This is a genomic window from Vibrio sp. YMD68 (genome assembly GCF_029958905.1).
Lineage (GTDB): Bacteria > Pseudomonadota > Gammaproteobacteria > Enterobacterales > Vibrionaceae > Vibrio.
On the sequence record NZ_CP124615.1, the window covers coordinates 112,776 to 168,227 of the forward strand.

Consider the following 55,452-nt stretch of genomic DNA (forward strand, 5'->3'; position numbering starts at 1 on the left):
ATTCTATTGGTGGTAATGCAAAAAGCTCTCTATGGAGTGATGCTAATAGTGGGAGCCCCACCATATCAGGAGCAGCCTACAAAGTTCTCTTGGATGCAACAAACCAATCAAAGCCTGATTTCAGCAATGACCCCTTGATGAACCTTAGTAAGAAAACCTATGAAGACATTGATGTGATATCAGAAGGTTTTGGTGATTGTTCTGCTGAAACAATCATTAACAACAATACAATTAAAACGCATATACCAGATTATAGAACTTGTGAAAGGGTTACGGATAAAAGTGCCGATTGTGAAGTGTTGCATGAGTATGACGCTGAAATCATAAAATACCATGATGGCCCATTTAACATTAAGCCGTGTGGGGATGATTGTATTGAACTTTGGATCGGTAAAGTTGGCGATAACTACTGGTCAGGCTGGTGTACAATCTATGAGCAGGCAACACAGGTTAGAGTTGATAATCCTGATGCAATCATTTCAGCGACACTAGAATATGCTAAGTGGGATGACTATATGCAAGTATTAGTAGGTCCTCCTGGCAGTGAAAACAAAGTATGGCAAGGTCCGAATAGTAACTTCCCCCCAGAAACTCCCGGTGCATGTGAGCTAAGTACAAGTTGGCAAACTAACCCCAACACTGATGTGACGTCTCACTTTAAAAACACAAAACCAGGCGATGTGGTTAGTTTTAAAATCAGAGTTTCTGTTGCTGGTAATGGTGAAGGTTTTGGTCGGATAAAAATTAAGTACGATCGTTCAAAAGCAGTATTCAAAGACACATGGACCCCGCAGAGTTGTCTCGATGCAGCTGTAGGTATCCGAGATGGTTTTGCTTCTGGTCAATTCTCTTGTATTGAGCAACCATCTGATGTAAATGCGTCTGGTTGTGTAGTAAAAAATGGATTTAAAGTTTGCGAGGACATGTTGAGTGAGCCTCCTTTGCCTGGGATACCTAAGTTATGCACAAAAGTCAGAGTAAAAGCTGACTATGACTTCTACAAGGGGCAAATGGAGTGTTGGACTGACCCACAAGGAGAAATACAGTGCCCAAATAATCAAGGTGGCAACCTTGATTCATGTAAGGTTCTGGAAGATAACCCGCAGTGCGGTTTTGTTAGTTCTAAGTGTGTGGAAGGTGCTCAGGGAAGTTCAGGAACATGTTATGTGCAAGAAGATACCTTTGATTGCGGGACGGATGTTGATGTACCGACTTTAGACAAAGAAACAAACTTTACATGTGGTGGGCCAATAAAATGCATGGGTGACGAGTGCTTAGACGTTAATAAGACACAAAGTACCGACTTTGCCAGAGCTGCCGCACTGCTGAATGCTGCTCAGTTTATGACACAAGATATGGCGTGTACTGGTACTGATGGTAACGATAACCCAACAGGTACAGAAAACGTTATTTGTAAGGCTTTTGGTGGCGATCCAGGTGAATGTAAAAAAGCTGTTGGGGGGGCTCAGGATTGTTGTGAGAAACCAAGCGGCCTATCTATGGGAGACTATCTGACTCTTATGATGTCAGTTCCTAAACTGGATGGTGCCATTATGTCACTGGATAACGGCAGTGCAATTAAAGGTGCTTATCAAGCCATCCGTGATCCAGCGATTAGTGGTTGGACCGAAATCACCAAGCCGTTCACTTCATATATTGAGAACATTACAGGTGCGATTGACAACTTTACTAAACCAATCACTGACTTGGCAAAAGAGGCAATTCAGGCTCTCAAAGATGAAATCACCAAAATAACCAGTAAAGCTCTAGGAAATGCATCTGCATCAGGAAGCGCTGGTGTACCAGCTGGCGCATCGGAAGGTATGATGGAGCAAATGGTAGGGCAACAGGCAGCGAGTGTACTAAGTGGTATTATGGCCGCGTATACCGCTTATGTTGTGGCTATGATGATCATTCAAATAGTTTGGAAGTGTGAAGAAGAAGAGTTTGAATTGAATGCAAAAAGAGCATTGAATAGCTGCACTAAGGTTGGTTCATATTGCAAATCCAAAGTGCTGGGAGCATGTATCGAAAAACGCGAAGCATACTGCTGTTTTAGCTCTCCACTATCACGAATTATTCAGGAGCAAGTAAGACCTCAGTTAGGAATGAACTTCGGCCCTGCAAAAGCTCCTCAGTGCGATGGTATTCCACTGGATCGTTTATCTGAGATTGACTGGACACAGGTAAATCTGGATGAATGGTTAGCTTTGCTGAGAGTTAATGGTCACTTTGACGATCCTGCTGGTATGACTTTAGACCGCCTTACTGGATCTGGTAGTGCGTTTAATGTTGATGGAACTCGACTTAATGCTCAAGAGCGAGCTGAGGAGAGATTGAAGGGATCTGATCTCGATAAAACAAGAAAAGATGCGGGAGACTCCATCCTTCCAGATACAGGTGCTCCAGGTTATTAAAAAGACCAGTTGTATACACATTAAAGGCGCTCCCATTTTGAGCGCCTTTTTTCTTGTTTGAAATATTCGCTGAACCTGTTAGATTAAATCCATGAGGTTTGAGCGTTTCCCTCGGCATCCACCAGTGCCAAAACGTGATACCGCAAACCAGTTAACCTGAAACTAATGGCTGTGTTTGCGCGAGGTGGACGTAGCAAAAATTTTAAGCCAAGTGAAGGGATTAACTTATGGATACTCCATACCCAATTTATCCGTCTCAAACGGATGCATTCAAAAATATCGCCAAGTCATTTGCATCTCTTATAGCAAAAGAGTCCAAAACCAAAGTTCTGAGCGCATTCAAACGTAATGACTGGCTGGCTCAGTCTTTAGGCTATAAAGGACACGCAGATTTACTTCAATCGACTCAGTTTCGAAAGCAGGCCGACCAAGGCAAACCTTTAAGGTGCTTTCTTCACGAGAGCATTCGAACGGCGATCAGTCAAACATTTTCGTCAAAGATGCCAGATATACCTCCTCAAATTATTGAAAGGGCAAGTTTAGAAATGAAAGACGCCGAAGTGCTTTTGTCTAATACTCACCCAGAAGCAAAATTGCCTATGATGCTTGATGAAGGGAGTAAGTATCTTTCTGGGTCATTCGAGAAAATACGAGATGAAATAAACGCTGCGGCAACGCGAAAAAATTATGTGCCTGTTCTAAAGCTCGATTTTTCAGAATTACCATTCAATGTATACGCAGTACTTATGGAACATTCTGCCCTAAAAGCATTTAAGGTAGATCCTAATCGCGGCGATGTAGAATTGATTTATCTCAAGCCCAAAGGTGATACATCTAGTAGTAATTGGAAAATTAGAGCCTCACTAGATGTTTGGGGAGCGGAAACGATCCCTGCTGACGTGCTAAATGACTGGTGTGTTTTCCGTGACTGGTTATTGCAATTCAATCTCGTTGGCCGTACTCATATCTCTGAGAGATTGAAAGATCATAGATTTATTACTTTCCACACGCAGAGTCATCCTGAATACACACTTGAAAATTTGTACGGAGATCTGAACAGTGAAGAAGATAAAAATCTGTTGTACGCATTGTTAAACCCTAACAAACGATTGATGAATGATGAATCGTCACGAATTGATAGTCGTGGTAATGGCTTCAACAGTACATTGAAATACTCATCGGAAATTTTAAAGATGATTGCGGGAGAAAAGGGTAGCAACAACCAGCGAGGCTGGACAATTGATGGTGTGTTTGAAAATGAAGCGATAGAACACTATGAGCCCATTCAATCAGGTTATGCTTTCCGATTAAAAGGTATGTCCACGGTAGTTACAGTGACATTGACGCCGAACGTAGAGACTGGCTGGGTCGATTACAAGCTGAGTCACTACATTAAAACTCCAGAACAAATGAGCAAATATGTTCCAAGTAGACAATCGGGTGACTATCTTGAGTATGCCTTGCAACGTGGGGTAACAACGATTACCGATTTTTATAAAATCGCAGTACGCAATGGTCACATTCCAGATGACTCGTGGCTAATAGCGAATAGTTAAAGTTAATGATGACATTTTTGACTTTCACATGTGAAAGTGAGAAACACAAAAAAGCCCTTCTGTTGTAGAAGGGCTCTCAATAGATAACCGACATAAAGCGTTAAGCTGCCTTTTCATCTTCCCCAGATTCAGCATTGTCGGCTTCGGATGCAATTTCTTCATCAGTAGTTTCTTGAGTTGGAGCAGCTGCTTCAACTTCATCTTTCTTGCCTTTGGAGTGCGCTGAGATGCGAGCTCGCTTCTCAATACCAATAATTCGGCCAGCAAGTTTGATTAAGCGTTGTTGCCATTGATAAGTGGCGTCTTTGCGCTGTTTGCTTGTGAGGATACTATTTAGCCATAGAGTATCGACTAACAACATCAAGTTATCTAACTTGCGCACTAGGTGAGCAAATTGAGCTACTTGTGGTGAGTTGATCTCGATATCGTACTGGTTTGGGCTTGTATATTCTGGAGCGCCTTCAATTCCGTTGTCTTCCATCAGTTTTTGTAGCTGATTAGTGGCTGTATCAAGATCAACGGATACTTTCTCGATGTGCTCCTGGATGATGCTTTCTACTTGGTCAATTTCATCTTGTTCACCAATGATTCGCAAAATAACATCAATCGAAAACAGTGAATCGGAAACGCGCTGAAAGCTGCGTTCGACTACACGTTGAGCTTGCAGACTGTTCACTTTCAGCACTCGTTTGAATACAGGGCGAGAAAGGTCCGCATTGTTGCGCTCTTTTTTGGTTGGTTGTTGTTCCAAAGAGGTTTCTGCTAAGTCTGTCATTTCTTTCTCCTTCAATTGAATACAGATACAGATAAACGCAGATACAGGATAAAAGGTCTATTGACGAATCCTTAGCTACAAATGTGCCCAGAACGGGCAGATAGAACGATTTATTACATTTTACGAGAAGTGCTATAGTAAAGACTCTTTAGTCGCTCTGCGGCTTTATGTGAGATAGCTGGTCTCCACAAACAATCAGCATTAATCATATGCCGTATGGCATTTCAAAACCCAATCGGGGGAACAATACCCCGACCAAGGGTGTTGCTCCCCTTAGTTTTATAAGGAGTAACACCATGCACATCATCACTTTCGTTTTTGTTATCGTAGCTAGTCTTGGCGCATTGTACGTAGGAGCAATGGTATTTGCGAAAGCATTTACTTTTCTTGCGTTGCAGTTCCAGAACTTAGGTTTGTTCTTTTGGAACAAAGCGAGTAACAAAGCGCGGTCTGTACAGGCCGTTATCAAAGAAAAAGCTGAACAAAAAGCGAAAGCTGTTCAGACTGCGGTTGTTCCTGAGCCTGCTCAAGAACAACCGACTCCGGCTAAACCTGTCGATGAATATGCTTATCTAGAAATTCCAACGTATATCCGTAAAGGAAAAACGCTGGTTTGGTAAGTAGATCTTTAAGGGTATAGCTCAACCAAAAGACTTGACTGATGAGATGTACAACACGTACATCTCATCTTTCATCTCTAAAAATAAAAACCCTGACGGGGGCAACTACCCCGTAGGGGTGAGTTTGTCTCTGTCGTTTAAAAACGTTCAAAAAGGAGACAAATCATGAACAAAATTACATTTACTTTCTGGAAAGCCATCTTGAATGTAGTGCTGGGCTTAGGTACTGGTGCTGTTATTACTGGTGGTATTGGTCTTATGACTGGTGGTGTACATCCCGCAGCTGTGCTCGGAGCTAATGTCGCTGCTGTTGTTATGGGATTAGTTTTCATGGCAGCTTACGTTGTTGGTTCTATCATTCTGGTAGCATTTAGTGACAGTGGATAAATAGGCTCAATTTTGAGCTTAATTTTCGTTAGGATCTGAATGACACTTTGAGGACAGAACAATGACAACAGGAAGCCTGTTATATTTTTCGCTCATCTTGGGGGGCCTGATAGCTATCATTGTTATTGGGTTAATAACCAAGAAGATTGTAGAAAAAAAGTTAAACAAAAAGCACGATAATCGTGATCAGTAATTTAACCCTGGCGGGGGACCTACCCCAGAAGGGATAGGATATCTCTGCTTAACAAAGCAAGGTAACTTATATGAATACTGTACACTTTTGTGGATATGATTGTGATGTAAGAAAGATCCAATATCCAAATCAACAATTAGCTCTAGAGCTGGTGGCCTCGGACACAAAGAATAATAGTCAGCAAGGTATTATTCCTGGAGAGCCAGTTTGTGTTGCAACGGTTTGTTTGCCTGATTTCAAGTTCAAGCCAAACCAGTCAGCGATCAGAGATTACTCTGAGTTGGCTGGTATTCTGGATGTACTTGAAGAAGCAAAAATTGTTAAACGCACAGGTCAGCAATTACCAACGGGGTATGTATCTGTTCCTGTTGTGAATGTGTTGATTTAGCTTTATAGCCAAAATAAACAAGCTCCAATGGGGCTTGTTTTCAAAGCATGTAGTGGTACGTGTTTTGAAAACAAGCGTCATAGGAGTCATGTATGGTAAAAAACATGCCAGTATCAGGTATTGCTTTTAGCGGTACTCAGGTATTTGGCGTTTCAAATTCAAAGCCTCCATAACCTGGCTCTTTGTTACACAATGAAGGACACAGGCTAAGGAGGACAGTTCATGCCAAGTAAAATCCAATACAAATTACGTCCCTTTTTATACAGCAATAGTTCACTGTCTCTGAGTAGCGTGTGTTTCGTTTTCCATTATGGAAATGTTCATTCAAAGCAAATTGGGTCAGGAGAAATATTGCATTGGGGATAAGATAGTATGAGAGTTCACTTGTATGATGATTGCGCGGGTGTGTTGTATTTAGCCAGTGGCCGAACGATATCTATCAATCCACGACAATTTTGTAGTGTTATTGAAGCTCAAGAGGTTATTACTGACTGGGCTAAGCGTTTAGGTATTATTGGTCAAAATGACACTATATCCGCGTGTTCATAATCAAATTCGGCCCAGTTTAGGGCCGAACTTACCAAGTCTTTTTAGGCATACGACAATTATGCCTAAAAAGATTTTTGCTCTCATCTGAGAGTGAAGATGCGATAGCTGGTCGCTAAAAACAAACAGCAATTAACGTTAATTGAAATAGCCCAACCGGGCACACTTAGCCCGGTACGGGTCTAGGTGTGCCCACAACCAATTAGGAGCGCACCTATGTCTCAACAATATGCAAACTTCAAAGTACGTGATGTTTTTGGTATGCCGGATATTCCGGAAAAGATTCTCGCTAAAGGCTATGCCGATAGCAGCAATCCTTTTATTCCACAAACTCACGCCGATTACGTTTTCCGAAAGGAGTTCTTGAGAGAATGCTTAGCATTTTTGAATGATCCCTGCGGTGATGCGTACTATGTCACCGGACCAACAGGTTCTGGTAAAACTTCTGGCATTACAGAAATTACAGGGCGTCTCAACTGGCCTGTGCAACAAATTACGGCTAATGGTCGTTTAGAGTTCACAGATTTAGTTGGACATCATGCCTTGATTTCACCAAAGCCTGGAGAAACTCCCGTCATGCAATTCATGTATGGCCCTTTAGCAATCGCTATGCGTGAAGGCCATGTCCTCCTCATTAACGAGGTTGATTTGGTTGACCCAGCAGAGCTTTCCGGTTTAAACGACATTCTTGAAGGTCGTCCACTGGTTATCGCTCAGAATGGTGGAGAAATCATCAAACCACATCCAATGTTCCGCGTTATTGTCACTGGTAACAGTACAGGCTCAGGTGATCCATCAGGATTATACCAAGGCGTAATGATGCAGAACTTGGCCGCAATGGATCGTTATCGTTTCTCTGTTGTGCCATATATGGCAGAGCAAGATGAACGCGGCGTTCTGGAGCGAGTAGTTCCTCGTCTTCCTGACAACATTCGTAATGGTATGGTTCGAATTGCTAATGAAATTCGTAAACTATTTATGGGTGAAAACGGGGATGATGGACAAATCAGCATCACAATGTCTACGCGGACACTTGTGCGCTGGGCAAAACTAACGTTGCAATTTCGTGGTGCGCCAAATGCCATTGAGTATGCCTTACAACAATCATTGCTAATCCGAGCCTCAAGTGAGGAGAAAGAAGCTGTCATTCGCATAGCGAAAGACGTTTTCGGTGAGCAGTGGCGATAGGGGGATCTCATGGATACGCAAAACATGATTTGCAAACGTTACATCCGTGAACGTGGAACGACTATCGACAAGGTAATGCTTGGTTACAAGCCAGTTCAATGGTCCATCGATCCTGATGGGCCAACTGAATACCAATTGGTAGAGTTCTTTGAGTTAAACGGGTGGAAAGAGACTATCTTGCTCGATGGGCAGATAATCAGAGCCACCAGCTTAGATACGATTCCTGTCACCGTGAAAGAGAAAGAAAATCAGCATGTTGATGATCTGCTTAAAGAGGGGTACTCCTTCCTCGATGAAGTGCAGGTAAACGCCACAACAAAAGCTGTGTCTTCTCTTGAAGCCGAAACAGAATCAAAAGATGGTTACTCACTGAGCTGGTTGTTGTCATCACCTGTTGATGCTTCAAATCATGCTCTACTCCGAGGGTTTATTGTCGGGGTCTTTACTGATGGTGCATCAAAGCTTGGCTTCGATGTTGCCAGAGAGAAAGGATCTCAATCTCAATTACCTGATGTTTTAATGAAAACCAATAAAGGGTATGAGCTAACTGTAAAAAGCGGCGCTAGCGAAAACACCATCTGTCCAACGATGTTGGAAGGTGCTGGGACGCTAACTGCTTCGGATGGCTATGAGCCTTTGCTGATGTTCATTTATTTACAACGCAGATTTGAGCAGGAGTTTTTTAAAGATGATGAAAAACGCTTGGTTAAAATCTGTGGAGAAGATGGTGATCTGTTTATTTATGACGGATTTGATTCTTTGGAAGGAATATTTTTTGAGTTCGGATGGAATTACAACGAAGTTAGAGAAGCGGCAGAACGTCTTGGTTTAGTCGCCGAACTATTTCGATTGGATAACATTGATTGCGAAACCGAAGATTCCTATTTTTAACCCCTAGAGGGGCACTGTGCCCTAAGGGGTCATGGTGTCCCTTCCATCTCAACGGAGAGAACACCATGTCTACAAAACCAGAAACGAAATCATTAGTTGAAAGAATGGCTCAGCGGTTTGGGGTTGATGCTAAGAAGTTTTTTGAAACTTTAAAGCTAACAGCCTTTAAGCAGCGAGACGGAAGCGCACCAACTGATGAGCAGATGATGGCATTACTCATCGTAGCGGAGCAGTACAATCTGAATCCGTTTACGCGAGAAATATACGCTTTCCCTGATAAAAGCGGCGGCATAGTACCTGTTGTTGGTGTTGATGGCTGGAGCCGGATTGCCAACGAGCACAAGCAATTTGATGGGGTGGAGTTTGAATACTCTGAAAATCTTATTGAAATGCCCGGAGCAAAGGTGAAATGTCCAGAATGGGTGGAGTGTATCGTTTACAGAAAGGACCGTACACGGTCTATACGTATTCGAGAATATCTTGATGAAGTCTATCGTCCACCAGTCGAAGCAACGGGTCAGTACGGTCCTTACACTGTTATTGGCCCTTGGCAGACTCACACGAAACGACAGTTACGACACAAAGGCTTTATCCAAGGTCTGCGTATCGGTTTGGGGTTTTCTGGAATTTACGATCAAGATGAAGCTGAACGCATAATTGAAGGTGAAGCGCATGTTGTATCGTCAGAACAAACCACAAAACAACCAGCTGTCATTGAAGCCTCAAGTCCATTGGCCTTGGAGCATAAAAAGAAAATGGACCCACTTTTAAAACAACTTGCAGATAGAGCTATTGCGCAAAATGCGTGGTCAGCAACTCACGAGTATGTTGAAAGTCGGTTCTCTGGTGCCGAGTTGGAGTATGCGGTTCAATATTTGCGTGATGCAGAGATTGATAGCATGGAACCAGCAGTAACCCAAAAAGCTTCTATCCAGGAAAAGGGAAATGTTGACGATGTTCAATCTGAGTTACCAGATGAGCCGATTCAGCATGATCCTGATCCTCTAGAAGAAGGTTTGCACGAACCTGATCCTGAACTGGAAGAGGGTGGTGACGGCAACTACTTTTAACCCCTTGCGGGGGAGTTCCCCCGCGATGGGGACTCCTCCTGTTAAATACAGGAGAGAGCTATGAAAATCGTCAATCTATCTCAAAGGAGCGAACAATGGTTGGAATGGCGTAAAGGTGGTATTACTGCTACTGACGCCTGCATCCTACTAAATCGTTCTCCTTATAAAACGGAATGGCGACTCTGGGCTGAAAAAACAGGCTATGCTCGTGAAGTCGATCTAAGTCTAAACCCTCTGGTGCGCCAAGGGGTTGAAAACGAAGATAAAGCAAGACGTGCATTTGAGGAGAAGCACAATGATATTCTCTTACCTGTTTGTGTCGAGTCAGTTCAATATCCATTGTTTAGAGCATCGCTCGATGGTCTACGAGGCAATGGTGAACCTGCTGAACTGAAATGTCCTAGCGAAACGGTCTGGAACGATGTTTGTTCTGAACTAAAAAACAGCAAGGCTTATCAGTTATATTACCCTCAAGTTCAACATCAGTTGTTAGTTACTGGTGCAAAGCAAGGGTGGCTAGTTTTCTACCGAAATGGGCAACTCAAGGAGTTTGTTATCACCCGAGATGAGCCTATGATAAAAGAAATTGTGGCTAAGGGCACAATCTTCTGGAAACGAGTCACTGAGCGTAAAGAGCCTGAGAAAGACCCCAAGCGAGATCTTTTTATACCGCAAGGTAAGGAAGTGAACGAGTGGATTTACGAAGCGGAGCAGTACCGACTTTATGACGCAGAAATTAAGCAGTTGGAAGATAGGTTGCAAGCGTTGAAAGATAAGCGGCAACCTCACCTTGATAAAATGAAATCTTTGATGGGTGAATATTTCCATGCGGATTATTGCGGTGTAATGATCACTAAGTACAAAGCCGCTGGTCGGGTAAATTACCAAAAGCTACTTGAAGAAAAAGGTTCGAATATTAAGCCTGAGGATCTTAACTCGTATAGAGAGGAGACCTCAGAACGTTACCGAGTAACGGTTACAGGCTCTGTTAACCCGAGGTACATTCAAGATGAAGAGGTTTTAGCCCCTTTAAACGATGTGTCTCTAGAAGTAGAGTCAGCCTATTTTTAGGCATAAATAACAAGCCCTTTGGGGCTTGTTTCTAAAGCATATCGCGTCAGTGTGTTTTAGAAACAAGCAACAAAGGGCATCTACAATGAAAACACAGAACTTCAAGCTCATGTACCTACATGGTGGCCGCTGGCTAGAACGTATCTACAAAGATACGATTTATGCCAATGTACAAAGAGTGGCAAACTCTTTCCCAAAAAGTGTTACCTGGTACATTGAGCCTATGTGAAATGTAGACATGAAAGGGGGAATGTATTCCCCCCTTTTCCATTGAAGATTGCTTTTTCGGTCTTCAACGGAAAAGGACGAATTCTACTCTCATCGAGAGTGAAGACGCGATAGCTGGTCGCTAAAAACAAACAGCATCAAACACATTTCAATTTAACCCAACAGGGGAGCTTCTCCTGTTCGGAGTTAGCCTCCTGTCTATTGCACTAGGAGGCAACCATGAAAAACTACAAGCTATGTTATAAAAAGAAAGGTTCTCCGAACTGGATGACCCGAGTATTTAATGACACCTTGTACGACAATGTTCAACGTGTTGGAAATTCATTTCCATCCACCTTTACCTGGATGATTATTCCTGCGTAACTCACTTTAACTTTATAGCCCAACCGGGCACATCATGCCCGGTTCGGGACATGGTGTGCTTTCACTTTGCTGGAGAATAAACCATGTCAAAAGTTAAACATCTCGAAAATCTATGCGTTATTAATGCTGATTTTGATATCTGGAGTGGGCAAACTCGTTTGTCTGCATCTGACTTTAAATTGGGTGCTGGTGGTGAAATTCCACCAGAGAAAGTAGCTCAATTAGGGTCGAAAAAAATCTGTGATCCAGCGAAGCTGAAAGGCTTTCATCGCTTGAAAACAGAAACTCGACGTTTTTTGCTTAGCTATGGTATGCCATTCATGAATGGCTATGCTGTACCCGTAGCAAAAACTGATGAGATTTGCGCCAAGTTGGACAAGATTGACGTCGAAGTTCAACAGTTAAAACACGAGTTCGTTACTGGCTACAACAATGCCGTTGATGAATGGTGTCGAGAAAACCCTGAATACGAGACTGCTATTCGTGCTGGAGCTCTTCCTCGTGAAGAAGTAGAAAAACGAATTGGTTTTGAATATCAGGTGTTTATGGTTCAACCTACTCAAGATGAGCAAAGCGCACACAGACTTAATCGTAAGGTTGAGGAGTTGGGCGATGATCTCATTGCTGAGGTGGTAAATGATGCCAATGATTTTTACAACAAACGTTTAGCTGGGAAGATGCATGTAGCAACAGCTACAGGCGCAACGCTAAAAAACCTACGTGATAAAGTGGATGGACTGTCATTTTTGAACAGCGCATTCACTCCGCTCGTTAGCCTGCTCGATCAAACACTGGCAGGGTACGAAAAGCACGGAGCTGGAAAGCGTAATATTGAAGGTATGTTCTTCTTTCAAATTATGGCCGCCGTATTAATCATGTGTGATCGCCAACGTATTCAAGAATACGCTGGTGGTTCGCTTAGTGTTGATGATGTAGCCAAAACCTTGACCAGAGATGAACTCAGCTCATTAGAGTCTGGAGCTTCTGATCAAGAAGATGAAAGTGAAGGTGTTGAGAGTGATGAGGCACTGGAACAGCCATACGTTCAAACGCAAAGCCAAGAAATTAACCAAGAAGATGGTGAACAAGTTAATAACTTAGAACCTGAAACTATTTTGGATGACTTCGAAGCGTTTTTAGCCAACCGCACATCCAGTGCAAACCAAGATGACGAGGAAGATGATGCTTTGGAAGACAAAAGCGATGTCTCTTCTCAGACTCTGTGGGATGCAGACCTAAATTGTGATGACATTCCAGTGGAAGACTATAGCCAAGACCCAGCAGATTATGTTGGCAAGGACTTTGGTCAATCTCACTCTAATGATCATGTTGTAAGTCAACCTGAACAGCAACCAACTGAGCTTGATGATCAGGATTGTTATTTTTAACCCCCTCGGAAGGGACAACCACCTTTCCGAGGGTGGTTTGTTTCTTCTGTCCAAATTGGAGAAGAAATATGTCTAAAAAACGTACTGTTTATAATGCTTTACCCATCGTAGCTGCTGCTTATGGCGAGAAGTTTGGTGTGAAAGTTGCCTTGGGGTCAGATACCGCAAGCACTGATGGTCAAACTATCGTTATTCCAAATGTTCCAGATGACTATCCAAATATGGATGCTGTTTGGGGCTACTTGGCACATGAAGCTGCACACGTTCGGTTTACGGACTTCAATGTAGAAAGGCGACGCGGCTTGCACGCTCACCTAACAAACGTCATTGAAGATTGTCGTATTGAAAGAGCAATGCCTGGGGTCTATCCAGGAACAGCTTTGACACTGCACGAGATGGCTCGATACATGCTTCAAGCAGGCCATTATGAACCCGTGAGAGATGAAGACCACCCTGCATCCATCCTGTCTGCATACTGCTTGTATTGGTTGCAAACAGTTGGTGTAGGTCAAACTGCATTGCAAGAGCGTTTAGATGGCGCAAAAGCTGTGTTTGAAAGAGTTTTCCCTCAAGGTGTTGTTGTAAGGCTTAATGCCTTGCTACGTAAATGTGTGGACGCCAAATCAACTGCAAACGCTGCATCTCTTGCTGATGACATCATTAAGATGATCGAAGAAGAGAAAGATAGTGAAGAGCAGCAAAATCCGAAATCTCAACGTGAGCAATCACCTGAGCAGAAGGATAAAAGTAGTGACGACTCTCAAAGTCCAAATGGGCAGGAACAGTCGTCATCTAATGGCAATGATGAAAATAGCCAAGAACAACAGGGTAGCAGTAGTGGAGCGCAAAGTGAGCAAAATGAAAATAGCCCCGAAGTTCAAGGTAATAATAGTGAAGAGAACGCGAGCGGTAACAGTTCTCCTCCTAATGCTTCTCAATTGCTACAACAAGTACTAAGCGCTGGAAACAGTGATTTGCCTAAAAATGCGCAAGACGCTTTGAAGCAAGAGCTGAATCTGGTAGCCCAGCAAGAAGGTGATGATCGTTACCAAACAGTACGGTCAGCAATGGATATCCATGATCACAAAGAAGCTGGGCAGCGTCTCAATGGAGATGTGAAAAGTACAACTTCAAAAATCCGACAGCAGCTTTATGGATTGGTGCAAGCCAGCCAAAGAACTGCTCATAGGAACCAAAGAAGTGGAAAGCGTGTAGACACTCGTCAACTACATAAAGTTGTCATTGGAGATACTCGTATTTTCCAGAGACCAGAAGCTAAGAAGCGCCCTAATACAGCGGTTCACATTTTGGTCGATATGAGCTCCTCAATGGATAGCCCTGCCGGAAACGGTAAGCGCAGGGAAGATATTGCAAGGGAAGCCTCTTTAGCTATTGCATTAGCTTTAGAAAGCATTCCAGGGGTTAATCCAGCAGTAACGTTTTTCGGTAACAACTCCAATGTTCCTGTGTACAGCGTTGTAAAGCATGGTCAAAAAGTACAAAACCAAACTGGTAAATTTGTCTTCAATTCACGCGGTGGTACACCGATGGCTGAGGGCATTTGGTATAGCGCATTTGAGCTAACCAAAACCAGAGAGGAACGTAAAATGATGATAGTTGTGACAGATGGTGCGCCGAACAATGCACTGGCCTGTCACAAAGTTATCGGACTGTGTGAAGCCAGTGACATAGAAATGATTGGTATCGGTATTGAAACTACAGCCGTTAATCGACTGTTCAATACGAACATTGTCATCGAAGATGCTGCGGATCTACAAAAAACACTGTTTAAGTTAATGGAGCGATCGTTGACCGCTTTTGCTGCTTAATCAGTCCATGTATTGGCCCTATCCCGTCAGGGACGGGGCCTATTCATTTTAGGCGTCTAACTCCCTGATAGGGGGATAGCGTTGTATATCATTAGGGAGTATTTATGTTTGAAGTTATTGGATACGAAACAGAAGAGGATTTTAATTCCAATCGTCCTGAATGTCTTTTGATAACAGAGAACGAATTAGAAGCAAGTGATACTAAACGATCCTATGAAGACAATGGGTATTGGTTGGTCACAGCTACTAATGAAGATGGAAAATTAGTTTAACCCCACGGGCAGTCACTTCCCGAGGGGAGTACTGCTCCTCAACATTAGGAGTGGAAAATGAATACTATACAGCCAACATCTGATCGTTTTGATGATCAGGTGATTATTCCTTCGATGAAGAACAGCATCTTAAATTCACAGATGGATCTTTTTGGTGGTCAGGAAAACTTGATTGCTTTAGAGCCAGCCATGCCTGGGGTTTATTTTGATGCACCAGAGATCGATTTGGATTACGACATCGCTATAGTGTGTATGTCAGGTGGTAAAGATAGCTTTGCTGCCCTCAAGTACCTTCTAGATAGAGGATTTCCTCCGTCAAAAATAGAACTTTGGCATCATTTAGTTGATGGGAATGAGGGTTCTACTCTGATGGATTGGGCCTTTATTGATGACTACTGCGTGAAACTATCGAAAGCAATCGGTATTCCACTGTATTTTTCATGGCTAAAGCATGGTTTTGAAGGCGAAATGCTTAAAAACAGCAGTAAAAGCCACGAGCATATAGTGGAGACACCTGATGGTCTAATTCAGTTGCCACGCAACGGGGTCAAGGTTGGTACAAGGCTAAAGTTTCCTCAACAAGCAGCTTCATTGCAAACTCGGTGGTGTTCATCGGCGTTGAAAATTGACGTTGGTCGTAGAGGAATAACTAGCCAGGATCGTTTTGTCGGTAAGCGAGTGCTATTCATTACTGGTGAGCGGCGTGAAGAGTCTGGCAACCGCGCAAAGTATAATCAGCTTGAACCTCATGCTGGTGATACCTTACGTAAGTCCAAGAATCCACGTAAACCTCGCCATATTGATGCCTGGAGACCAGTTCTCCACCTTAGGGAAGAAGAAGTGTGGCAAATTTTGGCAGATTGGGAGCTGGTGCCACCAGTACCATATCGTTTAGGCTGGAATAGGTCATCGTGCGCTACATGTGTGTTTAACTCAGATCGTATCTGGGCAACCATAGGCGAATACTTTCCTGATCGGCTAGAAGCAATATCAGAGTATGAGCGCCAGTTCGGCACAGCTATAAGCCGTAAAGGTCTGACAGTGGCAGAACGAGCGAAACTGGTAAAACCCATTGAGATTGATGATAAGGAAGCGTTACTGCAAGCAACCAGTAAGGAATATACCTTACCTATTTTTTTACCGAACGGTGAAAAATGGAAAATGCCTGCGGGAGCGTTTGGCACCGAAAGTTCGGGAGCTAATTGAATCTGGTGGATCAACTACCAGAAATAGGCGTCGGGTTTCCCGGCGCTTTCCTTGAGCCTTTCACTTTCACATGTGAAAGTCGAGAGATTCAAGGAAAGTGCCTTGTGCGCTGATGTGCGATAGCTGGTCGCCAAAAATAAACAGCATTAATTCACTTTTTATCACAGCCCTCGGGCACATCTTGCTCGACGGCATAGGTGTGTCCAATTTTTATGGAGAACTACCATGACTATCGCTCACACCGATACTGACTTGAAAATACAATCAGCTTTCCTTTGCGTTTTGACAGAGGGTTTTGATTATCCTACTGCACAAGATGCCTATGAGGCATATCGTGTGGCCGCAAACGTAGCAATCAAAAATCCAGAGAAGAAAATTTCTGATATGGGAATTAGCCTTTCTGGCCGACTGTTACCATCTCATCTCAAGACCTGCGCAGAGCTTGTCGATAGTGTTGACTATCTGGTTAGCACTATCAGTCTAGGGGTGGAATATTTTCTGGATCTTGCACAAGGCAAACACAGCTTGTTAACGGACCCAGAAAGCCTCATTGAATTAGATGGGGATGTGTTCATGATGTATACGACGCAATTCATGACGATATGAAGGCTGTAATCGACGGACCGTATCTGATTAAAGCTAATGGTGCATTAGTGACAGATACGGAACTAGAGGAAGTTTGCTTAACACTCTATTTTGGCGAAAAATACAGCCAAAGTATCATGATCAACTTTGATGAAATCTATAACGGCGTATTCCATGATGATACGACAATAAGTGTTCATTCAGGTTCTTTAAGTGAGCGACTCACATTAACTGTTGAAAAAATGCAGGTTGGTGTGAAGGCGAGCGGAAACATTCTTTCAATAGGTGAAGTCCACTACAACGTCTTTGACGCAACAGGGGAGCATGGAGCTGAAAATGCACTTGAGGCAATGAAAGCTTTGGGTAAACCAATGTTGTCGGCAGAGCAACTGTATAGCTCTCTCAAAGAGTTATGCTCAGAGACAAAAGGGCAGTTCCAGATTATGGAAGCCCGAATCTAATACATTAACCCTAACGGGGCAATCGCGCCCTGGTAGGCGTTGGTTGCCTCTTCAATTTTATGGAGACAGCCATGAGCACAAAAAACGCACATAAAGCAAAATACCATTTCTATTTCACTACCGCTGTACTGAAATATGCAGAGGACAACCACATCAATATCGGAGATTGTTTTGGCTATGGTGAAGATAACTTTGTTGTAGATCTTTATCCATATTCAAACCTCATCTATAGATGTGTTGACGAAATAGAAAGAGCCCCAAATAAGTGGAAAGAAAGTGAACTATTTGATTTGGTTGATAATCTTTCAGATTGTTTTTGGGGAATTATAGAGCGAGAAGGGTATGACGAGATGGATGCATCAATGCCATGCTTGGATGAGTTTGAGTTAGATATCAAACGCGCTCTAAATATATTTGTAGAATAAATTAAATCCTAAACCCTAAGGGGCCATCAAAGCCTCTAGGGCATTGCTGGCCTCTCAATTTTTAATGGAGGCCATTATGGCAATCGTAAAATTTAACATGAAAGAAGTACAACTGCTGGTGGATGAGCTTAATAAGACGAAAAGTTATTCACCAACAATGGATGACCTCTTTAAGCCTGCTCTATACAAAACAGGCAAAGTTGTTGATTCCAATGGAAACGATGAGGAACACAAAGATTTTGGATGGCCGGACTCCAGCCAGATAGACAAGTCTTTAGTCGAACCGCAGTTGCTATTGGTAAAAGATCAAGGTTTGTATCTTCTGAACAACGCAGATGTAAAAGAAAGTCCTCGCTCAAGAGGTGCTGTTGTCTATGCTCACGGATGTAATCCTGACAAAGATGACGACTTTTACGAAACTGCTCGAATGATATTTGGTGGTGATGATGGCAGCGTATCCATTCCGGTAGGTTGGTTTGACTTAGCGTATAAAGCTAATAAGCGTTATTTCAAGTTAAACGTTGCGCCAACACAAATTTCACTTGTCCTTAAATAACCCTTTCGGGGCCACTTGCCCTGAATGGGCAGTGGTCTCTATTAACTGGAGAATCACAATGACTACACTCGCATCCTTAGAATCAACGCTTAATCACGACATGGCAATGCGCCGTTTCTTAGATACTTTAAACCGTAATGAAATGGAGCGCTTATCTGGTGAGATTCACGCAAAATTCTACTGGAATAAGCGTAATCCACAGTGGTATAGCAGTGACAATGCTCGCTTATTTGCACTGCTGAATCGTGCCAAACGCATCATTAAGAAGCGACTTAAAACAGGACGAGTTAAACCAGAACAAACAGAGCATGGTTCGATTATCGAACGTAGTCACTTTCCACTAGGAGATACACTAACCTTTTGGAATTGCTACCTGAACGACTCTTGGAGAATTGCTCATCAAGACTCGTCATATAGTGCGTTCTGGTATAACGAGCGTGAGCTCAAATTGTGTACCTACTGTGAAGGTGATGTGGTCTTTATGACAGCTCCCAATGAGGAGATATATCGTAAGGATTACGAAAGCCTTGATGCATGGTACACCGACAACCTTTAACCCTAAACAGGGGCACCCATTGCCCCTATAGGGAGCATGGTGTGCCCACCACAAGGAGGACACACCATGTTTACTACATCTGTTTGCTCTTACCCTAATCGTGGTCATTATGGCGACAACAAGTATCGAGGTAATTGCACCGGACACATCATTAAAGACTTTATTGAGTCATATATGATGAAACCTAATGGCTTAGTTGTTGACCCTAGTATTGGGGGAGGAACCAGTACTGATGTGGCAAATGAACTCAAAGTTCGTTTTATTGGTACAGACTTGCATCAGGGGTTTAATTTGCTGCGAGATGATCTGTCTGCATTTCTTGGGGAGCCAGCCCACCTTATTTGGTGGCACCCCCCTTATGCCGATATGATTCAATATTCTGGAAACATGTATGGCGAACCCAATAAATGGGATATGAGCCGTCTATCGTTGCCAGAGTTCGTGGAAGCTCTAGAATTAGCCATTATGAATATACATGATGCCTGTGAACCGGGAGGTCACTACGGTATTTTGATGGGAAACCTTCGACGTAAAGGCGAGTATTATAACTTGTCCAGTCTGGTTGAGCGTTTGGCTCCAGGTAAACTCGTTGATGAGATCATCAAGGTACAACACAACTGTGTCTCTGACCGGACCAACTACAGCAATAACAGTAAGCTGGTTCGTATCGCCCATGAAAAGTTACTGGTATTCAAAAAGCAAAATGCATCATCATCGCTTTCGCTTATCCCAGTAGCAGATAAACGTGCGGCCAATATGGTTGGAGTTACATGGAAAGCAGTGTTGCGTCGAGTGTTACAAGGTAAAACCTTATCGTTAGATGCCATTTACCAACAAATTGCACCTTACGCGAAACACCGACAAAACGAACACTGGCAAGCCAAGGTTCGTCAAGTGCTGCAAGATGAACGATATTTTGTTCGAGTGGATTCTGGGGTTTATACCCTAACAAAGTGAAAGCTAATGTTGACACCTAGAAAGGGCAGTTCCACATTAGAAAAATTCTCGAATTTATGTCGAAATACTCTAGTACACCGAGAGATCGGAGTACGTACCGTTAAAGGGTAATAAGCGCTGGGGGATCTCCCCCTCGCTTTCCAAAGCAGTCTGAACTTACAAAGAGACTATTTTGGAAAGTGCCTTTGGTGCTTGAGTACGTTAGCTGGACGTCGCAAATAAACAGCAAAATCTCATCTATTAACCACCCTGGCGGGGCATGTTCTCCCGCTGGGAGTCATGCTTCTCAAATAAGGAGTATGACAATGCATGTCAACTTACCAGCCAGTACAAGTACGTTACTGGTTCAACTAGAAAGAAAAGGTATCGCTATTGAGTCGCAATGCAGAAATGGGTATTGCGGAGCATGTCGGTGCAAGCTGGTAAGAGGGAACATTTCTTACCGTGCTGAACCTATAGCATATCTTAATGATGGTGAAATTTTGCCTTGCTGTGCTACAGCAACGTCAGATGTAACTGTCGATATCTAACCCCAACCCTGAGGAGCTTTAACCTACGGGTTGGGCTCCTCTTTACAAAGAGGAAATATGTATGACCAATCAATACCATCACGATTTTTACCGCAATAGCACTTTCCCTGTTGTTGTTTATGAATTGTGTGAAGAGTCATTAACCATTAAGCCTATAACAATTGAGGAGTACGGTTTAGCCACTCCAGATTGTACACAGGAAAGCATTCTTTACTATGCGGAAGGCAAACGTTGCCGTTCGTCTGTAGAACACTTCTTCTTAACTCGTAATGATGCAGAAGAAGCTCTAGAGCGTTTAAGAATGTCCTTAACCACCAAGCCAAAATTAGAAGAACTCGCATACGCCCAAGCAACTGCTCAGTACCTGTCAGAATTAGGAAGTGCTGACAATTGGTTCATGGCTTACGAGTATCTAATAGAATGCGTTGAGAAAGGTGAAGAGCCCGATTTAACTGCATGGCAACCATTTGAACATTGGGAATGGAAAGATATAGCAGATCGTATAGACGATGAGGCTCAATCTATTCTTTCTCTGTTGAAACAGGTGTTAAAACTTGCGAAAGAGGGGATCGTTTATTCGGCCATAAATGACACACTCACAATGGATATGAACCAGCTATGTATGCAAAGCATGGTAGAACTAGGTGCATGTCAGGAGGTGTCCAATGAAGCTGAATAAACGAATAGCTAGTCAAGATGAGCATGGTCGTATTGCCAATATCATCAAATGGTGTAAGCGACACAACCAAACGATCAATGGCTTCCCTTACGGGGATGATTTAGTTGGTTCGGATGGAATTCATCTTGAATTGTTGGTCCCTCAAGGTACTTCTCCTGAGAAGTGTACCGATGCTTTGGTTCAAGGTTACTCAGAGCGAGATGTCGTAACCCATGCGGTGATTGAATGTCCCGCAGATTGGTTTAACGCCAACCTTGAATCTAGGCATTAGATACTGGCTTATAAACTCAGGGAGGTGAGTTATGACCATGCCAAATTCGCAACTAGTTATGTTTGCTGGAAACAACGTGGAAACTGTAGAGGAAGTTCGCTCGATGCAGCTGGCCGTTAGATGTGATGCTTTAAAAGCAAATTCATCGTCGGAAAGAAAAGAGCTCGAATCATTGGAGCTTTGGCTGGAAGAGCAAATTAACTCTCAGATTGTTGGATTTTAACATATGAAACTTAACCCCAAAGGGGCATACCTATGCCCTTTTGGGAGTGGGTTGCCTCTCAATTAAATTTTTAGGAGCAACCCATGAATACTGCAAGCGTATTAACCTACGATGCACAATTACAACTCCCCTTCATTTTTGATGATCTGCTATTAGAAAATGATGAAGAGCCGATTGAAAAGGTTACTCCCTTAACAATCGTAGCATCATGTTCTGAACGTACAGTCGAGCAAGAGTTTGAAACTGAAATCGAAACTTGGACTGATGGGCAGATTAAAGAGCTAAGAGAGGCATTTTTGCGGTATAGCTTAAATGTCCTTGCTGACGGACGCTCTGGTAAAAAAGCAAAAGATGAAGCTTATGAATGGTTGAACTCTGATGAAGTTCATCCATTTTCATTTGTTACCTGTTGTGTGTTATCTGGTTACGACCCTGATGAAGTGCGTAACCTTTGCCAATACACACTCAGACAGTTAGCCAAAAGAAATAAATAGCCACCAGGAGGAGTATCACCTGCTGGTGGACTCCTCCAAGTTCGAGGAAATTACAATGACTACTTCACTGAAACAGAAAGCAATTGGATTGGCCGCTGCACAAGTCCTTAAATTCAATGATGAATATAAAGGAACATGGTATGACGGCTATTTGCTTTTGCTGGAATGTATGCAGCAAGATCGAGAACCTGAACATTGTGCCATCAGAGATGATGTTGAGTTTTGGTCATGGCATGAGGTAGTGCAATTCATTGATAAAGAGGCTGAAAACATTTGGAAGCCGATGGAAAATGAATTGGCTGACACCAAGCAACTGATTGTTCATGATGCTGCCTCGGGACTTGATAAGTTCTGTGGTATCGACGTTGAACGCTTCGGTGAGCTTGATAAGGCGTGTCAAACTATCGTTCTAAACAAAGCGGTAGTACTTGCTGTAGATAAGGTAAATCGAGATGAACCTGAGAGTGAGCAAACTAAATTCCATGTTCGTTCATATTCTGGACGGTTTATGTATGGTCGTACTTGTCTTGGGATAGATGTCCCCCCAGGAAAAGATCTTTCAGCAGTGGCAAGTTGCATGGGAAATTTATTCAAATTTCTAGGTACACCACGTCAAGATCAAATGGGCAAAGGTACAATCTATTATTGGCCGAATATCGAACAATGTGAATCACACGATGTAGCCTTGTAGGAAACTATAAGGTAAAAATAACAAGCGCAGGGGGAAATGCCCCCTCGCTTTCCAAAGCAGTTTGTACGTACATAGAGACTTTTTTGGAAAGTGCCTTTGGTGCTTGAGTACGTTAGCTGGACGTCGCAAATAAACAGCAATATATCAACCCTGACGGGAGAGCCTCCCGTCGGGAGCTCTCCGTCAATAACCAATAATTGCATGGAGAAGATCATGTCTAAAAACACTAACGATATTTTTACTAATCGCACCCCTTTGGAGTTCTGTGTTTATCCCAAACTAGACCGATGCGTTGGTCTACGTATAGGCTATCCACACTATCGAGAAGGTGCCAATGGCGTTGTCTGTGAGGTTGAAGCAGAATATCCCACACTAAATACTCATTCGAGTGTAGCGTGGCCTCTGGTTGAAGAACTGAATAGCTACACCATCAAAAAACAGAAACAGATAATCGAGGATATTGATGAGGCTGTTGCTGAACTTTTAATGCACAAAGCCAATCTTCTAGAAAATATTCTAAAGCTAGAAGACGGTGAACTTGATTTAAACGAACAAGCGAAAATGCGCTACGAAGAAAACAGTAAGTCTTCTGTCGCGTGATTAGACTGCTATAGGCAAGGGTGATAACCAATGAATGTAGATCAGTTTATTGACGTGATGGGATTGCGATGCCCTGAGCCATTAATGGTGGTTCGTCGTGCAATTCGTCGTATGGGGCCAGGAGAAACACTCGAAGTGAAAGCTGATGACCCAGCTACCACGAGAGATATACCTGACTTTTGTCGCCACATGGATCATCAACTTGTGGAAAGCGAAGTAACCTCTCCCCCATACAAATACATAATCAAGAAACAAATATAAACCCCATAGGGGCGGAAACGTCCTATGGGATAGTTCCGCTCCTTTAATTTAGGAGAAAGGCATGTATATATCGTTACGAGGTCTAAATCACGAGCAATTAAAGTCCAAGATTATCGACCATCGAACAAAGCGCTCATACACTGTTGAAGAGGCTAATACCCCACTACCCAAACAGTCTATTGTCGAGGTAGGACGGCTTTCCTGTGTGTACACAGGTAAGAAATTGTCCCCAGCAGAAGTACACGCTTATAACGGTTTTACTGAGGAATACAATCGCAGCACATGGCGGCCAGATCAGGATTTCCTCCTAGATCAGAGACATCGCTTATATCATGCAATTTGCCTCGACAACCTTAAACTTCAAGAATCTGCCTAAACCTATGAGGTAGTTCATTTCAAACACTAGCCCACGGGCGCACTTGTGCCCGTAGGGTACAGGTGTGCTCTTTATCTAAGGAGACACCTATGGCCGCTAAATTTATTGAGTTTGATTCACAAAAAGAAGCGATAAATCATCGAGCTAAAGCGGGGGGCTGGATTTTTTCAGCTTTCAGTGGAAAAGCGATATGGTTTAACACGACATTCACACCTCACAAGATTCTTTATCACAGAGCTGTGCGAGGCTTGTCTGGTGAAGTGATTTAACTGATAAGTAAGCCTAAAAGCGTCGGTTCATCCGGCGCTTTCCTAAAGGTTTTATCTTTCACATGTGAAAGTGGAGTGTAGAACTTATAGGAAAGTGCCGTTGTGTACTGAGTGCGTTAGCTAGACGCCAAAAATAAATAGCATCTATTCACCCAACCGGGTACATCATTCCCGGTTGGGAAAGGTGTACCTTCTATGCAAGAGGATACACTGATGCCTAGTTACAATGAAATCAATGCTCCGTTCTGGAAGAACAGTCTTCATGTTCTTCAACTTCCTGATGAGATGCCTTCTCAAAGAGAGGTTACGTGGCTCATCGAAATATTGAATGCAGCAAATAAACTGTCATCAAAAGGCGCTGTCCTCATTGATGCAGATGATATGGATAACCCTACAGCAGATTTACCCGATGTTCATGTGGAAGTCGATTTTAAAGACGTTTTCACTCCATTGCGCGTAACTTGCTGGCGAGCTCCAATCCCAAAAGATGCAACTGTTGTCGTTGAAATCAAAAACAACGCAATAACCAATTAACCCTTTGGGGCTCCAGACCCTAAGGGGTTCTGGTGGCCCTTGAATTTCAGGAGAAATGAATATGGCTACCATCGTAAATACAAAACTCGGAGAGCATCGCGGTAAGAAAAGAGTATGGCTAGAAGGAGCTAAGTTAGCTCGTGAAGGCTATGAACCAGGCCAAAAGTATGATCTGGTGTTAAAGGACTCTCAGGTTGTTATCCGGGTATGCGATACGGGAAAGTTCACCGTGAGTAAACGTACTCGCAATGGTCGGACTATGCCCATCATTGACGTGAGCTCTCAGGAGCTGGCGGAACTGTTCGATGGCGTTGAGATGCTTCGCGTCTTTATTCGCCAAGGGACAATCGTTATTTCTGCCCACCATCAGCATGAACGTGTTGTTGAGCGGGTAGAGCGCTTGTTCACCAAACTGGAGAATGGAGAGCCTCTGAGCGTTTGCAGCCTGTTTCATGGTGGCGGCGTTTTGGATAAAGCTATCCACTCTGGTCTGGAACGGTCGGGGATCAACAGCTCAATTGCTGTTGCGGTCGAGATGGAAGGTAAATACCTGGATGCTTCCCTTCGCAATAACACCGAATTGTGGGACGACAAATCCATTGTGATTGAGTCGCCTATTCAGTCGGTAAATCTCAGCCGCAAGCCACCGCAGGTTGACCTGCTGGTAGGAGGTATCCCATGCACTGGTGCCAGCCGGGCAGGGCGCTCGAAGAACAAACTATGGGGTGGTGAAATCGGAGGTCACGCTGAATCGCATGAGTCAGCTGGCGCACTGTTTTTCAACTTTTTGCAGTTTGTCGAAGCTCTCAATCCAGCAATGGTGGTAATTGAGAACGTTGATACCTACCAGAAGACTGCGAGCATGGAAGTGATCCGGTCGGTGCTGACCTCTCTGGGGTACAACATTCAGGAGCGTATCCTGGATGGCAATGAGTTTGGAGTTCTTGAACGTCGCAAGCGTCTGTGTGTGGTTGGCACATCTGTTGGTATCGACACGTTCGATATTCGAGAGGTTAAGCCGCTGCGCCAGAAAGAAGCGTGTATCCAAGACATCCTGGAGCCTGTTGAGCTTGATTCACAGCGTTGGAAGTCATTCGACTATCTGGCTGAGAAAGAAAAACGTGACAAGGCCGCTGGTAAAGGCTTTAGCCGTCAATTGCTGACAGGTGAAGAGTCATACCTGGGGACAATTGGGAAAGATTACGCGAAATGCCGTTCGACCGAGCCGTTCATTGTTCATCCAGAACAACCTGAACTGTCTCGAATCCTTACTCCACTGGAGCACTGCCGAGTGAAAGGCATCCCATCAGAATTGATTGAGGGGGAATCTGACACAGTAGCGCATCAGATCCTGGGGCAGTCTATTGTCTTCCCTGCGTTTGAAGCTCTGGCCTACGAATTAGGCCGAAGCTGCTGGCAGCTGGTGGACAAGACTCCGGTACTAGTCGAAGTGGTGGATACCGAGCAGCCTTATATCGGCGGCGAAGACTTCCACTGGGCTCCGGCTTTAATCGAACGATCAGGAATGCTCAAGCTCGCACCAGCAGGTGAAGCCTTGGGTATGCCTATCAATGTAATGAACAATTCGGTCTATTTCGCTGCGGCGGATGGTCCGGACACAAGTTGCGGCCATCAACCAGCAAAATCAATTCCAATCCAAATGGCTGGAGATGAAATTCGCGTTATGGCCGCTTAACACTACCAATAGCTGAGGTGATTCCCAGAAGGGGTTCCTCAGCCTTACCAGGAGAAATCTATGTGTAAATTATCTATTTATCGTGCTGAACACGGTTCGTATACGGAAGCTCTAAAATGTGCAGCTGTTTACCACTCAACAGGGGATGAGCTTGAACCTGAATTTGTAGATGGTCCAGCTGGTAGAGTGACGTATTTAAGTGATATGTATTCTGTCATACAAACTGTTTGCAACGCAGCTGGCCGAGACGATTTGGTCTTCGGTACAGTCATAAACAATATCTTTTGGGAGTTGGATGAGTTAATTGACCACTTTGAAAAGGTAAACCAGTGGCCTTGTGAGAATTACCCTGAGAAGGTTGAAAAGCTTGCTCAAGATGCTCACAAAGGATGTGGACTGATTTATGAACTCTTCGCAAACCGGTATATAGATGCGATTGATAACCTTGTTCTCGACTTACCTAAAGGAGTTAAAGAACAGGTTATCAAGCTTGCTGAAAATTACGGTTACGAAGTTATTACAGCGGAGCAGCAAACTGAAAGCCATGAAGAGCATTGGAATGATGACGTTCATTATTGCTCCCACGGCATAGATGCAAATTGCTGTCCGGCTGGTTGTGGCGATATTGATGATGGGTCATATGACGAAATGCAAGAACCCAGTGGCTATAACGAAGCCGGGGTGATTCATTCACGTATAGAAGGCATCGTCGGAAATATTAAGCAGGGAGAAACTATATCTCCATTAGATTGGTGCATGTTGAAAAAGTATGTCCATGATAATCCAGATGCGTGTTCTTGGTACGATGATTGTTTTGTTGAGCCATTAAATGGTTCACGAGAAACAGTTCGAAGTGCAGGAGAGCTTGTTAAGTATCTTCAAAGACAAATTCTGGATGCTTGCTTCGATTTTCGTTTAAACAAGCGAGTTGAAGCAGCGAAAAGTGAAAATGGTATTTTAATTCATTGTTCTTTATGAATTAACTTACTCTAAGGTGGATGCGGAGCTTGATAGCTCTGCATCCTTACCTCTTGGTGTCATTCTTGTCATTTTCTAAAGGCGTTTGTTAGAGACGTTTTTGGAAAGTGCCTTGTGCGCTGATGTGCGATAGCTGGTCGCCAAAAACAAACAGTACTTATTGTAACCCGCGTGGGGATAGTCCCTGCCGGGGGCTATCTCCATTCAACATGGAGATGACAATTATGAAAATTGAATCTGTAGTTCGTCTTCCAATGGAAGATTCAGGTTTAGGTCACAATATCGTCCGGTTAAATAACCGAAACGTAGACTCAAAGAGAAAAGATCCTAATCGTTTCTTTCGACGTGAGCCAGTAGTGATCTATAACCCCGATAACGGCACAAAAGTAATTCGATATGTAATGGGCAACCCAGGAACAATGTCGATTACCAAAAATGCTGTTGGTCTTGATTACGATGCCGTTGATGCTCTTGGAGTGAAATTTAAAGAAGAGGTTTCACTGGAAATGCGGAGAGCTCGCTGGTGGGAAATTTACCAGTGGTTCTGGTTCCACCCTGACTTCTCTATTCGCTTATCAATCCGTCTTGGAGTGGTAGGCGCATTACTCGGCATTCTTGGTTTTTTCACTGGGATCACTCCCATCATTTTAGGCTAACGCCTATCCAAAAGCTCAGAAGCTCCAGAAGGGTGCTTCTGAGCCCACTCTAGAAGGAAATAAGCTTATGTATCAATACGATCATAAAAAACGAAATATTATTGTATCGGTTTTGACTGTTGTGGGTAGTTTGTGTGTTTTGGTGCCGCTTTTGGTCGCCATTTCGTTTGACTGGCCCCCGTTACTTACCGATATGGCCGCATGGTTTGAGAATGCAAAACAATATGCAGTAGCGCAGTTCTGGGGGCTCGTATTTGGAGTGCCTTGTTTATACATTGCATATCGCATTTATAATTGGCTGCCGATCATTCCTTAATATTTCAATATCAAACCCTCGGGGGTGTATGTCCCTGTGGGGGCGTGCGCCCTCCATACTTTGTACGGAGGATACTATGCAACATCAACTTGACATGCTTGCGTCAGTTTGTGCTGATGAAACACCCGTTATTCATGCGTCTTCATTGATTGCAAAAGGGGATAAATGGGATCAAGTTTGGCAAACACTCAAGGAAGATGAAGAACTAAACTTCCGAGATGCCACTAGAAATACTTGTTTGTCTGAGCTGATTGAAAGTTCAGTACAGGCAATCTACGCAGCTTTGCTAGACGGGTGGACCATGATGCTTGGTTACTCATCTGGCAAGGACTCTGAGACAGTACTGCACCTATTTTTGATGGCTCTGGTAAGGGCAGTTAGAAATGGAGAACGTATTAGCCAACATCATTTTATCCTACACACTGATACCGGGATAGAGAACCCAGAAGTTCGCTGGCTTGCTGATGTGAAACTTGAAGCGTTAGAACGGTTTATTAAGAAAGAAGCGATTCCTCTTAATATCGTGATCGCTAATCCAGGTATTACACAGAGTTGGACTGGAAGGGTGCTTACTGGACGTGGACTGCCTACGTTTTCCAATAGTTCAGCGCGTCAGTGTTCACAGGAACTGAAAATCACATCAGCAAGAAGAGCTAAAGCTGCCTACGTTAAAGACCTTCCTAAGGAGGTTCAAAATAAGGTTTGCTTGATGTTAGGAAGCCGTGATTCTGAAAGCTCTACTCGCGCTGCAAATATTGCCAAATTTGGCGGTTCAGCAGCAAAAGTAGTGAACACTAAGCACGGTGGAGAACTGTATGTGATCAAACACTGGCTGATGTCTGATGTGTGGGATTTTTTATTAAGCTCGGGAGCCGATGCTAAATACCCCTTACCAAGTTATCTAGCGAGTAATAACACTACTGCACAGCTTTACAAAGAAGCAACGGGCGAGTGTGTTATTGGAGCTGCGGAGAAGCGTAAGAGTGAAGCTTGCGGAGCCCGTTTCGGTTGTTGGGCTTGCCAAGCTGTCGGGCTCGATAAGAGTATGCAAAACATGCTGTCTTCTGATGAAGATAAGTTTGGTTATATGGCCGGACTCAATCGTATTCAGAGATATCTAGCAAAGCGGAGGTATGCCTGGGAAGACCGACATCCCATCGGTCGGACAATATACGAGGGGGGGTACATTAAACTCCAACCTGATGTGTATAGCCCGAAATTTCTAGAGCGCTTGTTGCATGTTTGTGTATCAATGGATTATGTCGAGGCTAAGCGAGCTATGGAAGTAGCTGAGAAGTTAAACCTTGGCTTAATTGAAGACACAGCATGGAATCGACGTATGGCCGAACCGCAGTTTCGAATTGTTTCTGAGTCTGCGATCTGCCATATCGACTTTATGTGGTCTTACCATCATTTCAATGACAAGCCGTTCCATGCTCTTGAAATTTATCATCGAGTTTGGACTATGGGAGAACTTGATCTTCTGGAAGATGAAGTACACCAACAAGAAGTCCCGAGAACACCGATACCGAAACCGTTATGGGTAAAGGTTGATAGGTGGGGGGATGGTAGTCTTTTTGATGGTCTATCAGATCCGCTTGCAGAAATGACATACTTTGATGGTGGCGATGACCCACGCGCAGCTAGGGTTATCAACACTAACGATGGTGTCAGACGAGTGGTAAGCTTCGCAGAAGAAAAAGAGGTTGTAGTAGAAGCAGATGCAGCCAATTTTATTCTATGGGAAGAATATCCTCGATTAAGAGAGAAGGTATTATCTGGGATGTACACACCAGGATATGCCGCGCAATTTTACTTGCGATTTGGTGCGATCAGCTTCGCTAAAGGAAAAGGGTCTATGTATCATAAAATGATGCAAAGAGGACAAACTTATCATCAAATGAGACTGTCCGGTTATCAAACGATGGAAGGTGTTTCCTCTCGCCCTGATCTGAAAGTACTAACCGATAAAAAGTACAAGGCGCTGGTGGCTCGAAAGATTAAAGCAAGAATTGCAAAAGTAAGATGGTGGTTGAATCTGGATCTAACGATTCGTGTTCATTTAGTGAATAAAACATTCACTGGGCAATGGATTGAAGATCAACTAAGAGCCGAAGAAGATGCCCAGCAACGTGAAACAAGAAGTCAGTGGTACAACTCACTTCGTGATCAGTTTTGGTTAGCTAGCAACGCATTTTCTATGTTCTTAGAAGTAGAGAAAGAAAGTAAGTCTCGACCAGAGATATACCGCTATTACCAAGCAACGAAGAGCAAGGCAATTGACTTGGTTGCCTCTGCTCATAGTGCCATTGGGCAAGAATGGTTGAGTGAAATCATGGTGGCTATAAAAAGTGAATTTGAGGCAGCAAAACAGTGTCTTGAAGATGGTTCATCATTAACATTCGATGACTATCCGCATTGGGTCCACCAACTGTCCAAAAGACAACCAGAACGTTTGTTACGACACATTTCGCTATTGATAGTTCGTATGAACCGCGTAATCCTTAGCAGAAAGGAACAAGATGCTCTGAAAGATGAAACTCAATTGGCTCTTCCATTAGTGGCTTAGTAAACAAAAACCCCGGCATTTTTGCTGGGGTTTTTTACTTATGAGAACCAAACGCCCTAAAAGGGCAAATAGACGTTTCGTGAACCATTTGGATTGGCGATAGACTAAAAAAAATGTCGGCTTTGCTGACGTTGAAAGGTAGCTGGCCTACAAGCAGCAACTACATTCTGAATGGAATACATTCCATCAGAAATCTGATTAAACATTTCGGTGTCAGGCCGAAAATACACCTCAAGAACAGTCCACAAGGACTCTCACAACTTAACCCACATGGGTACACGGGACCTATGTGGTAACTGTGTACCCTTCAAACTTCATTGGAGGATACTATGTCAAATTCAAACTATGGATTCCTAGCACTTGCTTTGCGTCAACGATTGATAAAACGCTGGTCACTGATGCATTCAGTACAGCCTGAATCAGTCTTGGAGCATAGTGCTACCGTTACGTTGCTTGCTCTTCTCGCTGGTCATGTCGCAAACCAAAAGGGGAACAAGGTCGATCTTGCCAAAATGCTTTCCCACGCAGCACTACACGATGTGGCCGAAGTTCTCTGTCAGGATGTTGTGACGCCAGTAAAAAAGGCTAATGACACTTTGGCGAGGGAATTCGAGCGACTTGAAAAAGCTGCTGAGGAGCAGTTAATTCACACGCTACCTTTGGAGCTTCAAGGTGCAGTCGCGGAAGCATTTGCCCCAGGTGGCTATGAACAGCAACTGGTGAAAGCCTGCGATACCTACGCTGCATATATCAAGTGCAAACTTGAAGTGGCAGCTGGCAATGCGTTGGAGTTCCAAGATGCTCTCGACAAGATGATTGGCGTTGTATCTCAGTTGAAATCTGATTTCCCTGAGATCGAAGTAATAGATCAATGGTTCGGTGCTGGACTTAACTTGTCAGTAGATAAATTGCTGTCATGTAGCGATGACGAAGGTTGCTACATCAAATTTGTTACTGATCAGCGTCCGGGAGAGCCAGATATTCTTGCTGGAAATGAACAATCAGATCTTATTCTGACAGATCTCGAAGGCAAAGAGCTCAAACGAATCAAGCCAACTGCACCTTGGACTCATGAAACACTTTCCATGTTAACCATCTCTTCGGAATGGGCCCGTATGGGAGTTGAGGCATACCTTGGAAAGCAGTGGGTTGGGAGTACCGAAGTATGAATAATAATGACTTCAAACTAGTACAAAGAAATACAGATGAATGGGACAAAATGGGGTTTTGCGCCCACTTCAGCGAAAAGTCCAATGTGAGCCTACAGCCCTTTATTTATAAGGGCCGGCAGGGATCGCTTACTCTCTAATATCCTTCTTAAGCCACCAGTTCGACCATGCTATCCTCTCTCCAAGGTTCTAAGTTCTCAAGCAGTTTCTCTAGAACGATATTGTCTTTCTGAATACCAAAGGTGTAATTACCGGCAAGTTGGATATGACGCCATGCGACTGGAGATAAACCCGCTATCAGATTCACCACTTCCTGATTACCTTCTTGCTCAAACTTTTCAATCAGATTGGATAGCAAGGCTGAGTTATAATAAATGATGCAGTTAGCAATAATTCTCGCACAATCATTCCACTGATCTATCTGATAATCATTGCCTCCACGGAATTGATTTCCATTGATTGACGCAATAGCTCGACGTAGTTGGTGGTAGGCTTCGCCACGGTTCAAAGCTTGCTGAACAAACTGTCGCAGGACTTTATCGTCAACATAATCGAGGATATAGAGGCATTTAATGATTCGGTCATACTCTCTAAGTGCGGCTAAGGTTCGACTGTTCTGTTTGCCGTTCGACAGCTTGGTAATGATCGTACTTTGTGTCGTTGTCTTACGACTTAATGAGCAAATGATCCTTTGAATATTTTCCCACTCACGTTTGATTAGTGAGGTGTTAAACGGTCGGCGCAGCTTTAATGATACGGCCTCTCCATGCTCTATTTCGAACAAATCATGGAAGACATATTTAAACTTGGCGTATCGTGGAGCGAATTGGTAACCAAATAAGTCAAGGATCGCAAAGTTGACATTATTGACCCCATGAGTATCGGTTGCTAACGCTTTAGGCTGAATATCGCTGCTATTGTTATAGAGCAAATCAAAAGCATGATGTCCTTCATACTCGTTAGCTGAAATGATCTTGGTGTTGACAGGGACATGGTTTGACACCAACGTAAGGGCGGATACTCCTTTGCCTTTACGGAAGTATTTTGCTGAAAATCGAGCCTTGAATGTATTGATGCGGCAGGCATGCTTTTGACCATCAATACTACCAAAAGGGGTGGACTCGTTGATCGTGTAATGTTTAAAGATCGGAAGTTTTGCCAGAGCATCCGAGATCACATCATTGGCATCGCTTGTCGTCTCCGGCCGAATGTATCCATCATTTACGGCTCTCAGAACACCAATGGCTCGATCAGATATCGATGACATATGATGCAATCCATAATTAGAGCCATTGCCAAAGATACAAGCGAGTAAGTCTTCTTCTCTCGCCTTACTTCCTAGCTTTTTAGTTCCGATACTTTTGAAGGCATCTAAGTAACCGGTTCTCTGATTAACGTAATCCATGATTTCGATAATACCCATATGTTGAAGTTGGTTGTAAATCGGGTTATCAAGATCGTCTTTCCAACGCTTATTAGCTAACTTCCAAGTGAGCTGATTGGTGCGAGGTTGATGGATAACAAAATCATTGGCTCCATCATTGATATTGCGGCTGACTTGAGCCATTTTGTGACGCACGGATTTTGTTAATGTCGCAAGGGTTTGCTCGATAGGAGCAATCAACTTATCTAACCCTGTATTGGCAACAAGATTTTCATTTTTTTTCCATTCAGTTATAGGGATAAGATCATCTTCGAGACGTTTGTTTTTCGCACTTTCGTTGACAAATATATGGTTGCTATCAAGCATTCGAGAGACTTTCTGGTACAAGTAATATTCAAAACGTCGATAGTTAACGCCTTCCTTATCAACGATATAGTCTTTGTCCTGCTTAAGAAGTAACCTTTGGTCGGCAGTACAAAGGTGCTTTTCTTTTTGAAGCTCTGATTTTGCTATTTGTAATTGCGTAGAAAGTAATGTCTGACCTGGTTCACATTCAATATCTATCGCTAGAAAAAGAGGCCTAATCGAGTTTGAAATCTTTCTATATTGGCTGTCAATGTGTTGCCATTCGTACTGTCGCTTATCAAAATTTTCCTTATTTAAGTGCTGACTAATGAGCTGGATTTCATCTTTGGAGAGCTTTTCAAAGGCATTTTGCCGAATATCACCAAATTGAGTCTGGTCACTGACGGAGTCATCGACAAAGAGTCCAAGGAGGTGACCGGCGTGGGTCAACTTGTCTCTAACCACTTCAAGCTCATCTGCAATCCGTTGTTTAGCAGCGGCAGAGGCGGATTCCCTTTGTTTTCTGGTCACATACTGAAACGCGGTGACTAACTTATCATTCGTTTCTTGATAACGGAAAAACAAGTAACACACGATATATAGCATCCCTTGCCATTCAGGAAAACGACGGATCTTATACAGGGATTGGTGCCGAATAATGGACGCGTAGTACGTTAAGTTCCCTTGCGATAGCCCGAGTTCATTGATGAGCCCCTTTATCTCTTGATACACACTTTTTATTGTACTGTGTGTTTCAATTTCACGCATAAGTTCCGATGGGGTGAAGTCTTTCGCTGAGCCTTTCTGCGCTGAAAGTTGATTCAAGCGCCCTTTGGTATGCAGTATTTTTTTAAGTTGCATACGAGTGGTATCTGACATGGAACTTGAGAGAATAGACTCTGTCCTCTGCCTCTCACTGGCTAGGACGGACGTGATCATGGTTTGTAATGTTGAATAACCGGCTAAGCCAATGCGTTTTTGGCCAAAGAAGGCTAAGCATTCATCAAAAATATACTTGGGATAAGTACAGATCGTTGCCACATCTTGTAGGCGTTCTAACAACGATTTCTCATCCACCTTAGAGAGTCGAGTAAAACCAAGGATTTCGTACATCTTCAATATCAATGTTGCTCGAGTACTTTTGGCAATAAGCGGGTATTTGGGCTTTCTGTTTGGAAAGTAAGTTGCATAAAGGTAATCGACATCTTGTTTGACATCTCGCAATCTGAACTTCGGTACGACTGGCTTAGCTCGGAAGTACCCAATAAGAAGTAGTAAATAGATTCGAGTTTCAACTTTACTCAAGGTTGATAGCACCTTCTCTATACGGGGATCTACCGAAAAGTACTCTTCCCGCTCACTTTGATTAAAGACAGGGCGTGAATACAGCTCATGGATCTCTTGATCTGTCAGAATTTGAATTCGGCTTGGCTTAACAGTTTGCATCGTTCTCCTTTTTCTCTATCAGCCCAAGTGAAAGGTCATCATACTAGAGGTAAGATTGTACAATCGATGTTTTATGTGAAATTTAAGTATACTTATAAGTCATAAGTAAAAATTGACACGAAAAGCACATTTGTCATAACCTATTTGTCATACAAGTTTAGATCATAACCTAAATGTCACCTTGAGGAACTTATGTACATCTTTGGATACTTAAGAGCATCAACTTCTGATCAGAATGCAAAGCGTGCTCAGAAAGCTTTGCAGGAGTTTGTACAGCAAAAGGGCTTTCGAATAGCGGGTTGGTATATTGAGAATGAATCGGGAGCTTCTTTACAAAGACCAGAGCTTCTTCGATTGCTTGATGATGCGGCAATTGGTGATGCAATCATCATAGAGCAAATTGATCGTCTTTCTCGTCTTGATGAAGAAAGCTGGTTCACATTGAAAGAAATGCTGCACGAAAAAGAACTCAAGGTGATTAGTCTGGATTTACCAACCAGTCATGTTGCATTCTCTCCCCAAATCACCGATGAATTTACCGGTTCGATGATCAAAGCAATAAATAGCATGATGATGGATATGCTAGCTGCTATCGCAAGAAAAGATTACCAAGATCGCCGTCGTCGTCAGGCTGAAGGAATAAAGAAAGCCAAAGAGGAAGGTAAATACAGAGGACGGCAAGCTGACTCTGATCTACACGAAAAGATCTATCAGCTACGAGTTATCAACGGGTTAAGTATCAGTGATACCGCAAAGTTGACAAATGTGTCTACTAGAACGGTGATTCGAGTAGCTCAAAAGTTGGCAAGTGAGCGTTCTGTGGCAGTAATTTAACCATTTCATACGGAGAGACCAACATGGCTGTAACTGTATTAGGTATCGGCCTGATAAAAATGGGGTTGCACTCCATGAAGCTGCTCACAAAGGTAATATTGTCCTTTGTAAACCCAAAATAAGTCGCGCTAAACTATTGGAAACCTTAGCATACAAACCACCGTGTTTAATTGGAAGTTGTAGCAGCGCTTATTTTTGGGTTCGGACCTTGAAAAAGTAGGATATGAAGTTCGACCTATTGCTCCAACGTTTGTCTCTCCTTATCGGTTATCAGGCCGAACAAAAAAATGATGCAACTCACGCTCAAAGGATTTGTGAAGCGGTTTAACGCCCTCATATAAAATCAAACACCTAAATAGCTGATCCGAATACTGCTACATTTTCGCGATACCGTGTCCGTTGCCAGGAAAAGGCGAAACGGTTTCCCTAAAATGCCATACCTTGCCAAGAAGTTCCCGCATGTTTCGGCAACTGTGATTACAGGTTACCGTTTCATGTAGTGCCAACCATAAGCGCTCTATCTTGTTGACCCAAGGTGAGTATACCGGTTGAAACAACAACCTGAACTTGGGGTTGCTCTTGAGCCAAGCCAGGGTTTTACGGCTCTTGTGAATGATGTAATTATCCAGAATTAGCGTGATAGTTTTGGCTTTGCGGTAATGTCGTTTGAGCTTTTCCAGCACTGTAATAAACAGCTCCGATGCCTTGCTGGCGCTGCTCACATAAAGCACTTTTCCTGTTTTGGTATGTAGCGCTCCTGCCAAGTAGTGCTTGCGGTTGTTACCCGGGGTGACAACACGTTTTTGCTGCCCTTTGGGCATCCAGTCCGCCCCGATTTCTCTGATTTCAGTCCATCGATGCCACATTGGGTGTACCAGCCCAACCATCGGCCTATGCTGGAGCGGGCTGCGCCGGTGATGTGCTGAACTTGGGTAACCGGCAGCCCTTGATGCAACATCAACATCGCCATCAGACGCCTGGCAAAGTGCTTATCGTTGGTTTTTTGAATCAATTTTTGCATGCGCTCAGCGCGGCATAGTGGTGCTAAGATAGCCATTCTCAGTCCTCAGCGAGTGGTGGGTTTGTTTGGCGATAGATCTGATCGCTCAAACAGGACTGAGTTCCCTTCCTGTGATCTACTATTTGGAATAGCTATTTAGCGTAGCTCGCAAGTAGGACGTTCGCTTATACTGTGATAGGGGTATAGGGGGGCCATAAGCCCCATAGTGTATATGGTTAACTGGTAGCGATGATACACCACAATGGCCTAACCTGTTGATAATAATGAAAATTGCAACATCATGACTTTAAGCGCCGATTAATGCAAGGCAGACAAGCGCATGGCTTAATGTTGCACGAGATCGGAAAGTGAACTTGAATAATTCTAGTGTTCTGATAGCAAAGCAAATGCATCAAAACCAGTTATTATCTGTGGACTCTATTTTGTGAGTCTATTTCGATTTTTTGCGTTACCTTCTATCGATATTTATCTCTCTGAGACCGGCTATTTTGGTTTTCATTTTTTGGATAAGATGAGAGTTCTTTCTTTGTAGAAAATAAAGTGCAAACAGGTCAGATCAGTTGATTCAAGCCCCAATATCCTAGCAATGTTTGCTTAAAAATGATACTATCTATCTATCTATCTATCTATCTATCTATCTATCTATCTATCTATCTATCTATCTATCTATCTATCTATCTGAAAATTATGAAAAAAATAATATTACTTACTAGTTTATTCAGTATTCCAGTACTTGCTGCGACGGAATCCCCTCAGATTTTTGTTGGCGTAAAGGGGGGGTATCAATGGGCCCTAGACGACAATTACAATCATTCAAATCCAGAGGGCACAATTTTAGGTATCTATGGCGGGTTACAATTTACACCCTCTTGGAGTTGGGATTTAGGCTATCAATATCACGATGAACTTAAGGCGGACGCCACATCGGTTTATGTTAAAACTTGGTTGATTGAAAGTGCTCTTCGTTACGATTGGTACCTACAAGATGACCTAAGTTTATACGGTCGAATTGGTGCTGCTTATTGGGACATGGAAAAAGCGCAATTGTCTTCAAGTAAGAGCGATGCGACAGGCTTTTCTCCTCTCGGTGAGGTGGGGATTAACTATCACTTTAACCCTAACGTCCGATTATCAACGGGCTATCAATACATTGACAGTATTGGTAAGTCAAACGTGGGTAAGTATGATAGCCATGGATTGTTGGTCAGTCTAACTTATACGTTTGGCAGTACAACTCAACCAGCGTTAGTCGAAACAGCGCCAACGTCTATTATTGAAGATACTCCCGCTAAAGAGACAGCCACCGTAAAAACACCTCCTCAAATACAGGCCTTTTCACCAAAAACTACAGCTGGATTGTTTGGTTTTGATTCAGTCGAACCTAACCAAGAGTTTATTGACCAATTAACTGAGACCTCTTCAGTATTAAATTCTTACCCACAAGCTCAGGCCAAAGTTATTGGGCACACTGACTCAACAGGCTCTGCACTCTACAATCAAAACCTTTCTGAGCGTCGTGCTCAAGCGGTTGTCGAATTGGGTGCCACATCGACACAACTTGAGTGGAGAGGTGAGGGTGAGTCTCAACCTATTGCAGATAACAATACTGAAGAAGGACGAGCTAAAAATCGCAGAGTTGAAATCACCATTCCTAGCTTCCAGTATCAAGAGTGAGTTGTATTATTATGAATAAATATTTTAAAACTTTATTTTTAGTGGTGGTTTTTCCACTACTAACGTTAATAGCCGGTTGTAATTCAGAAGGTGCTTTCTCTGAATCAACCATAAAATTAGAACGTATTGACATCGTCGCATCGCCGATAACAACGAGAGGTGCGAGTCAACTGACACTTGCAGTAGGTAACAAGCAACCTTTCGAAGCGGTTGGTCACTACTCTGATGGCTCATCTCGCACATTGACGGATTTAAACGTGAGTGATTGGCACACAAGCGACCCTGATGTAGGACGCTTTGATGAGCCAGGAGTATTTACTGCGACTAACGTGGGTAATACGACCCTCACAGCCACGAAGGATGGCGTGACCAGTAATACGGTGGATGTGAATGTGTCGGCAGCGGTCATTACATCGATTCAAGTGACGCCTTCGCCGGTCAACGTAGCAAAAGGTCAGACTCAGCAGTTAACTGCAACAGCGACATTCAGTGATGCGACGTCCTCTGACGTGTCTAACTCAGTGACGTGGACTCCTATCGATACGGCGACTGCTACTGTGTCGGCAGCGGGTTTATTGTCTGCGGTTGAGGTGGGTAATACGACCCTCACAGCCACGAAGGATGGCGTGACCAGTAATACGGTGGATGTGAATGTGTCGGCAGCGGTCATTACATCGATTCAAGTGACGCCTTCGCCGGTCAACGTAGCAAAAGGTCAGACTCAGCAGTTAACTGCAACAGCGACATTCAGTGATGCGACGTCCTCTGACGTGTCTAACTCAGTGACGTGGACTCCTATCGATACGGCGACTGCTACTGTGTCGGCAGCGGGTTTATTGTCTGCGGTTGAGGTGGGTAATACGACCCTCACAGCCACGAAGGATGGCGTGACCAGTAATACGGTGGATGTGAATGTGTCGGCAGCGGTCATTACATCGATTCAAGTGACGCCTTCGCCGGTCAACGTAGCAAAAGGTCAGACTCAGCAGTTAACTGCAACAGCGACATTCAGTGATGCGACGTCCTCTGACGTGTCTAACTCAGTGACGTGGACTCCTATCGATACGGCGACTGCTACTGTGTCGGCAGCGGGTTTATTGTCTGCGGTTGAGGTGGGTAATACGACCCTCACAGCCACGAAGGATGGCGTGACCAGTAATACGGTGGATGTGAATGTGTCGGCAGCGGTCATTACATCGATTCAAGTGACGCCTTCGCCGGTCAACGTAGCAAAAGGTCAGACTCAGCAGTTAACTGCAACAGCGACATTCAGTGATGCGACGTCCTCTGACGTGTCTAACTCAGTGACGTGGACTCCTATCGATACGGCGACTGCTACTGTGTCGGCAGCGGGTTTATTGTCTGCGGTTGAGGTGGGTAATACGACCCTCACAGCCACGAAGGATGGCGTGACCAGTAATACGGTGGATGTGAATGTGTCGGCAGCGGTCATTACATCGATTCAAGTGACGCCTTCGCCGGTCAACGTAGCAAAAGGTCAGACTCAGCAGTTAACTGCAACAGCGACATTCAGTGATGCGACGTCCTCTGACGTGTCTAACTCAGTGACGTGGACTCCTATCGATACGGCGACTGCTACTGTGTCGGCAGCGGGTTTATTGTCTGCGGTTGAGGTGGGTAATACGACCCTCACAGCCACGAAGGATGGCGTGACCAGTAATACGGTGGATGTGAATGTGTCGGCAGCGGTCATTACATCGATTCAAGTGACGCCTTCGCCGGTCAACGTAGCAAAAGGTCAGACTCAGCAGTTAACTGCAACAGCGACATTCAGTGATGCGACGTCCTCTGACGTGTCTAACTCAGTGACGTGGACTCCTATCGATACGGCGACTGCTACTGTGTCGGCAGCGGGTTTATTGTCTGCGGTTGAGGTGGGTAATACGACCCTCACAGCCACGAAGGATGGCGTGACCAGTAATACGGTGGATGTGAATGTGTCGGCAGCGGTCATTACATCGATTCAAGTGACGCCTTCGCCGGTCAACGTAGCAAAAGGTCAGACTCAGCAGTTAACTGCAACAGCGACATTCAGTGATGCGACGTCCTCTGACGTGTCTAACTCAGTGACGTGGACTCCTATCGATACGGCGACTGCTACTGTGTCGGCAGCGGGTTTATTGTCTGCGGTTGAGGTGGGTAATACGACCCTCACAGCCACGAAGGATGGCGTGACCAGTAATACGGTGGATGTGAATGTGTCGGCAGCGGTCATTACATCGATTCAAGTGACGCCTTCGCCGGTCAACGTAGCAAAAGGTCAGACTCAGCAGTTAACTGCAACAGCGACATTCAGTGATGCGACGTCCTCTGACGTGTCTAACTCAGTGACGTGGACTCCTATCGATACGGCGACTGCTACTGTGTCGGCAGCGGGTTTATTGTCTGCGGTTGAGGTGGGTAATACGACCCTCACAGCCACGAAGGATGGCGTGACCAGTAATACGGTGGATGTGAATGTGTCGGCAGCGGTCATTACATCGATTCAAGTGACGCCTTCGCCGGTCAACGTAGCAAAAGGTCAGACTCAGCAGTTAACTGCAACAGCGACATTCAGTGATGCGACGTCCTCTGACGTGTCTAACTCAGTGACGTGGACTCCTATCGATACGGCGACTGCTACTGTGTCGGCAGCGGGTTTATTGTCTGCGGTTGAGGTGGGTAATACGACCCTCACAGCCACGAAGGATGGCGTGACCAGTAATACGGTGGATGTGAATGTGTCGGCAGCGGTCATTACATCGATTCAAGTGACGCCTTCGCCGGTCAACGTAGCAAAAGGTCAGACTCAGCAGTTAACTGCAACAGCGACATTCAGTGATGCGACGTCCTCTGACGTGTCTAACTCAGTGACGTGGACTCCTATCGATACGGCGACTGCTACTGTGTCGGCAGCGGGTTTATTGTCTGCGGTTGAGGTGGGTAATACGACCCTCACAGCCACGAAGGATGGCGTGACCAGTAATACGGTGGATGTGAATGTGTCGGCAGCGGTCATTACATCGATTCAAGTGACGCCTTCGCCGGTCAACGTAGCAAAAGGTCAGACTCAGCAGTTAACTGCAACAGCGACATTCAGTGATGCGACGTCCTCTGACGTGTCTAACTCAGTGACGTGGACTCCTATCGATACGGCGACTGCTACTGTGTCGGCAGCGGGTTTATTGTCTGCGGTTGAGGTGGGTAATACGACCCTCACAGCCACGAAGGATGGCGTGACCAGTAATACGGTGGATGTGAATGTGTCGGCAGCGGTCATTACATCGATTCAAGTGACGCCTTCGCCGGTCAACGTAGCAAAAGGTCAGACTCAGCAGTTAACTGCAACAGCGACATTCAGTGATGCGACGTCCTCTGACGTGTCTAACTCAGTGACGTGGACTCCTATCGATACGGCGACTGCTACTGTGTCGGCAGCGGGTTTATTGTCTGCGGTTGAGGTGGGTAATACGACCCTCACAGCCACGAAGGATGGCGTGACCAGTAATACGGTGGATGTGAATGTGTCGGCAGCGGTCATTACATCGATTCAAGTGACGCCTTCGCCGGTCAACGTAGCAAAAGGTCAGACTCAGCAGTTAACTGCAACAGCGACATTCAGTGATGCGACGTCCTCTGACGTGTCTAACTCAGTGACGTGGGCTCCTATCGATACAGCTACGGCAACCGTGTCATCAACAGGGTTATTGTCTGCGGTTGAATCGGGTAATACGACCCTCACGGCCACGAAGGATGGCGTGACCAGTAATACGGTGGATGTGAATGTGTGTAGTACTTTGGCTGGTCCATGTATTGAACTCTTCGATACAGGTAGTGGTAAGTTGTTTACCAATTCACCGTCAAAGGCCTACTTAGACAGCATTGGCGGTAGTGCTACAGACGGTACTAATACTGAAAATGGAACTTACGGCCCAAGTGGTGATTTCTACCGATTCAACTGGACTAACGCAAATGCACTATGTACTACCTACAACACCCTTAGTCTCGGCGGACGAACTAACTGGCGTTTAGCGACAAGAGACGAGTTAAAAGTGGAGCTATACGACGCATCTGGTAATATGTTTACCGCGCGCGGTTGGCCGACCTTCCTCTTCTATTGGTCGGCGACGCCTGATGGTTCTGTCTATTACTACGTGGGCCTCGACACTGGCGCTGTCTTCAGCCTCAATCCGATCAACACGCTCTACGCATCCTGCGTCTCAAATCCTTAAAGTTGAGCGTTTAGAGTTTAACGTTTTAGTTTTTAATTTTAATTTTTGAAGTGCCAGAGTTGCATCTGGCACTTTTTAGGAGGGAAGATAAGTGAATATTGAAACTAAATTAGCATTGGTTGAAAGCAGTCAACGTATTGTTGGTATAAAAGAGGGGATGTTTGTACGTTTCTATGAGCAATCACTCTTTGGTTGGCAGCAGTGGGTATCTAAACAGGACCAATTACCGACATTGAAGGTGTTAAGGAAAAAGGTTAAGAAATTGAATGGAAGAGAGGTGTTGTATGGTGGGCTTCCTATAGAATCATTAAAGCAAGTCGGAATTGATGTAGGTACAGAGGCGGTTATTGAGTTAGAAATAATCATCGATTTTTCTGAGTGGCAGTCTTGGAGGCAAGGGCAGTGTGCTCAAATGGACGATATTGAAGAGAAATCACCTTATAACCCTTGTGATGACGATCTGTTAAATCGTCGATATGTTCGATTGTTTTTACCCGAAGCCATCGTTAATAAAGTGATGATGACGAAAGCTTCAAGCTCTTCATTAGATTGGTTGTTGATTGCTGTCAAGCAAGCGATATAACGTTTTAATAAGATGGTTCTCGGAAAATCGACAGGGTACATAGCGACAATGTCGTGCTCAGAGAATGTTAATGTTACGATGTTAACATGTGGGCCCTGGTATGTTATCGGCATTTATGACCTTATGGGTGTTCAAGGGAAGCGAGTCGAAAGGCAACACTTCGAGTTAAACAATAAATGCAAACGCGCGCGGTTGGCCGACCAACAACAACTATTGGTCGGCGACGCCTGATGGTTCTAACTATTACAACGTGAACCTCAACAATGGCAATGTCAACAGCAACAATCCGAGCAACACGAACTACGCATCCTGCGTCTCAGGCCAACATAAAACATCCGGAGCCATCTTATTAAAGTGAAGACCTTTTTTTATTGTGAAGTGAGTGTAATAACCGTTATTGGGTAATAAATAACGTTTAAGTTCGCCAAAATTATTATGATATATTTGCTTTCTTAACTGGCAATGATTGGCTTGACTAAGTAGTCCATAATAACTATTTATCGTTGATTGCATGGCTTTTAGTTGGATGTAAAGTGGTGCATAATGGATACCATGTTTACTCCATCTTCCACGACTTGGTCTAGACTTTAAAACGACGTTAGTCGCGCCAGTGTCTAGAATTACATTAAAGTAGCGCAAACGCTCTTTTAATGATGAAATGGTGGTTTTGCGAACATGTTTATAATGGGGAAATACACGAAATCCCAAGTAATCAAACCCCTCCTCAATAGGTGATAAATGCACCTTTGTAGGATGTAATTTTAATTGCAGGCGAGAAGTGAGATACCATTCAATATGTTCTTTCCATTCTTGCAATTTTTCAGGCGAATTAGATAAGATAAATAAATCATCCATATACCGAACGTACCCCTTAACCTTCAGTGTGTGTTTTATTTCGTGGTCAAGGTTGTTGAGGTAAAAATTACCGAAGAGTTGACTAGTAACGCTACCTATGGGCAACCCAACCTGTTCCGTATTGTTAAACTGTAGTTTCTTATGTAACGGGATTTGGTTAAGTAAGTATTGGTTTCCAGTTCGCTCGTTTTGTAGCTTCGTGGCATCCTGCTCTATGATCTTTTCTATCAGATTGGCTAGGCAATATTGGCGCAATGGGCTTAATTTTGAGTTGTAAATGAGATTGTGTAGTTGCGTTAGAAGCTCTCTTTTATTAATGCTATTGAAATAACTGTAAATGTCGAGCTGTAGCCCCCAAGTATGTCGTGGTTGGCGCATTAGTTTTTGAACTTTTGCAATAGCAGCAAGAGTTCCTTTACCTTTTCTATTAGCATAGGTGTCATCAATGAATTGATTTTCCATGATAGGTACCAATTGTAGTGCAATCCACATTTGAGCTATGCGATCTCTAAATGCAGGGGCATATATTTCTCTAAGCTTAGGTTCTGTGATTGCAAAATGATGATAAGAATAAGGTTGATATGTATTAGTTAATATTTCGGTTGACAGCTCATGGCATAGTTTCGGGAACTTTAAAGCGTTAGCAGATTTTTGTTGACTGCTTCCCGAAGTTTTTACACATTGCAGCAACTCTGCTGCGAGTTGATGGTGATATTTAAGGTTTGAATTTTGAATAAAGAGTTTCGTCATAATCGTCTCTACTATGATTTACAAAAGTTGTACAAATTGTATTGGAACCAACATCAACACTTACCCAAAGCATTTCGCTTTACAACAGGAGAACAAATCCTCAACGAACTCACGAAGTGTATTCGTTACTCTGTTCAAGCTAATTTGTACGGAAAATCTCTCGAAGGAATATTGCGAGCCCTAGATTTATTACTAGAACTTAGTGCACTTTTAGAAACCGTACAAAGTTTATTAATGTTAGCTTGGGAATTAAAATTCTTGCCTCATGGCGCTCTGGTTGCTTTGACTGAACAACTTGGGCATGTATCAAGACAAACTACAGGATGGCGAAAGTGGTTCCAAGGAAAATCTCTCGAAATAAATGCACCTATTTCTTCTCCAAGTGGGAGCGCTTAGATTAGAGCTACTGGCATATTACTATTCAAAAAGACAATATTGTTCTAGAGAAACTGCTTGAGAACTTAGAGCCTTGGAGAGAGGAGAGCATGGTCGAACTGGTGGCCTAAGAAGGATATTAGCAAATAAGCCGTTCCCGTCAGCCCTTATAAATAAAGGGCTGTAGGCTCACATTGGACTTTTCGCTGAAATGGGCGCAAAACCCCAAAATGTGGAACGAATTGGCCCAACATCCATTAAATAATGGCGACGCGGTTTGTGAAGAGTCAGTTACTGGAGAGTGTTGGCAATACATGGGTACGCAAGGTGGTAAGCACAATTTTCGCCACCGCTGTCACCCTAAAACAGGTTGCCGCCAATACCTAGATATCGACGCTGTGACCGTATAAGTAAACCAATCTTTAAACCCTAGCGGGGCATCAAAGCCCCTTTGGGGCCTTGGTGTCCCTCAATGACATATTTGGAGGATTCCATGTCAATTTGTGATGAAGCAATGTCTAAGGCCACTAACAAAGGCTATTTGATAACCGCAGAAGGCTGCACTCCAGTCGATATTCCAAAAGAAGACGGATTACAAACTATGTATAAGCTAATCGGCTGTAGCATGGTCCAGAGCTTTGATTGGGAGCTATCGAATGGAAAAACAGTAAGTCTTTATCTTGATGAAGAAGGACTGTTCAGTAGCGGTATCAAGCTCGGTTGTATATTACATGGTGCAGATTCACCTGTTGTAGGCAACATCATCGTGCTGGGTACTCCAGATTACAGCGATGGTGAAGGTTATGACACTTCTGCACCGGAAGACTTTGAAGAGCATCAGTTGATCGCTCGGAAAGGTCTTTTGGACATCTGTGCTTAACTATTAAATCCGAAATCATTAAAACCCTAAGGGGGCACCAATCCCTTAGGGGGAGGTGTCTCCTCAAAAAAAAACAAGGAGATAGCTATGATTAAAACTCATTTCAATAACCAACTGAAAAAACTTGGCTACCCAGAAGGTCTGACAATCGAGTACAGCCTTAGTTACTGTCAAGGTGATGGTATGAGTTTCTATGGAAACCTCGATGAGGATGATCTAGAGAAGCTTATGCTGCGAATTTATGACCCAAATACAGCAGGTGAAAACGCCGTACTTCGCGTAAAAAACCTTTTGGTTCGTAAAGAAGCATTATCTATGTTGGAAATATTAAGGGAAGCAGATATAGGATGTTGCAGAATGTCGATTGAGCGAAACTCTCATGGGCATCGGTACAGCCACTATAACTGCATGGATCTTTGTCATGAAGTCGATTTTGAAAGTTTCTCTGAGGAGCATTTTGAAGCGATTCGTGCCGCTGGTCTGGTAACAGGTGAAGTGACTGATGAGCACATCACTAGATGGCAAAGCATTTGGAACGACTTTGTGAGTCGTCTCGAACATGACATCAAATCTACATCCCAACAGCTTGAAGCCGAAGGCTATGCGCTGGTGGAAGGTACGCCATACGAAGAAGTTGTTTCCTGGGAGTTTAATACAGCTGACTACACAGTCCAGCTTAAAGAGCATCCCGAGCATGACTTTGATATTGGATGCTGGGACGAAGAGTTAGCATTACAAACAATACAGGATATTGTTGATGGTAAGCAGCGCTATCTGAGGTTGGAAGCTAAGATCCTCGACCGAGAGACGGAAGAGGAACTAGCATCTGAATCTATAGGTGGCCTGGTTATAGATGTTAATGACAGAAGTTATGGAAGTTACCGCCGCGAATTGGTCAGTAATGCCATAGCAGAAGTTCGTAAAATACAGCTCAACAATGCTATATCAGAACATCATCAAATGCAGGAATCGTTAGTTCGTAAAGCGGCCTAACATTTTTACTTAACCCTAGAGGGGGGCTTGCTCCCCTTGTGGGGCAACCCCCTTCGATTTAAATAATTGAAGGAGAAACACTATGGGATTTTCTAGCTGGAAAACGTGTGATTCAAAAGAAAGCATCTCGAATGTATATTCTGGACGTCAAGTTCGCACTGTTTACTTACTACAACCTCATGGTCAGAAACCATTACAGGAAAATGCTTACGAGGGCTATGGCATATTTGGTGGAGTCAACGCCCATGTCTGGCTGGCAAAAGCAAACTTAGATAAGAACATTGCATCTGGAATGGATGACGAAACTTTGCGGATCATAGGGGTTTATCTGAGCTGTGGCTTTGATTTTTACCGAGATAAGAACAAGCAAGTTTATGCTTGTTCAGACGAGGTGATGGTGATAGAAGCTCTTGGCTTGTTTGACTTCCCGATTGTAAAGATAAATAGTTATGATGAAATGTTCACCGTCGATGGAGTATCTGGCACAATGGAACAGCATGAATGGAATGGACGTTTAACAAAGCAAACTCCGCCTTCAATTGCTTATCCTCTGAAATTTTCGTTTAACGAAAATGCGCGATATGAAGCCTATTCGGCATCAGAGGCGTGTGACAAGCAAGGATATTTCTACGATGATTAACAGTGAGGGGCGAAAGCCCCCACTTTCCCTTAGGTGTTATAGAGTACCTAACGGAAAGTGACGAATTCTACTCTCATTGAGAGTGAAGACGCGATAGCTGGTCGCTAAAAACAAACAGCATTCAATTTAAGTGAAAGTTCTCTTTCGCCCTTCATAACCCAGTCGGGTACACCAACCCGACATGGGCCAGGTGTACCTGCAAACTGTAGGAGTACACCTATGTCTAACATTGCAATTCTGCAACATCTGCAACAACGTATGCTTGAAATTTCGAATGCGGAAAAACTACCTCTCCATTTCAAATCTGATTTGGAGATTGATGGTAAAGAGCTCGAACGTTTCAAAAGCAATCCAAGCGGTAAATTCGTTTGGTTACTGCGTCCATCTGGAACTCAAATAGTTCCGGTTGGACTTGGCGTTAACCCCGTGCATATAACGTACTGGATTTGGTCTGAACAAGGGCCAGATATCAAAGCGTTTGTCGTGGATATCAACGCTGGCACTATAGAGAAGATTACTCATGAGCAAGCAGAGAGCCTCATTATGATGCCTCCTTGCAAAATCTCTACTCTAATGAGTAAAGAAGAAGTAATCGAGAAAGTAGCTTGCGTTCTCCGCGAAGGCGTAAACAGTAAGATTTGGGGAGCTTTTAACCCTCCATCTCTTGATGATTACGCTCAGTGGAATTGGATCGACTGGCTAACTTACTTCAAATCATCAGGTAATCACCTGATGCAATCCTTCTTGGGTAAGGCCATACGCAGAGTTAATGGTCAATAGCCCAAAATCAAACCCCAGCCGGGGAGAGCATCTCCGGTAGGGGAGCCTCCTTGGCTATTTTTTCCCGGTGTCGGGGTTTCCCTAAAGCCCCTGATACGGGGGACTTAGGGAAGCCTCGATGTCGGGGTTTCAGCTAAGGAGAAACACTATGGATAACTCATATTTCTATAAAGCAGACGAAGTTCGTAGCCTCGCTAAGGGTCAATGGCTTTTCATTTTGGCGCATTTAATGCCTGAACTGGAACCAGCACTCAAAAAAGCGGGAAAGTCCCATGTTACATGTCCGTTTCATGGTGGCAAAAAAGACTTCCGTATGTTCAAAGATGCTCACGAAACAGGTGGTGCTATTTGTTCTTGCGGTTCTTGGCATGATGGCTTTGAGCTATTAAACCAAGCAAGAGGGTGGGATTTTGCTGAATGCCTACAGCAAGTTGGTGACTTGTTGATGGCTCCAAAGCATTTCAAGCGTCAGCAAAGCTCCAATAATACAAGTTCACCGCGCCGAGCACAGCAATCTGCTCCGGCAAAAGTGAATAACACCAAATACGATCCAAATCGTCGCCCTAAGTATCAGGGCACTTTAATTGCTCACGGTCAAGCTCCTTACCAGGACGACCCGATAAATGAACCAAGCTATTTTGCTTACATTCGTTTATCAACGGGCAATGAACGTAAGATTTGGGGCGTTGATCTAGAAAGAGCAATCGGAGAATGCGGTGCTGTATATGGTGATGAAGTCACTCTCACAAATTTGGGACGTGAAGCTGTTACCGTAATGCAGCCTGTATTTGAAGAAGGCACTGGAGAGATCATTGGTGAGAAACCAGTTCAAACACATCGCAATACGTGGGTGGTTGAAGTGAAAACTAAGAGTGTTCGTACTGCTAAACCAGAGTCTGTAGCGCAGGCAAAGGTTTCAAACAGCAGCTATGTCTCTCACTCTGCTCCTGGTTCTTATAACGAAGAGTCATGGGCTGATTCAAATGTTCCGACAGAACAATATGAGGATAATCATTCTTCATGTAGCCCTGTTGAGCATCACCAAGATGCCGTAGTTGAACAAGAACATTCAGAAAGCAAGGTTGTTCCGCTCTTTGCTGAGCAGTCAAAGCCTTGGTTGATGGAACTTCAAGAGGAAATGCAAAAGAGAGCTGAACGCGAACGTGTTTACAATGCTCGCCTTTGTGAAAAAATTGAGAAGATCTGGAATGAATGTTTGCCCTTTAACTGTGCAGCAGCTGAGCCGTTACGTGCCTATTTCGTCAATCGCAAACTTTTGTTTGCACATGATGTAGTAGAACAGACAGACAGCCTGCGATTCCACCCAAGTATGTCCTATTACGATGAAGATGGTAATGAGGTTGGAAAATTTCCAGCCGCAGTACAAGCCATCCGAGACGCGAAAGGAAACTTGGTTACTTTACATCGTACATATCTGACCAAAAGTGGTAAGAAGGCCAAAGTAGAATGCGCTAAAAAGATGATGCCTGTTCCTGATGGATTGAGTGTCACTGGCGGTGCAGTTCGCTTAGGTATGCCAACAGAAGGAGTATTAGGTTTGGCAGAAGGCTTGGAAACAGCATTGTCTGGGTTCCGTGCTACTCATATCCCTACATGGTCCACAGTGAATGCTACTCTTTTGGAAAACTTTGAAGTTCCAGACGAGTTAGACATCCACACTGTCGTTATCTTTGCAGATAAGGATAAGTCGCTAACAGGGGAACGCTCCGCAAATGTGCTGAAATCTAAGCTTGAAAAGCAAGGATATACAGTTCATGTGCTGTTACCTAAGCTGCCTATTCCACCTCGTGCAAAAGGTATAGATTGGAACGATGTCCTGGTAACTCAAGGACAGATGGGATTCCCGCCGATTAGTACACTCCGCGAGTTTATTGCGCGTAGGGCTGGTGCTTATGGGCGTGTATAACCTAGCAGAAGTAAACACTGAGCCAGGTAACGAAGCTACTTGTCCCTTCTCACCTCCTTTGGGGTGGGAAGGTGATGAGAGCGCCTATCTAGAATTGATGCGTCAACGTTACAAAGACAGAAACTTCAACCAATTAATAATTGGAACTGTCTGGTGTTCAAAAAAAATGGACATACATTACTCTGGGCCGTTTGCAGAACAGGCAGCTCAGATTGTTAATAAACTCCGGTAGCATTTTAGCTACCGGACCATCTAATTACTGAGGGGAACCAAACCTGATGGGTCTGTTCGTCTCACCAAAGGAGAATTACTATGGATATGCCGCAACATCTTCGAAACCCAATGGTAGTTGAAGAAGCAATGAAAAAAGCTGAGCCGCTTGCAAAGCAAATGGGGCTTAGTTCTATACCTGACGACATGCTTGAGTTGATCTGTCCGAACTTAACTTTCGCAGGACAATTCACGCCAGGGCTTTACGCAAGATTTCAGAGTGTGAAGCAACTACTGAAATCACTATCGGAACAACACAAACCTAAGCATGGGCATATTGTGAATTTAACGACACAATATGCGAGTTACGAAGAAGCAGTCTTGCTTTTACGTGAAGGTGAAATCAGAGGTGAGAATTTGATAGCTTCTGTGGGTGGAAAGAACCTAGATGATTTCGATATGCGAGATTATGGCATAGCAATGCATGTTGGCTGCGGTGGACCATTTAACCCCATTACTGATAAGCATATTCAAACACTATTCGAGTTCGACATGTTTGAGACTACTTATAACTTTTGGGGAGCTTATTGTGGTAATGGAATGATTGAAGTTACTGTTCCAATGAAGCGATGGTTTTTAACTTTGAATTAATAAATATTAATTTTTCAGTTTAACCCTGGAGGGAGATGTGCCCTCTAGGGGGCTCTCTCCTTAAAAACTAAGGAGATAACAATGATTAAGTATATTTTTAACACTTCATTAAGGCAGGAAGTGATTATTGATACCGATAGCAATATTGATGGATATCAATACCACTATATTAATGTTGTTGAACACATGGCTTCTGGTGGAGAGGTTCAAAGGTTTTATCAGGCTGTCGTTGTAACAAAAACTAGTAGTCTTACTTACCACGATAGTTTTGCTACAGACTGGTTTTTGATTAAAAACAATAAACTTTATGTTTGTACTGATGAAAATGGGGAATGTCTTGTTGAATATAGCTCTGAGCATAAAGGCAAAACATTGCCCCTGACTCCTTTTTCCCGAATTGAAATATGTGTAAATAAGAAAGACTCGGCAATTGGATACGCCGTAGCTGAGTTCGCAAAAAGTGTTATAGACAGGGTATTCAATGTCAATGTTGCAAGTATCCCTGTCGTTAACGTGGGATAGTTCAAAAGCGCAGGGGGAAACCCCTCGCTTTCCTAAGCATCCTAAACAGGTTTCTTAGGAAAGTGCCTTGAGCGCTGATGTGCGATAGCTGGTCGCCAAAAATAAACAGCATTAATTCACTTTTTTATAACCCACGAGGGTACATCACCCTCTTGGGGTTGGTGTACCCATTAAAAAGGAGTACACCATATGAACCAAGCACTTCAATTGAACCCAACTCAAGTACGCGAACAAGCAATTGAAAAGGGTATTATCGTTGATTACTCAATTCTCGGTAAGAAGGCTGGATTTTTAACCAACGTAGCTGTTACCCCTGCTCTTGCAAAAGCAATCTGCAAGGAGAATGGTAAATATACCGAGGAAGATTACCTGCTTATGTTTTTGCGTTTATGTGTCGCTCAAACAAAGGTAGCTTTCACTGATAATAAAAACTGGAGAGTCATCCGTCTGTATTACCCTATGCCGATAGATGGATTACTACAGCCGACGGAGGTTGTGATCAAAACAGATTCGATCATGGCTGACGTCACAATAATGCTCGCTCATGAAGAGGGCTCTCATCTGTCGCTATAACAATTAACCGTTGTAGCTCAAACTTAACCCCGCAGGGAGATTCATTCCCTGAGGGGTGAATCTCCTCCCTATTATTTGGAGATTAACCATGTCTAAACCAGGAGTTCAAACTAGAACACCAGAGCAAATACAATTGATTTGGAAACATACTCATAGAGATATGAAAAGTAACTCAAACGGTAAAAAGACAATACTTTATCCCGCTCCTTATTGCTGCCTTGGGCCAATTGAAGAGCTTCCCGAGGAAGCTTATCAACGCAGATTGAGATATGCGCAATACAAAGAATGCTGTGAGTTGAGAGATCAGATGTTGCGACCAATCATGCAAAAGCATGGGGTTCTTGAACATTTTGAAAGCTCAATGCAATGGCGAGATAGCTATGATGACATCGCTGAATTCGTTGGGTTTGCCTTAAAGGGTGAACCTCTTAATGCTCTTCTAGAAGAGTTAAAACGTGCCAGTATTGTTTATCCTAGCCAGGCAGGATTAAAAGGTATCTAACTTGGAGAAATGTATGACTAACCATGTCGAAATCGTTTCACAGCTTGCAGAGCAGCTAAGTGAATCTAAACAGCAACTACTGCCAGCGATGGCTAAGGTTGTCGTTCAAGCCATTCAAAGTAACGAGAAAACCGACGATCTCTTACAGGTTATTGGCGCTGTGTCTGGTCATGGCTTGAAAGCTGAGGATCTTCTCATCGCTATTCGCAATGAGTTATCCAAGTAATCTACGAGTGTAGATTAGATTATTAACCCTTGAGGGGCCAAGCCCTGATAGGGCTGGCTCCGTATAAGATTTAGGAGCTAAATGAAAAAGAAATATGAAGCAGTCGGTAAATATCTTGCCGATTTGCTCAGAACCGCAGGTTTGGCCCTGGTGCTTTTTTCAGGGCTAGGTTTAGCACTCAAGAGAGCTGAGGCAATAGACCACCTTCCTATAACCATAGCATTTGGTGTGGTAGGTGCCGCTATGATCGTCTTAGGGGCTGTAATTGTGCTAATATCAACGGTAGATGAATAGGAGGCAACGTATGGAACTCTGGATATGGCTTGGCGGCCTAATCGTTACGATTGCCGCTGTCGGTGTTATCTTTTGGTACGCTGGACAAAAAGAAGGTGATAGCAAGGGCCCAAAGGGTAATCACACCCCAGCTTAGAACTGTCATTATTAGATCAAACAAACCCCATCATTGCTGGTGGGGTTTTTTCGTTTCTACGCATTATTAATCTGCCGAGATTGGGCATTTCCGCGTTAGTTAACTAAGTGTTCTCTGGTGTATAAGTGTAATTCTATAGTAGAACCAAGAGTCTTATTATATGGGTAAGTTAGACGACACCGGAGAGTATTTACCTTTTGCAAAGAAGCATTTGGTATTAGGGAAAGATAACGGCGACACAAACATTAGCCTTAAATCAATTTGGCCGGAACCTAATTGGCAAGAATTGTGTGATGATGGTCTGTCAGTTGAAGTATGCGCATATTTATCGGTTTACTATTCTGGTTGGAGGAATAACCCCCGTCCAGCTCAGCCATCTGTCAGTCAAGAGCAATGGACAAACGCATACGAAAAATCACTACTGGTTTTGCAAGAGTTGTTTGAAAACGTAGCTGACAATGATGATGTAAAGTTGCTACCGGAACGATTTCGGAGTCGGATGGGTATTCCTAAGAAAACTGGTAGGCAACATATTAGAGATGTTTACCCATTGTACGCTGTTGGTAGAGGTGAAAATAGAACCTACAAAACTCCGTTTGCCTTGACGCTACGACAATCATCTTTAATTCATTTGCTGCCAAAATTAGGGTGGCCTTATACAATCAAGCCATACAATGTTGACCTATTTCCGGTGGCCTTCGAGGGGGGATTCTACCGACTGTGCTCGATACAAGGAAAACGGTTTGTATATAAAGAAACAGAAGAGTTCCCTAACAAATTCAAAAGTGAAACGGATGCTATAAATGCGTTACGCTGTCACATGAATTTGGCAAGAATTGTGTGATGATGGTCTGTCAGTTGAAGTATGCGCATATTTATCGGTTTACTATTCTGGTTGGAGGAATAACCCCCGTCCAGCTCAGCCATCTGTCAGTCAAGAGCAATGGACAAACGCATACGAAAAATCACTACTGGTTTTGCAAGAGTTGTTTGAAAACGTAGCTGACAATGATGATGTAAAGTTGCTACCGGAACGATTTCGGAGTCGGATGGGTATTCCTAAGAAAACTGGTAGGCAACATATTAGAGATGTTTACCCATTGTACGCTGTTGGTAGAGGTGAAAATAGAACCTACAAAACTCCGTTTGCCTTGACGCTACGACAATCATCTTTAATTCATTTGCTGCCAAAATTAGGGTGGCCTTATACAATCAAGCCATACAATGTTGACCTATTTCCGGTGGCCTTCGAGGGGGGATTCTACCGACTGTGCTCGATACAAGGAAAACGGTTTGTATATAAAGAAACAGAAGAGTTCCCTAACAAATTCAAAAGTGAAACGGATGCTATAAATGCGTTACGCTGTCACATGAATTTG

Annotated in this window: 62 protein-coding genes and 1 pseudogene (1 of these 63 cut by a window edge); 59 read left to right on the forward strand and 4 right to left on the reverse strand. The window is 43.7% G+C overall.

Annotation, left to right across the window (positions count from 1 at the left end):
• Positions 1-2,417, forward strand: the 3' portion of a protein-coding gene (traN, locus tag QF117_RS22095) for a conjugal transfer mating pair stabilization protein TraN (protein ID WP_074189586.1). Its footprint begins 364 nt before the window's first position; only the last 2,417 of its 2,781 coding nucleotides appear in the window; the start codon falls outside the window, past its left edge; it ends in the stop codon at positions 2,415-2,417.
• A gap of 227 nt (positions 2,418-2,644) precedes the next feature.
• Complete coding sequence (locus tag QF117_RS22100; protein WP_282389544.1) at positions 2,645-3,973, forward strand: hypothetical protein; 1,329 nt, start codon at positions 2,645-2,647, stop codon at positions 3,971-3,973.
• 100 nt (positions 3,974-4,073) lie between these two features.
• Here the strand turns inward: QF117_RS22100 and QF117_RS22105 are convergent, their stop codons facing one another.
• Complete coding sequence (locus tag QF117_RS22105) at positions 4,074-4,748, reverse strand: DUF1845 domain-containing protein (protein ID WP_014386731.1); 675 nt, start codon at positions 4,746-4,748, stop codon at positions 4,074-4,076.
• A 296-nt stretch (positions 4,749-5,044) separates the two neighbouring features.
• Between QF117_RS22105 and QF117_RS22110 the strand changes: the two genes are divergently transcribed.
• From QF117_RS22110 to yfbR, 37 genes are all read left to right on the forward strand, one after another.
• Positions 5,045-5,368 (forward strand): hypothetical protein, encoded by a 324-nt coding sequence (locus tag QF117_RS22110; protein ID WP_014386732.1) that lies wholly within the window; start codon positions 5,045-5,047, stop codon positions 5,366-5,368.
• A 165-nt stretch (positions 5,369-5,533) separates the two neighbouring features.
• Positions 5,534-5,755, forward strand: coding sequence for a hypothetical protein (locus QF117_RS22115; protein WP_014386733.1), 222 nt, complete (start codon positions 5,534-5,536; stop codon positions 5,753-5,755).
• A 263-nt stretch (positions 5,756-6,018) separates the two neighbouring features.
• Positions 6,019-6,336 carry a hypothetical protein gene (locus QF117_RS22120; protein WP_138221981.1) on the forward strand — a complete coding sequence of 106 codons (318 nt, stop codon included), beginning with the start codon at positions 6,019-6,021 and terminating at the stop codon, positions 6,334-6,336.
• A 372-nt stretch (positions 6,337-6,708) separates the two neighbouring features.
• Complete coding sequence (locus tag QF117_RS22125; protein WP_153274587.1) at positions 6,709-6,885, forward strand: hypothetical protein; 177 nt, start codon at positions 6,709-6,711, stop codon at positions 6,883-6,885.
• Positions 6,886-7,098: 213 nt separating this feature from the next.
• Complete coding sequence (locus QF117_RS22130) at positions 7,099-8,070, forward strand: AAA family ATPase (RefSeq protein ID WP_014386736.1); 972 nt, start codon at positions 7,099-7,101, stop codon at positions 8,068-8,070.
• 9 nt (positions 8,071-8,079) lie between these two features.
• Positions 8,080-8,961, forward strand: coding sequence for a hypothetical protein (locus tag QF117_RS22135; RefSeq protein ID WP_140259079.1), 882 nt, complete (start codon positions 8,080-8,082; stop codon positions 8,959-8,961).
• A 65-nt stretch (positions 8,962-9,026) separates the two neighbouring features.
• Positions 9,027-10,031 (forward strand): phage recombination protein Bet, encoded by a 1,005-nt coding sequence (gene bet, locus QF117_RS22140; protein WP_130268209.1) that lies wholly within the window; start codon positions 9,027-9,029, stop codon positions 10,029-10,031.
• A gap of 60 nt (positions 10,032-10,091) precedes the next feature.
• On the forward strand, positions 10,092-11,102 hold the full coding sequence (locus QF117_RS22145) for a lambda-exonuclease family protein (RefSeq protein WP_046224184.1): 1,011 nt from the start codon (positions 10,092-10,094) through the stop codon (positions 11,100-11,102).
• An 85-nt stretch (positions 11,103-11,187) separates the two neighbouring features.
• On the forward strand, positions 11,188-11,331 hold the full coding sequence (locus QF117_RS22150) for a hypothetical protein (protein ID WP_164496844.1): 144 nt from the start codon (positions 11,188-11,190) through the stop codon (positions 11,329-11,331).
• Positions 11,332-11,549: 218 nt separating this feature from the next.
• A complete protein-coding gene (locus QF117_RS22155; protein ID WP_014386740.1) occupies positions 11,550-11,693 on the forward strand; it encodes a hypothetical protein in 144 nt (47 codons plus the stop codon).
• Between the two features lie 83 nt (positions 11,694-11,776).
• A complete protein-coding gene (locus tag QF117_RS22160; RefSeq protein ID WP_130268207.1) occupies positions 11,777-13,081 on the forward strand; it encodes a DUF3150 domain-containing protein in 1,305 nt (434 codons plus the stop codon).
• 68 nt (positions 13,082-13,149) lie between these two features.
• Positions 13,150-14,910 (forward strand): VWA domain-containing protein, encoded by a 1,761-nt coding sequence (locus tag QF117_RS22165; RefSeq protein WP_181388100.1) that lies wholly within the window; start codon positions 13,150-13,152, stop codon positions 14,908-14,910.
• A gap of 104 nt (positions 14,911-15,014) precedes the next feature.
• A complete protein-coding gene (locus tag QF117_RS22170) occupies positions 15,015-15,182 on the forward strand; it encodes a hypothetical protein (RefSeq protein ID WP_154119426.1) in 168 nt (55 codons plus the stop codon).
• Between the two features lie 57 nt (positions 15,183-15,239).
• A complete protein-coding gene (locus QF117_RS22175; RefSeq protein WP_069541835.1) occupies positions 15,240-16,388 on the forward strand; it encodes a phosphohydrolase in 1,149 nt (382 codons plus the stop codon).
• 225 nt (positions 16,389-16,613) lie between these two features.
• Positions 16,614-16,994: a hypothetical protein gene (locus tag QF117_RS22180; protein WP_282389545.1), complete on the forward strand. Its 381-nt coding sequence runs from the start codon at positions 16,614-16,616 to the stop codon at positions 16,992-16,994.
• Entirely contained in the window at positions 16,991-17,434 is a 444-nt protein-coding gene (locus QF117_RS22185; protein WP_282389546.1) for a hypothetical protein, read from the forward strand. Before QF117_RS22180 ends, QF117_RS22185 begins: the two co-directional genes overlap by 4 nt.
• 71 nt (positions 17,435-17,505) lie before the next feature.
• Positions 17,506-17,859, forward strand: a complete 354-nt coding sequence (locus QF117_RS22190) for a hypothetical protein (RefSeq protein WP_282389547.1) — start codon at positions 17,506-17,508, stop codon at positions 17,857-17,859.
• A 76-nt stretch (positions 17,860-17,935) separates the two neighbouring features.
• Positions 17,936-18,415, forward strand: coding sequence for a DUF3085 domain-containing protein (locus QF117_RS22195; protein WP_014386746.1), 480 nt, complete (start codon positions 17,936-17,938; stop codon positions 18,413-18,415).
• A gap of 58 nt (positions 18,416-18,473) precedes the next feature.
• Complete coding sequence (locus QF117_RS22200; RefSeq protein WP_046224179.1) at positions 18,474-18,971, forward strand: hypothetical protein; 498 nt, start codon at positions 18,474-18,476, stop codon at positions 18,969-18,971.
• 66 nt (positions 18,972-19,037) lie between these two features.
• Positions 19,038-19,928 carry a DNA adenine modification methylase gene (locus tag QF117_RS22205; RefSeq protein WP_273979407.1) on the forward strand — a complete coding sequence of 297 codons (891 nt, stop codon included), beginning with the start codon at positions 19,038-19,040 and terminating at the stop codon, positions 19,926-19,928.
• Positions 19,929-20,233: 305 nt separating this feature from the next.
• Positions 20,234-20,458, forward strand: a complete 225-nt coding sequence (yfaE, locus tag QF117_RS22210; protein WP_014386749.1) for a class I ribonucleotide reductase maintenance protein YfaE — start codon at positions 20,234-20,236, stop codon at positions 20,456-20,458.
• Between the two features lie 61 nt (positions 20,459-20,519).
• Positions 20,520-21,137, forward strand: a complete 618-nt coding sequence (locus QF117_RS22215) for a hypothetical protein (RefSeq protein ID WP_229626393.1) — start codon at positions 20,520-20,522, stop codon at positions 21,135-21,137.
• Entirely contained in the window at positions 21,124-21,408 is a 285-nt protein-coding gene (locus QF117_RS22220) for a hypothetical protein (protein ID WP_014386751.1), read from the forward strand. The genes QF117_RS22215 and QF117_RS22220 overlap by 14 nt, the downstream gene beginning before the upstream one ends.
• Positions 21,409-21,439: 31 nt before the next feature.
• Positions 21,440-21,631 (forward strand): hypothetical protein, encoded by a 192-nt coding sequence (locus QF117_RS22225; RefSeq protein ID WP_014386752.1) that lies wholly within the window; start codon positions 21,440-21,442, stop codon positions 21,629-21,631.
• Positions 21,632-21,714: 83 nt separating this feature from the next.
• Positions 21,715-22,125 carry a hypothetical protein gene (locus QF117_RS22230; protein WP_053309067.1) on the forward strand — a complete coding sequence of 137 codons (411 nt, stop codon included), beginning with the start codon at positions 21,715-21,717 and terminating at the stop codon, positions 22,123-22,125.
• 55 nt (positions 22,126-22,180) lie between these two features.
• Positions 22,181-22,816 (forward strand): hypothetical protein, encoded by a 636-nt coding sequence (locus QF117_RS22235; RefSeq protein WP_069541839.1) that lies wholly within the window; start codon positions 22,181-22,183, stop codon positions 22,814-22,816.
• 213 nt (positions 22,817-23,029) lie between these two features.
• Complete coding sequence (locus QF117_RS22240) at positions 23,030-23,416, forward strand: hypothetical protein (RefSeq protein ID WP_017085262.1); 387 nt, start codon at positions 23,030-23,032, stop codon at positions 23,414-23,416.
• Between the two features lie 30 nt (positions 23,417-23,446).
• Entirely contained in the window at positions 23,447-23,677 is a 231-nt protein-coding gene (gene tusA / locus QF117_RS22245; protein ID WP_014386756.1) for a sulfurtransferase TusA, read from the forward strand.
• 61 nt (positions 23,678-23,738) lie between these two features.
• Complete coding sequence (locus QF117_RS22250) at positions 23,739-24,053, forward strand: hypothetical protein (RefSeq protein WP_282389548.1); 315 nt, start codon at positions 23,739-23,741, stop codon at positions 24,051-24,053.
• An 89-nt stretch (positions 24,054-24,142) separates the two neighbouring features.
• Positions 24,143-24,322, forward strand: coding sequence for a hypothetical protein (locus QF117_RS22255; RefSeq protein ID WP_017085264.1), 180 nt, complete (start codon positions 24,143-24,145; stop codon positions 24,320-24,322).
• A gap of 195 nt (positions 24,323-24,517) precedes the next feature.
• Positions 24,518-24,856, forward strand: coding sequence for a hypothetical protein (locus QF117_RS22260; RefSeq protein ID WP_046224176.1), 339 nt, complete (start codon positions 24,518-24,520; stop codon positions 24,854-24,856).
• 61 nt (positions 24,857-24,917) lie between these two features.
• A complete protein-coding gene (locus QF117_RS22265) occupies positions 24,918-26,552 on the forward strand; it encodes a DNA cytosine methyltransferase (protein ID WP_138221987.1) in 1,635 nt (544 codons plus the stop codon).
• A 60-nt stretch (positions 26,553-26,612) separates the two neighbouring features.
• Positions 26,613-27,530, forward strand: coding sequence for a hypothetical protein (locus tag QF117_RS22270; RefSeq protein ID WP_208894596.1), 918 nt, complete (start codon positions 26,613-26,615; stop codon positions 27,528-27,530).
• A 224-nt stretch (positions 27,531-27,754) separates the two neighbouring features.
• Positions 27,755-28,186 carry a hypothetical protein gene (locus tag QF117_RS22275; protein WP_014386765.1) on the forward strand — a complete coding sequence of 144 codons (432 nt, stop codon included), beginning with the start codon at positions 27,755-27,757 and terminating at the stop codon, positions 28,184-28,186.
• A 67-nt stretch (positions 28,187-28,253) separates the two neighbouring features.
• The gene (locus QF117_RS22280; protein ID WP_014386766.1) at positions 28,254-28,502 is read left to right on the forward strand and encodes a hypothetical protein; all 249 of its coding nucleotides are present in this window, start codon (positions 28,254-28,256) and stop codon (positions 28,500-28,502) included.
• Between the two features lie 76 nt (positions 28,503-28,578).
• Positions 28,579-31,071, forward strand: a complete 2,493-nt coding sequence (locus QF117_RS22285) for a phosphoadenosine phosphosulfate reductase (protein WP_046224172.1) — start codon at positions 28,579-28,581, stop codon at positions 31,069-31,071.
• A 329-nt stretch (positions 31,072-31,400) separates the two neighbouring features.
• The gene (gene yfbR, locus QF117_RS22290; protein WP_282389549.1) at positions 31,401-32,240 is read left to right on the forward strand and encodes a 5'-deoxynucleotidase; all 840 of its coding nucleotides are present in this window, start codon (positions 31,401-31,403) and stop codon (positions 32,238-32,240) included.
• Between the two features lie 148 nt (positions 32,241-32,388).
• On the opposite strand, the gene QF117_RS22295 is transcribed toward yfbR, so the two are convergent.
• Positions 32,389-35,415: a Tn3 family transposase gene (locus tag QF117_RS22295; protein WP_144232083.1), complete on the reverse strand. Its 3,027-nt coding sequence runs from the start codon at positions 35,413-35,415 to the stop codon at positions 32,389-32,391.
• 192 nt (positions 35,416-35,607) lie between these two features.
• Here QF117_RS22295 and QF117_RS22300 point away from each other — a divergent pair, with 192 nt between their 5' ends.
• Positions 35,608-36,249 (forward strand): recombinase family protein, encoded by a 642-nt coding sequence (locus QF117_RS22300; protein WP_038231468.1) that lies wholly within the window; start codon positions 35,608-35,610, stop codon positions 36,247-36,249.
• Between the two features lie 374 nt (positions 36,250-36,623).
• Here the strand turns inward: QF117_RS22300 and QF117_RS22305 are convergent.
• A pseudogene (locus tag QF117_RS22305) lies at positions 36,624-37,306 on the reverse strand (IS630 family transposase).
• Positions 37,307-37,870: 564 nt separating this feature from the next.
• On the opposite strand from QF117_RS22305, the gene QF117_RS22310 reads away from it, so the two are divergent.
• The 4 genes from QF117_RS22310 to QF117_RS22410 all read left to right on the forward strand — a co-directional run bounded on the left by QF117_RS22310 (position 37,871) and on the right by QF117_RS22410 (position 44,117).
• Positions 37,871-38,944, forward strand: coding sequence for an OmpA family protein (locus tag QF117_RS22310; protein ID WP_282389550.1), 1,074 nt, complete (start codon positions 37,871-37,873; stop codon positions 38,942-38,944).
• Positions 38,945-38,955: 11 nt separating this feature from the next.
• Entirely contained in the window at positions 38,956-43,176 is a 4,221-nt protein-coding gene (locus tag QF117_RS22315; RefSeq protein WP_282389551.1) for an Ig-like domain-containing protein, read from the forward strand.
• A 91-nt stretch (positions 43,177-43,267) separates the two neighbouring features.
• Positions 43,268-43,759, forward strand: a complete 492-nt coding sequence (locus QF117_RS22320) for a hypothetical protein (RefSeq protein ID WP_258450808.1) — start codon at positions 43,268-43,270, stop codon at positions 43,757-43,759.
• A 172-nt stretch (positions 43,760-43,931) separates the two neighbouring features.
• Positions 43,932-44,117, forward strand: coding sequence for a hypothetical protein (locus QF117_RS22410; RefSeq protein WP_144231874.1), 186 nt, complete (start codon positions 43,932-43,934; stop codon positions 44,115-44,117).
• Here the strand turns inward: QF117_RS22410 and QF117_RS22325 are convergent.
• Positions 44,060-45,364: an RNA-directed DNA polymerase gene (locus QF117_RS22325; RefSeq protein ID WP_038231457.1), complete on the reverse strand. Its 1,305-nt coding sequence runs from the start codon at positions 45,362-45,364 to the stop codon at positions 44,060-44,062. The two genes, QF117_RS22410 and QF117_RS22325, sit on opposite strands and share 58 nt — an antisense overlap.
• On the opposite strand from QF117_RS22325, the gene QF117_RS22330 reads away from it, so the two are divergent.
• The 15 genes from QF117_RS22330 to QF117_RS22400 all read left to right on the forward strand — a co-directional run bounded on the left by QF117_RS22330 (position 45,344) and on the right by QF117_RS22400 (position 54,917).
• A complete protein-coding gene (locus QF117_RS22330; RefSeq protein WP_199367645.1) occupies positions 45,344-45,760 on the forward strand; it encodes a hypothetical protein in 417 nt (138 codons plus the stop codon). The genes QF117_RS22325 and QF117_RS22330 overlap by 21 nt on opposite strands.
• Before the next feature lie 209 nt (positions 45,761-45,969).
• Positions 45,970-46,149, forward strand: a complete 180-nt coding sequence (locus tag QF117_RS22335; protein ID WP_282389553.1) for a hypothetical protein — start codon at positions 45,970-45,972, stop codon at positions 46,147-46,149.
• 83 nt (positions 46,150-46,232) lie between these two features.
• Positions 46,233-46,619 carry a hypothetical protein gene (locus QF117_RS22340; RefSeq protein WP_014386770.1) on the forward strand — a complete coding sequence of 129 codons (387 nt, stop codon included), beginning with the start codon at positions 46,233-46,235 and terminating at the stop codon, positions 46,617-46,619.
• Between the two features lie 87 nt (positions 46,620-46,706).
• A complete protein-coding gene (locus tag QF117_RS22345) occupies positions 46,707-47,612 on the forward strand; it encodes a hypothetical protein (RefSeq protein ID WP_017086077.1) in 906 nt (301 codons plus the stop codon).
• An 82-nt stretch (positions 47,613-47,694) separates the two neighbouring features.
• On the forward strand, positions 47,695-48,252 hold the full coding sequence (locus QF117_RS22350) for a hypothetical protein (RefSeq protein ID WP_069541845.1): 558 nt from the start codon (positions 47,695-47,697) through the stop codon (positions 48,250-48,252).
• A gap of 219 nt (positions 48,253-48,471) precedes the next feature.
• Entirely contained in the window at positions 48,472-49,032 is a 561-nt protein-coding gene (locus QF117_RS22355; RefSeq protein WP_079857415.1) for a hypothetical protein, read from the forward strand.
• A 148-nt stretch (positions 49,033-49,180) separates the two neighbouring features.
• Positions 49,181-50,959, forward strand: coding sequence for a toprim domain-containing protein (locus tag QF117_RS22360; protein WP_269635558.1), 1,779 nt, complete (start codon positions 49,181-49,183; stop codon positions 50,957-50,959).
• Between the two features lie 312 nt (positions 50,960-51,271).
• A complete protein-coding gene (locus tag QF117_RS22365; protein ID WP_208894592.1) occupies positions 51,272-51,820 on the forward strand; it encodes a hypothetical protein in 549 nt (182 codons plus the stop codon).
• An 81-nt stretch (positions 51,821-51,901) separates the two neighbouring features.
• Positions 51,902-52,342 carry a hypothetical protein gene (locus QF117_RS22370; protein ID WP_140055121.1) on the forward strand — a complete coding sequence of 147 codons (441 nt, stop codon included), beginning with the start codon at positions 51,902-51,904 and terminating at the stop codon, positions 52,340-52,342.
• A gap of 189 nt (positions 52,343-52,531) precedes the next feature.
• Positions 52,532-52,915: a hypothetical protein gene (locus tag QF117_RS22375; protein WP_046224168.1), complete on the forward strand. Its 384-nt coding sequence runs from the start codon at positions 52,532-52,534 to the stop codon at positions 52,913-52,915.
• 88 nt (positions 52,916-53,003) lie between these two features.
• Entirely contained in the window at positions 53,004-53,417 is a 414-nt protein-coding gene (locus QF117_RS22380) for a hypothetical protein (RefSeq protein WP_154119441.1), read from the forward strand.
• A 13-nt stretch (positions 53,418-53,430) separates the two neighbouring features.
• Entirely contained in the window at positions 53,431-53,643 is a 213-nt protein-coding gene (locus QF117_RS22385; RefSeq protein ID WP_017086069.1) for a hypothetical protein, read from the forward strand.
• Between the two features lie 81 nt (positions 53,644-53,724).
• Positions 53,725-53,937 carry a hypothetical protein gene (locus tag QF117_RS22390; protein WP_017086068.1) on the forward strand — a complete coding sequence of 71 codons (213 nt, stop codon included), beginning with the start codon at positions 53,725-53,727 and terminating at the stop codon, positions 53,935-53,937.
• A gap of 10 nt (positions 53,938-53,947) precedes the next feature.
• Entirely contained in the window at positions 53,948-54,073 is a 126-nt protein-coding gene (locus QF117_RS22395) for a hypothetical protein (protein ID WP_017086067.1), read from the forward strand.
• Positions 54,074-54,233: 160 nt separating this feature from the next.
• Positions 54,234-54,917: a hypothetical protein gene (locus QF117_RS22400; RefSeq protein WP_282389554.1), complete on the forward strand. Its 684-nt coding sequence runs from the start codon at positions 54,234-54,236 to the stop codon at positions 54,915-54,917.
• Positions 54,918-55,452 lie beyond the last annotated feature (535 nt).

Bases quoted from the DNA above. Each gene is read 5' to 3' on its own strand.
- QF117_RS22100 (WP_282389544.1), top strand. From the start codon at position 2,645: ATGGATACTCCATACCCAATTTATCCGTCTCAAACGGATGCATTCAAA.
- QF117_RS22105 (WP_014386731.1), bottom strand. From the start codon at position 4,748: ATGACAGACTTAGCAGAAACCTCTTTGGAACAACAACCAACCAAAAAA.
- QF117_RS22110 (WP_014386732.1), top strand. From the start codon at position 5,045: ATGCACATCATCACTTTCGTTTTTGTTATCGTAGCTAGTCTTGGCGCA.
- QF117_RS22115 (WP_014386733.1), top strand. From the start codon at position 5,534: ATGAACAAAATTACATTTACTTTCTGGAAAGCCATCTTGAATGTAGTG.
- QF117_RS22120 (WP_138221981.1), top strand. From the start codon at position 6,019: ATGAATACTGTACACTTTTGTGGATATGATTGTGATGTAAGAAAGATC.
- QF117_RS22125 (WP_153274587.1), top strand. From the start codon at position 6,709: ATGAGAGTTCACTTGTATGATGATTGCGCGGGTGTGTTGTATTTAGCC.
- QF117_RS22130 (WP_014386736.1), top strand. From the start codon at position 7,099: ATGTCTCAACAATATGCAAACTTCAAAGTACGTGATGTTTTTGGTATG.
- QF117_RS22135 (WP_140259079.1), top strand. From the start codon at position 8,080: ATGGATACGCAAAACATGATTTGCAAACGTTACATCCGTGAACGTGGA.
- bet (WP_130268209.1), top strand. From the start codon at position 9,027: ATGTCTACAAAACCAGAAACGAAATCATTAGTTGAAAGAATGGCTCAG.
- QF117_RS22145 (WP_046224184.1), top strand. From the start codon at position 10,092: ATGAAAATCGTCAATCTATCTCAAAGGAGCGAACAATGGTTGGAATGG.
- QF117_RS22150 (WP_164496844.1), top strand. From the start codon at position 11,188: ATGAAAACACAGAACTTCAAGCTCATGTACCTACATGGTGGCCGCTGG.
- QF117_RS22155 (WP_014386740.1), top strand. From the start codon at position 11,550: ATGAAAAACTACAAGCTATGTTATAAAAAGAAAGGTTCTCCGAACTGG.
- QF117_RS22160 (WP_130268207.1), top strand. From the start codon at position 11,777: ATGTCAAAAGTTAAACATCTCGAAAATCTATGCGTTATTAATGCTGAT.
- QF117_RS22165 (WP_181388100.1), top strand. From the start codon at position 13,150: ATGTCTAAAAAACGTACTGTTTATAATGCTTTACCCATCGTAGCTGCT.
- QF117_RS22170 (WP_154119426.1), top strand. From the start codon at position 15,015: ATGTTTGAAGTTATTGGATACGAAACAGAAGAGGATTTTAATTCCAAT.
- QF117_RS22175 (WP_069541835.1), top strand. From the start codon at position 15,240: ATGAATACTATACAGCCAACATCTGATCGTTTTGATGATCAGGTGATT.
- QF117_RS22180 (WP_282389545.1), top strand. From the start codon at position 16,614: ATGACTATCGCTCACACCGATACTGACTTGAAAATACAATCAGCTTTC.
- QF117_RS22185 (WP_282389546.1), top strand. From the start codon at position 16,991: ATGAAGGCTGTAATCGACGGACCGTATCTGATTAAAGCTAATGGTGCA.
- QF117_RS22190 (WP_282389547.1), top strand. From the start codon at position 17,506: ATGAGCACAAAAAACGCACATAAAGCAAAATACCATTTCTATTTCACT.
- QF117_RS22195 (WP_014386746.1), top strand. From the start codon at position 17,936: ATGGCAATCGTAAAATTTAACATGAAAGAAGTACAACTGCTGGTGGAT.
- QF117_RS22200 (WP_046224179.1), top strand. From the start codon at position 18,474: ATGACTACACTCGCATCCTTAGAATCAACGCTTAATCACGACATGGCA.
- QF117_RS22205 (WP_273979407.1), top strand. From the start codon at position 19,038: ATGTTTACTACATCTGTTTGCTCTTACCCTAATCGTGGTCATTATGGC.
- yfaE (WP_014386749.1), top strand. From the start codon at position 20,234: ATGCATGTCAACTTACCAGCCAGTACAAGTACGTTACTGGTTCAACTA.
- QF117_RS22215 (WP_229626393.1), top strand. From the start codon at position 20,520: ATGACCAATCAATACCATCACGATTTTTACCGCAATAGCACTTTCCCT.
- QF117_RS22220 (WP_014386751.1), top strand. From the start codon at position 21,124: ATGAAGCTGAATAAACGAATAGCTAGTCAAGATGAGCATGGTCGTATT.
- QF117_RS22225 (WP_014386752.1), top strand. From the start codon at position 21,440: ATGACCATGCCAAATTCGCAACTAGTTATGTTTGCTGGAAACAACGTG.
- QF117_RS22230 (WP_053309067.1), top strand. From the start codon at position 21,715: ATGAATACTGCAAGCGTATTAACCTACGATGCACAATTACAACTCCCC.
- QF117_RS22235 (WP_069541839.1), top strand. From the start codon at position 22,181: ATGACTACTTCACTGAAACAGAAAGCAATTGGATTGGCCGCTGCACAA.
- QF117_RS22240 (WP_017085262.1), top strand. From the start codon at position 23,030: ATGTCTAAAAACACTAACGATATTTTTACTAATCGCACCCCTTTGGAG.
- tusA (WP_014386756.1), top strand. From the start codon at position 23,447: ATGAATGTAGATCAGTTTATTGACGTGATGGGATTGCGATGCCCTGAG.
- QF117_RS22250 (WP_282389548.1), top strand. From the start codon at position 23,739: ATGTATATATCGTTACGAGGTCTAAATCACGAGCAATTAAAGTCCAAG.
- QF117_RS22255 (WP_017085264.1), top strand. From the start codon at position 24,143: ATGGCCGCTAAATTTATTGAGTTTGATTCACAAAAAGAAGCGATAAAT.
- QF117_RS22260 (WP_046224176.1), top strand. From the start codon at position 24,518: ATGCAAGAGGATACACTGATGCCTAGTTACAATGAAATCAATGCTCCG.
- QF117_RS22265 (WP_138221987.1), top strand. From the start codon at position 24,918: ATGGCTACCATCGTAAATACAAAACTCGGAGAGCATCGCGGTAAGAAA.
- QF117_RS22270 (WP_208894596.1), top strand. From the start codon at position 26,613: ATGTGTAAATTATCTATTTATCGTGCTGAACACGGTTCGTATACGGAA.
- QF117_RS22275 (WP_014386765.1), top strand. From the start codon at position 27,755: ATGAAAATTGAATCTGTAGTTCGTCTTCCAATGGAAGATTCAGGTTTA.
- QF117_RS22280 (WP_014386766.1), top strand. From the start codon at position 28,254: ATGTATCAATACGATCATAAAAAACGAAATATTATTGTATCGGTTTTG.
- QF117_RS22285 (WP_046224172.1), top strand. From the start codon at position 28,579: ATGCAACATCAACTTGACATGCTTGCGTCAGTTTGTGCTGATGAAACA.
- yfbR (WP_282389549.1), top strand. From the start codon at position 31,401: ATGTCAAATTCAAACTATGGATTCCTAGCACTTGCTTTGCGTCAACGA.
- QF117_RS22295 (WP_144232083.1), bottom strand. From the start codon at position 35,415: ATGCAAACTGTTAAGCCAAGCCGAATTCAAATTCTGACAGATCAAGAG.
- QF117_RS22300 (WP_038231468.1), top strand. From the start codon at position 35,608: ATGTACATCTTTGGATACTTAAGAGCATCAACTTCTGATCAGAATGCA.
- QF117_RS22310 (WP_282389550.1), top strand. From the start codon at position 37,871: ATGATACTATCTATCTATCTATCTATCTATCTATCTATCTATCTATCT.
- QF117_RS22315 (WP_282389551.1), top strand. From the start codon at position 38,956: ATGAATAAATATTTTAAAACTTTATTTTTAGTGGTGGTTTTTCCACTA.
- QF117_RS22325 (WP_038231457.1), bottom strand. From the start codon at position 45,364: ATGACGAAACTCTTTATTCAAAATTCAAACCTTAAATATCACCATCAA.
- QF117_RS22335 (WP_282389553.1), top strand. From the start codon at position 45,970: ATGTGGAACGAATTGGCCCAACATCCATTAAATAATGGCGACGCGGTT.
- QF117_RS22340 (WP_014386770.1), top strand. From the start codon at position 46,233: ATGTCAATTTGTGATGAAGCAATGTCTAAGGCCACTAACAAAGGCTAT.
- QF117_RS22345 (WP_017086077.1), top strand. From the start codon at position 46,707: ATGATTAAAACTCATTTCAATAACCAACTGAAAAAACTTGGCTACCCA.
- QF117_RS22350 (WP_069541845.1), top strand. From the start codon at position 47,695: ATGGGATTTTCTAGCTGGAAAACGTGTGATTCAAAAGAAAGCATCTCG.
- QF117_RS22355 (WP_079857415.1), top strand. From the start codon at position 48,472: ATGTCTAACATTGCAATTCTGCAACATCTGCAACAACGTATGCTTGAA.
- QF117_RS22360 (WP_269635558.1), top strand. From the start codon at position 49,181: ATGGATAACTCATATTTCTATAAAGCAGACGAAGTTCGTAGCCTCGCT.
- QF117_RS22365 (WP_208894592.1), top strand. From the start codon at position 51,272: ATGGATATGCCGCAACATCTTCGAAACCCAATGGTAGTTGAAGAAGCA.
- QF117_RS22370 (WP_140055121.1), top strand. From the start codon at position 51,902: ATGATTAAGTATATTTTTAACACTTCATTAAGGCAGGAAGTGATTATT.
- QF117_RS22375 (WP_046224168.1), top strand. From the start codon at position 52,532: ATGAACCAAGCACTTCAATTGAACCCAACTCAAGTACGCGAACAAGCA.
- QF117_RS22380 (WP_154119441.1), top strand. From the start codon at position 53,004: ATGTCTAAACCAGGAGTTCAAACTAGAACACCAGAGCAAATACAATTG.
- QF117_RS22385 (WP_017086069.1), top strand. From the start codon at position 53,431: ATGACTAACCATGTCGAAATCGTTTCACAGCTTGCAGAGCAGCTAAGT.
- QF117_RS22390 (WP_017086068.1), top strand. From the start codon at position 53,725: ATGAAAAAGAAATATGAAGCAGTCGGTAAATATCTTGCCGATTTGCTC.
- QF117_RS22395 (WP_017086067.1), top strand. From the start codon at position 53,948: ATGGAACTCTGGATATGGCTTGGCGGCCTAATCGTTACGATTGCCGCT.
- QF117_RS22400 (WP_282389554.1), top strand. From the start codon at position 54,234: ATGGGTAAGTTAGACGACACCGGAGAGTATTTACCTTTTGCAAAGAAG.